Here is a 57,671-nt window from a genome sequence, read left to right on the forward strand (position 1 = left end):
ATACGGTACCACCTGACTCCATTCCGAACTCAGAAGTGAAACGTATTAGCGCCGATGGTAGTGTGGGGTTTCCCCATGTGAGAGTAGGACACTGCCAGGCCCCATTTAAAGAAACCCGCCTAACGGCGGGTTTTTTGCGTTTGGAAGGAACAAAAAATGGGGTCAGAGTACATTAATCCCCAATCTTTCCCCTTTAAAACATCAAAAAGGGGTCAGAGTACATTAATACTTCTAATACTCCTCGAAATCAAAACAGCCCTTGACTCAATGATTGCGGAATGAAAATGTACTCTGACCCCATTTCTTTAAAAGTGATAGGCGTAGGATAGGTTCAGGAAGTCTAATCCGGGGTTGTCATTGTTGAAGCCGCCGTTTGAAAAGTGCATATAGCGCAGTGCGACATGTTGTTTCTTATCGATCTCTACAAACACACCTAATCTGTCTTCGAACTGATAGTTAGATCCAATATCTTTACCAGCGACTTTCTGATTACCTATGTAACTCGCTCCTATCCCCGCTTCTATATATACGGGATATTTGTCATAGAGCGTTGAAACCTGTTTCATAAATACAGGAGTTAATGACGCGCCGTAGCTAGTACTATGTGTATCGTTTTCACCATACTCCCACACTACGGCACTCACTTCCCAGTATAGCTTTAGGTCGCCAAACCAATCAGTAGTAAGCGTTTGTTCAAATGGCCTGTACGCGAAGCGCATACCATCGATATCGTCAAAGCCGTGCATATAATCTACACTCACGGTTTGTTTCGCTTGTACGCTACTTGCGGTGAAAATAATGAAAAAAGAAAATAGAAGTAGTGATGCCTGTTTCATAATTGCTCCTTGATCTGGTAATCAACAAGCAAAATTTTTTCCAATTAAAAATTATCGTAATTTCAAAGAGATAATGAAAACTAAATGCCGAACTATTCCTGCTGAGTAGTGTAATTTACTGACACTGTTGAAGCTTTTACAAAGATGTCCAGCGTGTATCTGCGCTTACATGTTGCTCTTCCATCAGGCGCTCGATCAGTTGCTTTGTATCTTCAATACCATACTTCGCTTTAATTTTATTTATGCTTTCAGATTCTGAAAGTATAAATGTATTGAGCTCGGCAATGATCTCGGGGTGTCTTAAGGTTGATAGCGAAAATGAGACAACGTTGTGTGGCAGGGTTAAATCAGCGGCAAATGGTCCCATTTGCGGAAAGCGACGAGCAACGTTTTTAGCGGCATTATATTCCACATCTAAAGCATCTACTTTATCGCTCTGTAGAAGATTAAGCCCATCAAAAATACTGTTTACGCCTGTTACTTTAACGGTACCGTTCTTAATTTGCTGTTCCCACTTTACAGGGGAAAATCCGTCTGGCGTGGCAAGTTTTGTTATGTGAGTAATTCCTTTACCAAGGTTATCTGTTTTAATCAAAGTCACGGCGAATGTTTCTGCCAGAGGTTCAGAATACACTTTGTTGAGGCTATGGGTTATTTGGTCATACCAACTGGCGTTATCAGGAAAGACAAAGTCTACATTGCCTTTTTTCAATTCTATCTGAAGGCGTTTAACTGGCATGCTCAAGTATACAAAGCGATGTCCGCTTTGCTTTGAGAATGCTTCAAGAATAGCCCAACCCAACCCCTTTTCATGATCCGATGAAAAGTTGTAATACGGATAATATTCAATATTTTGAGCGCCTACGATATAGGTGTCGGCTGAAACAAAAGGACTTGAAAGTGTGCATGTAACTGGCAATACCGCCATTTGCACAAAGCGACGAATACTATTTCCAAACCTCTTCAATTTTCAATCCTTGTTCTATCAAAAGCTTCTGAGACAACTGCTCGAAAGGGGTTATTCCGTATTTTGTTTTTATACTATCAATTAATTCTGGATTTGAGGATATGAACTTATTAAGTTCACTAATAATGTCTTGATGATAAAGCGTAGATAGGGAAAAAGGAATTTCATTATGTGGAAGCGTCAAATCTAAAGTAAATGCATCTTGCTCATATGATAGAGGAGCAGATCGCTGGCTAACGAAATACTCTAAATCTAACCCGTCTACACGTTCTTGGTACAAAAGCGCCAAGCCTTGTTGAATATCCGTAACCCAAGTTATTTGGGTACGTTGGGTGTCTATTCTTTCTTGCCAATTTACCGGTGTGAAGCCTAACGGCATGGCGAGGTTTTTTATCTTTTCGATGCCTTTCCCAGCGTTCTGTCGTTTTACAATTGTCCCCGTTACTGCGCTGGTTAATGGGAGGGAAAAGTACTTGTCATTTGAAGTGGTAATGCTGTTATACCAGCCTCTATTATCAGGGTATACAAAGTCAACATTACCTTTAACTAACTCGAGTTGAAGCCGTCTTATAGGCAAGCTTAAATACACAAACTCGTGTCCCGAAGCTTCAGAAAAAGCTTCTAAAATTGACCAGGCAACCCCTTTATCTGTGGATGATGCAAAATCGTAATGGGGGAAATAAGCTAAGTTTTGTGCGCCAATCACATATTTTTCTGCATAAATATTAAGGCTAAACAAACAGCCAATAAAAAGCCCAATACATCGCATCATTCTACACTCCAAAATGACTACAGCAATTTACAATATACAAATAAATTATCTTTGAAGCATTTCCTTGAGAGGAAGTTTTTTAATACAAAAATAAATCGCGTATCTATACACCATAATTTATCGTTTTGCGGGTGTAAAATACTCAGTGAAAATCTCTTGAACTTAATGACAGCTTTTCGAGCCAAGGCGTACGATCAATAAGCTTACCTGCAATGATATGAATAACTCCTTCTTTGGAGCGTTCGATAATACCATTTACCTGTAGCAGTTTAGCCTTTAAGAATGTTTGTTGCTGAGCACGAGCGGTGGCTTGCCATACCACAACGTTCATATTGCCTATGTCATCTTCCAAAGTCAGAAAGGTAACGCCTGCGGCAGTGCCTGGCGCTTGACGACCTGTTACTGCGCCAAGCACTTTTACAACTGATTTATTTGTCTTGTCTTTAAGCGAATTGGACCAGCTTATGTCTTTAAGCTTATGTTGCTTTTTGAGTAACGAAATAGGGTGGTTATTTACCGATAAGCCGGTTGAGGCATAGTCTTCAAGTAAGTTTTCTGCCTCGGTCGGTGAAGCACCCAGAGGTGTGACGTTTTTATCTGCATAAAAATCGTCAGTATCAAACAGTGGTAAATGCGTTTGGGTATCCATAATTCGCCAACGGGTTTCGTATCGGTTGCCTGAAATAGTGCGAAGGGCATCGGCGCTAGCCAGTGCCTCTACTTCATTACTTTTAAGCGATAGTTGCTGTAATTGTTCAACATCGGTATAGCCCTTATCTGAGCGGTTTTCCACGATAAGTTGAGACGATGCTTCACTTAAGCCTTTAATAAGCTTAAGGCCAAGCTGAATGTATTTTTCTTGGCCTTGTACCACCAAAGAATGCTCAACGTCAGACTGGTTAACACAGGGCGCCTCTACCCGTATGTGATGACGCTTAGCGTCTTGAACTAACTGGGACGGGGAATAAAACCCCATGGGCCAGCTATTTAACAGCGCTACGTAAAACTCAACGGGAAAGTAAAACTTCAACCAGCAAGACACGTAAGCTAATACGGCAAAAGACGCTGAGTGAGATTCAGGAAAGCCGTAACCTGCAAAGCCTTTTATTTGTTCAAATAAGTTGTGGGCGAACGTACTGTCATAGCCTTTGTCCGTCATACCTTTAATAAGCTTGTCTCTGAATTCAAAAATTCTACCGTCTTTTTTCCAGCTCGCCATAGCGCGCCGCAGCTGGTCAGCTTCTCCGCCACTAAAGCCTGCTGCAACCATGGCAAGCTGAATCACTTGTTCTTGAAAGATAGGCACGCCCATGGTGCGAGACAGAACTTTCTCCACATCTTTAGATGGGTAGCTAATGGTTTCGTTGCCGTGTCGACGTATCAGATAAGGGTGGACCATATCACCCTGAATTGGACCTGGCCGTACAATGGCTATTTGTACGACCAAATCGTAATAGCGACGAGGTTTTAGCCTTGGCAGCATAGACATCTGAGCTCGTGATTCTATTTGAAAAACGCCTACCGTATCGGCCCGACAAATCATATCGAAAACCTGTTTGTCATCTCCGAGCTTAGTAATGAACGGAATACTGGTTTCAACAGGGTATTGTTTATTGATAAGCGAGAATGCGCGACGTATAGCGCTCAACATCCCAAGCGCCAGTACATCCACTTTTAAAAGGCCTAAGGTTTCAATGTCGTCCTTATCCCACTGAATAATAGTACGCTCTTCCATCGCGGCGTTCTCAACAGGAACAAGATCGTAGAGCGGCCCTGCGCTAATAACAAAACCGCCTACATGTTGCGACAAATGTCGGGGCGTGCCCAGTAAAGCTTCGGTAAGGGTAATTAACTGCTGCACTCTAGGCTCTTCAGGGTTTAACCCAAGCCCCGCCAGCTGAGATTTCCACGGAATAACGCTGTCTCGGCGATTAATCTGCTTTACCACAAAATCAAGCTGTGATTCGCTAAAGCCCAGCGCCTTGCCCACATCTTTAAAAGCCGACTTAAAGCGATAGCAAATAACCGTAGCCGCGATAGCGGTTCTTTCCCGGCCGTACTTTTGATAAATGTATTGGATGACCTCTTCACGGCGTTGATGCTCAAAATCCACATCAATATCTGGCGGTTCGTTACGCTCTTTGGAAATAAAGCGCTCGAACAGCACACTTATTTGCCTTGGGTCTACTGCGGTTATTTCCAAGCAATAGCACACTACCGAGTTGGCCGCAGAGCCGCGCCCTTGATACAAAATACGTTGTCGCTTGGCAAACTGAACAATGTCGTAAATGGTTAAAAAGAAATACTCATACTCTTGCTCGGCAATAAGCGTAAGTTCTTTTTCTATGGTTTGGCGAATATCAGGGGTTATACCTTCAGGAAAGCGCACTTTTATACCGGCCTCTACACGTTCCCGCAAATACGAAGTGGGCGTATACCCTTCAGGTACAAGCTCCGCAGGATAGTGGTAGCGCAGCTCTTCTAAAGAAAATGTGAAAGCGTGAGCAAGGGCATTGGTATTGGCAATCCATTTCTCAGGGTAAAGCTTCTTAATTTTTTGTACGGTTCGCAGACTACGCTCTGCATTACTCAACGCATCCCGACCTATTTTGTCTACACTGGTATGCACGTTAATAGCATGCAATACATGTTGAAGCGGCAGTCTGTCAGCGTGATGCATGAGTACACCTGTACAGGCAATAACAGGGAAAGAGTAGGCAGACTGCAGATGATTGTAATGCGCAAACCTGTGGTGATCCCTTCCGTCTAATAGGCGCTGAGCGCCAATATAGGCATCAATACTAGGGTGTTTTTGCAGCCATTCAGCCCAATGCTTGTCTTTAGCTTCTTTGCCGCTTGGTAGCCAAATGAATTTGCAATGGCGAATGGTACGCAAGTCCCACTCGGCCAGTTGGTATTCACCTTTATCAGAGCGACGCCTCGCGTTAGTAATAATTCGGCATAGTTCGCTATAGGCCGCTTTGTTCGGGCACAACAGCACAAAAGATAAAGTGTCATCAAATACAAAGTAACTACCCACAATAAGCGTAATCGGTAGGCCCTGATGCTTAATTTCGTCGAAAGCCCGTACCACCCCCGCTACTGAGCATTCATCGGTAATGGCAAGCGCGTCGTAACCAAGGAAAGAAGCCGTGGTAACAAGCTCTGCGGGGGAAGAGGCACCGCAAAGAAAGCTATAATTGCTTTGGCAAAAGAGCTCACTGTATTTCATGATATAGCCTTTACCTTTTTCTTTAACCGCATACCGCTAACAAAAAAGGCCCTGCACCCACCAGCGGCTCTCTTCATCTTTAAACACTAAAAGCCTTACGCATTGCTCAGTTTGGGCGATGAAATAATCACGCTTTGTTGGGCTGTCATGCCACCACTCACTGTGTAATCGCACGGGGCCAAAGCAAATTTGGGTAGCCTGAATAAGCGGTTTAGGTACATCAAAAGTGAAGGTGGGCGTAATGTCACTGCTATAAGCATAATTACGGGTGCAGTTACCGGTGCTCGACTCCGTCACCGTCATATATTCAAACTGATGGCTGTCGGCAGCGCGAGGTTGAAACGTACTGTTATCGCCTAGCTTCGCGTTTAAGCGCCCAATTAATTGCTTTTGTGCAATATCGTTAAATCTGTCGCTAAAAAAGTCGCCATTCTGCGTATCCATTTCTTCAAATTGCTGACAGGTAAGCGCAATGGCTGTAGCTGGCTCAGGCAACACCAGATTCTCAGTTTTAAGACTAAACAAGGGCAGCCAACTTTGTACTGAAGACTGAGGCAGTGCCGAACGTATATTAATATCCATTACAGGTGCTTCTCTGAAATGAATATGTACACTGATGCTGGATGTATATAAGTTTCTTGCCCGTAAATAGTGAGACAAATGCTCAAACTGCTGGCTGACAAAAGGGGTTAGATGCTGCGTGTTTTCAATATCAAAAGGCAATAGGATAAAGTTATCGAAGTGCTCCAAAGGCCTAAATAATGTAACCCGTGGAAAGGTTTCTCCCCTTAACGCAGTAAGATACATAATAGTGTTATTGTCAAAGCGCCGACCCAGTTCTTGTACCGGCATTGCCAACAGCTGTTGTACGCAGGAAACGCCCACCCTTGCCAACGAGTCAATGACTTTAGGTGATAGAGCCGTAATAGAAAGCGGGCACGTACTTAGCGCTTTTTTTATGTCATCGGATGTATGCAAGTAGGTATTAAATTTATGAAGCGCTAATACTTTTGCGGCCTCAATTGTCCATGCGCTAGCAAAATGATAACGAATATCTGCTTCTGCCAGAGCTTGGGTTAAAGTTTTCCACAGTGGCTTATGACCGCCATAGTAATGAGTTAGGTTATCTAGCCTTACTGCCAGACCGCTGAAACTATTTGAGTGAATGTGGTTGTCTAATACGATATCAGAAGCCAGTGGATAAAGCCGATGGGCTAACTGCGTCAGCATATGCTTTTCGGCTTCTTCACTGAAAGGCAGAATATGCACGTAAGGGCATAACGCCGCTGCTTGGGCTAGCCCATGCCCAATTTCAATGCCTTCTTTTTTCGCAATATCATTACACTGCGTAATTTTGTTTGTTTTACTGCAGTACACTGCAACGGGAGTATTCGACGCTAACGCTGAATACTGGTTGTTAGTTTCGTGCTTCGGCAATTGGCTATGTGCACGCTTACTTCTAGCCGCTTTGATATGGCTGTCTAAAGTTAGTTGATAGCAGTAAATATAAGCCCACAGCATCATTAGCTCACAGAGTGTAATGCCTGATCGGAAAGCGTGTTGTGTGCCATGGCCCATTTAATGGCGTGATTGTCGGGGGTCCACCGATGGGAAATAACAATGTTATCTTTGGGCCACCCATGACGCTGCTTGCGTATGTTCACCGCCAAAGCGTGGGGTTTACCCTTTAGCGCGATATCCAACGTAATGGGTAATGCACTGTCGCTTTGATTCGACAGGTTGGCTTGTGAATCACTTAAGCTGGCCTTCGGATAACCTAACTGTGATGCCTGCTGTTGCGGTGGAGTATACAGTAAGCACAGCGCATCATTATGCGTTGCTGCTACCTGTAGGCGTCGTGCTTCTTTTTGATTTACAGCATTACTCCACAGCACTACGCAATGGCAAGCCGTACTTTTTAAACATTGCTCTGCTGCCCACAACGACTCTTGTTCAGAACTTGGTTTTACTACCAGAACTTGTTGCGCTTTAAGCCCCAAGTTTTCTAACCACGGCGACTGTAGTAGCCCGGGAGGGTTAATAAATACCACCAGCTTATGCGTACGGTGTTGGCATATAACCTGTTTAAAGAGTGAAAGTTCACCCATGCCGGTTAACGAAGAGATACGGACAAGACCTGTAGATGTAACGCCACCGTTAAGTGCTTTATCCAGACGCGGAAAACCCAGTGAAAACTTGGTTTCACTTTGTCTCTGATCTCTGGCCCGCCAAATATGCGGGTGGTTATTAAGCACGGATAACGATTTATTCATGGCACTCAAAATAAACTGTATTTTTATACAGTATTATAGTGCAGCAATAACCCTTTTCAAGACAAAAGGTTTTTGACTTGTTGTTTTAAACGCTAACTTACTGATTAGTTTGGAAAGGTAAAAAGATTAAACTTTTAAAAGAGTGGGAACATGGCTAGGGTCGCAGGCCTTACTACATAGCAAAGCAGACGACCCTGCCATACAGTTAGCGCTGTATAAGCGCTAACGAGAGACATAGAGTAAAATGTTACTCTTCAGATGGTTCTTTTTGAGCCTTTGTAGTCGTGCCACTTACTGTTGCTGTAACGGTTTGGCAAAAAGCAATGAAGCCGTCGGCCGTATTTTTTGACCACACCATACGTACGTTGCTAGGGAATGCTTTCACCACCTCACGAATTTCCTCAAGCGTCACTTCTTCATTAAGCAGCACCTTATTCAGTGACTCCTCAAATGACATCCCTTTCTCACAACAGGCCATGACGATAGTCGAAAAGTTGCGCATAAGCGGGTGCAGCGCATTGTATTGAGTTTGGTCGATAAGGCGGCTTTTATAGGCACTTTCAATACGCGCAGTAAGATTTTTCTCTAACGCATCTGTAACAAGAACAAGGTTGCGATAAGCATACGTAACCTTGTTGTTGGTCTGTTTATTCGAGTGACGCAATAGCGCCAGCTCTTTCTGTAAATTCTGCGCTCGCAGCACAAAGTAAATTAAAAACAGGATAAGTAATCCAATAACACCAAATGCAACGATCATGTTTATTGTGCCTTTTGTTCTTCTATAAACGTATTGATGTTTTGCTCCAAGATAAACAGTGGAACTGAGCCGTTTTCTAACACGGCGCGGTGGAATTTACGCACATCAAAACGCTCGCCTAATGCTTTCTCTGCTTTCTTGCGAAGGCCTTTAATTTTGATTTCACCAATCTTGTAAGACAAGGCTTGCGCTGGCCAAGAGATATAGCGGTCTATTTCAGTATTTACGTTGTGTTCTGAAAGCGCGGTGTTTTCCATCATATAATCAACCGCTTGTTGACGGCTCCAGCCCATCGTGTGCATACCGGTATCCACAACCAAGCGACACGCACGCCACATTTCGTAGCTTAAGCGACCGAAGTTGTCGTACGGCGTTTCGTAAATACCTGCTTCAATACCTAAAAACTCAGAGTACAGACCCCAGCCTTCACCAAACGCTGAAATATAGGTGTTACGACGTACCATAGGTAAGTCTTCAAGCTCTGCTGCCAACGATATTTGAAGATGGTGGCCAGGCACTGCTTCGTGCAAGGTCAGTGCAGGCAATGCATACAAAGGGCGCTTATCGAGGGCATACGTGTTTACCCAGTAATATCCTGGCTGATCATCGCGGCTAGGATGAATGTAACGGCCCGTTGTATATTTGGGCGCGATAGCGTCTGGTACAGGCGCTACACCGTAGGGTGTTCTTGGCAGATACTCAAAGAGCGAAGGAAGCTTTGCGTCCATTTTCTTTGCAATGAACGACGCCTCTTTTAGTAAATCTTCAGCGCTGGTGGCATAGAATTGCGGGTCTTCGCGTAAAAACGCAATGAAGTCGTTAATGTCGCCATCAAAGCCAAGCTCATCCACAATTTGCTGCATTTGCGCGCGAATGCGTTTTACTTCAGACAAACCTAAATCATGGATTTCCTGAGGCGTCATATCCGTGGTGGTGTAATGCTTGGCTCTATTGGCGTAATACGCCACGCCATCAGGCCAGTTATTCGCGGCAATATCTTCACGGGCGTTGGGAATGTATTCGTCTACCATGAAATCGTAGAACATTTGATATGCAGGCAATACGCTGCTGTTTATGGCTGCCTTGCCTTGCTCCGTTAGCGCTGATTTTTGCTCGGCAGTAAAGTACTCTGGAAAACGGGTAAATGGAGAATAAAAGCCACTGTCCTCGGCATTTTCAACAATGTATGACGCCACCGAGTTCTCAAACCCTTTCAGCACGACTTTAGGCTGCGTGTAGCCTTCTTTTAGCGCCTGTTTCATATACGCAATTTGTTGGTCAAAATAAGGCTTAAGCGCATTTAGGCGGCTAATGTAGGCCTGATAATCTTCTACGCGCTTAAAGGTGGATAAATTAGGAAGCGAGGCCATTGCACCGTGAAAGCCATATTCTGAATTGATAGGCACTAAATGCGCGCGATACGTATATTCGTCCACATAGTTAGCTAAACGATATTGTTGCATCAGCAAGGCAATATAAGCATCAGTAGAGATGTCTTCTTTTTTATACTGACTTAAGGCCTTTTGAAAAGTACGCCATTGTTCATTTTGTGCTTTCAGGGCTTTGGGAGAGTTGTCTGGTAATACGTGAGCGAGTGAAGTATCGCCTTCGCGAGAAGCTAGAAGCGGGGAAACCGAAAGCTCGTATTGCCAAATGTCATCAAGTAGTTGATACAAGCTTTCATCGTTAAGGTCCTTTGCAGATGAGCTAACGCTGCAAATAAATAATAATGCTGCTAAAACATAGCGATACATAAGGGTCTCCGGCAACCTTCACCGGAATGACCCGGCGGTTACTCTTTCGTTGGTGTATATATTGGACTAGGGAAAGCAGTTACTTTATCAGATTTATTTTCTAATTTAGTAATTTTGGCTGAACCTTTTTTATTTACGGCGTCAATGCGCAAAATGTTGTGCATCGGTACATAAGTTTTTGTTACTTCAGAAAATTCGGTTTTCAACTTTTCATGACTAGGGTCTACAACAACACTTGTGTGAGTATCCCACACAAAGTCACCTATCTCGATAAAGCCAAACAAAGCGCCCTGCATAAGGCTTTTTACGTATAACTCATAGCGCTCACCGTTGCTGATGAACTGAACGCGGTAAAGAATGTCGTCTTTTGACATAGATGCTGCTCTTCACTAAAAAATATAAAAACACCCGGAAGCTGAGCCGGTATGTGGTTAACAATTTTACCTTGCTCATAAAATGCGAGCAACGGTAGGAAACACATGGTAAACGTTAGTAGTTTAATGGTATTCCGCCTATCAACTGCGTTACCATGATGCACACTTAGTTATATGGTGAAATTAGAATGATAAAAAAACTCCTTATAGGTAGTGCAATGACAGCAATGACCTTTGCTGCTACTGCCCATAACCACGCATCGACAGACAATGCTTTTAACCCTGATACACAGCGAATCAAATCGCACCTGTTTTTCCTAGCAGATGATTTGCTTGAAGGTCGTGACACGGGCTCTCGTGGCCATGAAATTGCGGCGCTATATATTGCGACCGAATTTGCTAAATATGGTTTGAAGCCAGCGGGTACAGACGGCTACATGCAAAACGTAGCGTTTCGCAAAGCGAATCTGGTTCAAGAGTCTCCCAAGTTTACTTTCACGCAAAACGGCGAAACCGTCGAGTTTGACTATCCGAAAGAGTATTTAGCTAGCCCAAGTTTGCTTAGCACTGAAGCTAATGTAAAAGGTGAAATGGTCTTTGTGGGCTACGGCATTGTGGCTGATGAGCTATCTCACAACGATTACAAAGACTTAGATGTAAAAGGTAAGGTTGTTGTAGCGCTTGCTGGTAAGCCAAGCGACTTTCCATCAGAAGAGGGCGCTCACTTTGCGTCTGGCTATCAAAAGCAAAAGTATGCGGTAGACAATGGCGCTATTGGCATGATCACTATCACAACGCCTAAAAATGAAAAGGTACGCCCTTATCAAAGCCGTTTGAACTACATCCATACGCCGCGTATGGCATGGTTAGACGACAGTGGTCAGCCTGCAAACAGCTTTTCTCAGCTTAAAGGTGGCGCTTACATGAGTGAAGGCGCTGCGCGTAAGTTATTTGAAGGCGCAGAAAAGAGCCTTGATGACGTTTATGCACAGCTTGAAGCCGACAAAGTACCGCAAGGCTTTGCGTTAAACGGTGTGGTTGATATCAGTAAGACGAGCGTACACGACACCATCACTAGCCCAAATGTTGTGGGTGTACTTGAAGGTTCTGACCCAGAGCTTAAAAACGAGTATGTGGTTTTCTCTGCTCACTCTGACCATATTGGTTTTGCCAAGACCGTAAAGAAAGACAACATTAACAATGGCGCCATGGACAATGCGTCTGGTACGTCAGTGATGTTAGAAACTGCACGCCTGTTTAGCGAAATGGAAGAAAAGCCAAAGCGCTCAATTCTGTTCGTATCGGTAACGGGTGAAGAGAAGGGCCTGCTAGGTGCAGACTATTTTGCTCGTAATCCAACTGTACCGGTTACTTCAATGGTGGCGAACGTAAATCTAGATATGCCAATTTTGACTTACGAGTTTGCAGACGTTATTGCGTTTGGCGCGAACCACAGTGATTTGCAAGAGTCAGTGGAAAAAGCGGCGGCGAATGCCAACATTGAACTAAGCCCTGACCCATGGCCTGAGCAAGCGTTATTCACTCGCTCAGATCACTATGCGTTTGTAAAGCAAGGTGTGCCGTCAGTGTTTATGGTGCCGGGTCTGAAGTCTAAAGATCCTAACGTAGATGGCAGCAAGGTGTTTGGTCAGTTCTTATCTACGCACTACCATAAGCCTAGCGACGACATTAACCAGCCATTCAACTGGAATGCAGCAGAGACTTTCACCAAGGTTAACGCGCAAATTGGTTGGACACTAGCAAACCAAAAGAACAAGCCTAAGTGGAACGACGGCGATTTCTTTGGAAACACGTTTAGCAAGTAAGTCCATATTTATTAAACATTAAAAAGCAGCATTTTTATGCTGCTTTTTTTGTGCCTGTAGCTTACGGACAGTGACTGAAATAATGAATTATGTGCATGTTGGAACGCTGAGGGCTGAGCTCGGCAGCTATTTGATTTCATCACACTTTTCACATTAATTTTGAAAGGTGTCAATGCAATATAGGATGGGAACAAGCAAGAAAAAAGGCGCTTGAAAGCGCCTTAGTCGTAACCCTTAGTCGTAACTTAATTGGGTTCTAAACAAACATTTGCTTGAAAGCAGCCCATTGTTCATTGAACTGCTCAGTTGGCTTACGCGTAAATCCACTACGGATAAAGCCATTAATACGGCCATCGGTGTAGCAAATCATCATGTTGGCGATAATCGCTTCATCTGCAGAAAGGGTTTTACCTTCCCGTAGCTTGCGCTCTCTTAGCACTTGTTTAAGCTGCGTTTCTAAACGCTCGAAAAGCTTTGCTATGCGCGCGCGCAACCGGTCTTGTTCACCCATTAACGCATCACCATTTAATATTCGAGTAATACCCGGGTTCTTCTCAGCAAAGCCCAAAATAAGATGAAGAATAAGCTGACAACGCGTAAGCGAGTCTTTCTCTTCATTCACAATCTTATTGATGCGCGTGAAAAGTGTTTCTTCAATAAACTCGATAAGCCCTTCAAACATTCGCGCTTTACTTGGAAAGTGACGGTAAAGTGCCGCTTCAGACACTCCCACTTTTTCCGCTAATTTAGCAGTAGTGATACGTTGACCTGGGCTGGTTTCTAACATTCCAGCAAGTGCTTGCAGAATTTGAGCTCTGCGATTTGTTTTTTTGACAGCAGGCATACGAAAGTATTTCCTCCGCTACCGAGTTATAGCAACTCGGGCTCCATGTTAAGTTGGCTTACACCAAAGCGTTTATATTTATCGTTTTTATTATCGACACTTAATAAGCATCTGTTAGTTTTTATTGTTTAAAGTGTAGCGCTCTGCAATAAGTGCAAGTAATTGACCCGCTAACTCGCTTTTACTGGTTGCAGGTAATCGTTTATCACCATCTTGCCATATTACGTGCAGTGCATTTTTATCACTGTTAAACCCCAGACCCTCGGCAGTAATATCGTTAGCCGCAATCATGTCTAGCTTCTTTTTGGCTAGCTTCGAGCGCGCATAATCTTCTACATTTTGGCTTTCGGCCGCAAAGCCCACACAAAATGGTCTGTCTTGGCTGGTGGATATGTTCGCTAGAATATCAGGGTTTTTAACAAAAGTAAGTGTTAACTCATCACCGGTTTTCTTAATTTTATTGTCGGCAACGCTCACGGCCTTGTAATCTGCTACAGCAGCCGTACTAATAAATATATCTGTGGAGGCTTTAAGCGTTTGACAAGTATTAAGCATTTCCTCTGCGGTAGTGACATTAATACGGTCACAGCGTTCGGGCGTTTCAAGCGACACAGGACCTGCCACTAAGGTTACATTTGCCCCCGCGAGTGCTGCTGCCTGAGCGATGGCAAACCCCATCTTTCCTGAGCTGTGATTTGAAATATATCGTACAGGGTCCAAAGGCTCTCTGGTTGGTCCCGCTGTTATCGTAATATTCTTTCCCGATAACGCCTTTAGCGACGAAGAAAGGGATAAAGCGTCTCTCTCTGCGTCATTTATTACATTGGCAATATCAACAGGCTCAACCATTCGACCTGAACCCACATCGCCACAGGCTTGTTCACCACTTGCCGGGCCAATAAAGGTTACGCCGTGCTCTTTTAAAATATCGATGTTGCGCTTTGTTGCTACCGCTTTCCACATTTGTTGATTCATGGCAGGAGCAATAAAGAGTTTCGCTGTTGTTGCAAGGTACAGTGTAGTCAGCAAGTCATCTGCCATACCGTGAGCAAGCTTAGCAATGGTGTTTGCGGTTGCGGGTGCAACAAGTAGGATATCAGCCCACTTTGCCAATTCAATATGCCCCATTGCGGCTTCAGCAGCAGGATCAAGCAGCTGGCGATGCACCGAATTTCCTGACACAGCCTGAAGTGATAATGAACTAACGAATTCTGCGGCAGAGTCTGTTAGAACCACACGCACGTTTGCGCCTAACGCAGTAAGCTTGCGCACAAGATCAGGTGCTTTATAAGCGGCAATCCCGCCAGTAACACCTAGCAAAATATTTTTGTTAGCAATAGACATAGAAGAACACAAAATCTCGAAATTAGCGTTAGCCTACCATGGTGACAAAAAATCGGATAGCTGAACGAAAGTAGGTCTTGTTTCAACTGTGGCAGATAAGCAGTGCCTACAGGTGTCAAAAGTCAATGATAAACCCGCCTTTTATACAGTCGTTTCTTTGTCACCATTCATCTATAAACAACCTTTTATAGAATAGTCGGGCTAGATGAATGTCGATAAAAGTATGGCCAAAGAATGAAAGGCCAAGAGAAAAATTATTGCAGCATGGGGCTGAAAGCTTAAGTGATGCTGAACTCATCGCTGTCTTGCTGGGAAAAGGTGTGAAAGGAAAAAGCGCTGTGTCTGTGGCACATGAACTTCTCAACGAGCTAGGCTGCTTACGGGGTGTGGTAACGGCAACGAAAGAACGGTTTGCCAAAATAACGGGAGTTGGACCGTGCAAGTATGCGCAGTTTCAGGCGGGCTTTGAAATATTTAAACGCAATTTGGAAATAAAGCTGAAGCGTCAGGACGTTTTTAATAATGTAGATGATACTAAACGTTATCTACAGGCAAAGCTAAGAGACTGTGAACGTGAGAAGTTCGCGCTTTTAATGCTTGATAGCCAACATCAGCTTATTGCTTTTCGCACTATGTTTAACGGTACGATAAACAGTGCAGCGGTCTATCCAAGAGAATTGATCAAACAAGTAATGATCGATAATGCAGCCGCGATCATTTTGGTTCATAATCATCCTTCAGGCGTTGCTGAGCCTAGTCATGCGGATATAAGATTAACCGCAGAGATCAAAAGCGCAATGGCGTCGATCGATGTGCCAGTTTTAGATCATTTTGTGGTTGGTGATAAAGAAACTGTTTCATTCGCACAGCGAGGCTTGTTAAGATAAGAAATCTAAGTCATTTGTCGATTATAATCTAGTCAAATGGTTGAAAATGATTTAGCATAGGATTTAGTGGGTTATTTTATTAAAGGACTGTTATGAAGAAGTCAATCATTGCATTATTTGCAGCTGCAACTATGGTTGCAGGCGTTAACGCACAAGACGGTGAAGGTGGTAGTGGTACTACTGGCATCGGCGGCGTAAGCGGCGGTATGATCGCGTCTGGTGTTGTTGTTGCGGGTATCGTTGCGGGTGTTGTAAACAACAACTCTGCTGATGCACCAGGAAATGGCGGCACTACTCCAGGTCAACCTACTTGTGAAGGTGACGACCAAATCGTTGATGGTGTGTGCGTAGGTACAACCGAAACTGTTACTGTAACTACCTCTGGTTCTGTAACAAAAACCATCACCGTACCTGTTACATTTACTTACGCACCGACCGTACAGTAAATTTAAGAGTATTCGAAAAAGCCGCTTTTTTTAGCGGCTTTTTTTATTTTTATAGCAAAGTTCATTTGTTTTTAGTTTTTGTCGGCGCATTTTAATGAAACTACACACTTTATTTGCCCTTTCGGGTGTTGTTTGCCTTTTTCTTTCCGGATGTTCCACCACGTCACTAGCGTATTACAACACGCTGAAGCTCGCGCTAAAAGATAGAACAGTTAGTTATACCGTTGAAGAGATTGCTGCTAGTAAAGCTGATCTTATGCAAATTAAAGCGGGCGGAAGAGATGCAGCCTCGCTTGCCCTTGCGTATATCGATGGTGAAAAGTACCGGTGGGTATCTGGTGATAAAGTCATCTTCACCATGCACCATGGCATTATCGTTAAAACTGAAGGTTTGGATCACGACCTATACTACACGGGAAATCTTCAGCACAACCCGCTTGCCACCAACAATGTTCTGCCATTCAATTGGAAACGCAAAGTTGATATTGCTTCCATAGGTTACGGTGTGCCGGTTGACTCATCTTGGCGAATAGAAGGGGAAGAAACTCGCGAATATTTAGGTTTTTCTGTTCCGGTAATTAAGGTTATCGAAACCGTAGAATTTTCTGAATACACGCCATTTATCGACGTAGGGTTGTCGTGGGAAAACACGTATTTCTTGCACAAATACTCGAAGGAACTTCTGGCCTCAAAGCAGCAGTTCAGCCCTGAAGGAGACGTTTACGATATGGTTTATTTAAGCCGAGTAGTACGTGAGATGAAGACACAAGGAGCAACGCAATAATGAAGTATATCTATACGCTTTTTATTGCCCTAGGCCTTACTGCAGCTACCAAGTTATATGCAAATGATAACCTTGTTAGTGTCATGATAAACAAGCAAACCTATCAGTTCGACAGGCCGATACGACTATCAAGCGTACTGTCCATTGTTGCTGATAATGGTGATTGGTACTGGCCTTCAGCTTCAGCCTTTGATTTAGCTAATCCTAAAGCTGAAGAAGAGAAAGAGATAGCGCTATCTCAAATTAGCGGACTGCTCAATCAATTTGATGCCGATTCTGAAACACATAAAGCCCTTCAAAATCTCTATGATCAAGTAAGCTCATGGACGGTGTCTACACGCATAGACATGCCAATTTCCTACAATCGAGCAAGGTTGTTTTTTGAAGACAACCCTATGTTTCAGCCAGGTAAATACTGGATTCGACTAAATGGAAGACCTGACGTTGTGCATTTCTCTGGCGCTGTTGTAAAGCCTGGTGCGTACAAGCATCAAAGCGATACGTCGGTTTATACGGCTGTTCACACGGTGAAAAAAGCGGTTGATGCCGACAGAAGTCATGTCTACGTAATTGATCCAATGGGAAATATTGAAGAAAAGGGTATTGCTTATTGGAATTTAGATTTTGGGCAGCTTATGCCGGGCAGCCAAGTCTATGTTCCTATCTCATCAGAACTCTTTAGCAATAAACTTAAGCAATTAAATGAGCGCGTAGCCGCTTTAGCAGTACATAGGGTTTTACCTCAATGAGTGCGCCACTACTTTCTAAGAAAAAAACACTCGCGCTTGTAATTGGCAGCGCGCTTTCTTCTACCGCTTTTGCTGATACTCAAGTTCGCGTTACTCCTTCGCAGATGGTGCAGGGCGGAAATGGTCTTATTCAAACACCAACGGCTCGTATGCGAGACGAAGGTGGAATGGCCATTAACTATACCGACAACGGCGAATATCGCTTCTGGTCAGTTAACATTCAGCTTTATGATTGGATGGAAGCAACTGCCCGGTATACTGACGTGCGCACAAGACTTTACAGTCAAGTTGAATCATTCAGTGGTGATCAAACGCTGAAAGATAAAGGCTTAGACGTTAAATTCAGGTTGTGGAAAGAAAGCTACTATCTGCCAGATATCAGTGTCGGCTTCAGAGACTTTGGTGGAACAGGCTTTTTTGAAAGTGAATACGTCAACGCCAGTAAGTCTATCGGTCCATTCGACTTTCACCTTGGCTTAGGCTGGGGATATCTTGGTACAGCCGATGACATCAGCAACCCGTTTTGCGAGCTTAAAGACAGCTTCTGTGAACGCCCAGGGGGCTTCTCTGGCCGCGGTGGTAAGGTAGACTACGACCAGTTTTTTAAAGGAACAACCGCATTTTTCGGTGGTGTGGAATACCAAACACCATGGGAGCCGCTAACGCTAAAGCTTGAGTTCGAAGGGAATGACTATTCTCGTGACAGAGCTGGACAGCTAGAGCAAGATTCTCGCTGGAATGTTGGTGCAGTGTATCGTTATAAAGACTTCGATTTCACGTTGAACTATCAACGAAGTAATACTGTTGGCTTCGGCGTTACGTATCGCTTTAATATGAATACGGCTTCGCAAATAAAGTTCGATGAACCACCTAAGAACCTGATGGGTAGAAAGGTGCCACAAGACGTGAAAGATGTTGATAAATCCCGTCTTTACAATGACCTTTACCGGTCGGGGGGCTTTGTACTGTCTGATGCTGAAATTAAAGAAGACAGCGCTACGTTTTACGGTACACAGGTTGCCTATCGTGACCAGGATGAAGCCATTGAGCGAATTGGTCGCGTGGCGGCCTCAGAGCTTCCAGATTCCGTAAAAACCTATCATGTAGTAGACAATCGCGCAGGTCTTCCTTTAGTAGACACGCAGGTGGATGCCGAGGCCTTTATTGCTGCAGCGCGTTACGAATCTGTTGACGCAGATATCACTGAAACCTACGTCAGAACATCACCCTCAAAAGAAGTGCTCGACGCCTATGATCCTGCCAATACATCTGGCTTCTACTACAGCGCAGATTTCTTCTTTACCCAATCATTCGGTAACCCAGAAGATTTCTATCTGTATCAAACCGGATTATTGCTAAACGGCGGTTATGCTTTTAACGAAAACTTTGCAATCATGAGCAGTGCCAGGGTTACGCTTCTAGATAACTTCGACAAGTTTAACTACTTGGTAGATAACGAAGAAGTGTCGCTACCTCGCGTGCGTACTCGAGTTCGTGAATATGTGTCAGCAAACGATGTATGGCTAGATACAACATTCTTACATTACAAAGACACCATTGCAGAAGACCTCTATGCTCAAGCGTACGCGGGTTATCTAGAAACCATGTTTGCTGGTGTAGGCGGTGAAATACTGTATCGTCCCGTTGATAGTAATCTAGCTTACGGACTTGATATCGCTTACGTAAAACAGCGCGATCCTTACAGTCAAACAGGTTTGGAAGACTACACTGCGGTCACTGGACACGCTAGTGTCTATTGGCAGCCAGAATTCTTAGACGACACGCAAATTACCGTAAGTGCTGGGCAATTCTTAGCCAAAGATAAAGGCGTGAATATCGATTATGCGAAGCGTTTCGATAGCGGTATCATTGTTGGTGCATATGCGGCATTCACTGATGTATCGTCAGAAGAATACGGCGAGGGAAGCTTCACCAAAGGCTTCTACATTTCCATACCTACAGATCTGTTCTTGTTAGAACCTACCAAAGGTCGCGGATTATTCCCATGGGTGCCGATTTCTCGTGATGGCGGTCAAATGCTGCGTCGACCCACTCGTTTGATTGACATGACTGAAATAAGGTCACCATTTTTTGATTAAATAGAAATACGCCGCGTTCGCGTGGCGTTTATTCTCGTGCGGATATCTTAGATGCTGCAATGCGAATATAAAATTAAAGCGTAGATTGCGTATTTATTCATAGCCTAACCGCTTAGGGAAAAGTACAATACGGGCCGTGAAAAATGAGAGCTGGTAGTTTTTCGAGCAAAAAAAAGCCAAAAAGTAACCTTTTTGTACTTTCTTATTGAAATGATCCTGCCTTTGCTGTATAAAATGCGCCCTCTAATTTATAGTAATACGTCATTTGACCCAACCACTGTTTGAGCGCTTGGGATTAACTGACGCGACAGTTATCGTTGTTCTGGAGACAAATACAATGTCAAGAGTATGCCAAGTAACAGGTAAGCGTCCAACGGTTGGTAATAACCGTTCACACGCAAGAAATGCGACTCGTCGTCGCTTTTTGCCAAACCTTCAAACACACCGTTTTTGGGTTGAGAGCGAAAACCGTTTTGTAAAACTACGTTTGTCTGCAAAAGGCATGCGTATCATCGACAAGAAAGGTATTGATTCAGTACTAACTGACATCCGTACCCGTGGTGAGAAAATCTAAGGAAGCCGACAATGCGTGATAAAATTAAACTAGTTTCTTCAGCAGGTACAGGTTTCTTCTACACTACTGATAAAAACAAGCGTAACATGCCTGGCAAAATGGAGATCAAAAAGTATGATCCCGTTGTGCGTAAGCACGTTATGTTCAAAGAGGCCAAAATCAAGTAATTAGCTTGCTTTTGTCTCCACGAAAACCCAGCCCTTGCTGGGTTTTTTGCTTTTTGAAGAAGATATTTCTACTTCATCACGTCACGATCCCACCGGATCCCATATTCGACTGTCCACGATCCCTTGAGTTTGTCTTGCGATCACTGCTTTCTCCCACTTACTTTTTTCCAGCAGGTCCTAGGTTTTCTTTGAATTGAATTAGCTTATATATTGGCTAGGTATTACTATATTCCTAATTTCAGGACTCATATTTAACGGAAAGTCAGGTGGCTAGAATTTCTCAGCGAGCAATGAATAACGTGGTCATTATTGCCATGCTTATCATGATTGCATTGTTCAACTTAGACAGTCTTGTACCTACGAAGGACGTTGTTCAATCTCGCAGCCTGCTACCTGAAGACGCTTATGTGTTAAAAATAGAGCACGATGGTCATAGCTTAGAGCGAGTTGGGCAGCAGTGGCGCCAGTCAGGTCAAAATACAGTCCTCGCCATCAAGCCGGATGTTCAGTTTTCCCATTGGCAACGGGCAAGGCTTGAGCCGGCCACTGACGTACCCGAAGCGATTACCAACGTACAGCCTTACATCGTCGTAGTATGGCTCGCAGGCAATAATAACGGCAATGTTTACGCCATCTATCCGAATACATCACCTGTTGTGATCAAATTTGAAAATAATTGGTACACATTAACCAACACCGAACTTGATAATCTTTTACCTTGGATACTGTAAATGCCTGAACTACCAGAAGTTGAAGTAAGCCGTTTGGGCGTTTCTCCACATCTTATTGGCAATACCATTACGCAGGTGGTGGTGCGTGAGCGAAGAATGCGCTGGCCCATTCCACAAGAGGTAGCGAACGTTGAAGGTCAGAGCGTTATTGCTGTAAAACGCCGCGCTAAATATCTACTTATTGAAACAGCCAAAGGCACGTTAATTTTACATTTAGGTATGTCGGGTAAATTACGCGTTATCGATGCATCGACACCAATTATTAAGCATGACCACGTAGACATTGTTTTAAACACCGGTAAGTGCTTACGTTTTAACGACCCAAGGCGCTTTGGTGCAGTGTTATTTCAGGCTCCTGATATGCAAATAGCCATGCTTGATAACTTGGGCCCAGAGCCGCTTACAGACGACTTTGACGATAAGCGCTTATTTAAACTATCGCGCAATCGAAAAGGCCCCGTTAAAAACTTCATTATGGATAACGCCATTGTGGTAGGTGTAGGAAACATCTACGCGAACGAAGCACTGTTTTTAGCTGGTATAGACCCGCGAAGAGCCGCAGGCAACATCAGCGCTGCTCGCTATCAGTCGTTAACTGCAACCATTAAGCAAGTATTGGCCAAAGCCATTGAACAAGGCGGCACTACATTAAAAGACTTTGCGCAAACCGACGGTAAGCCTGGGTATTTTGCACAGCACTTGAATGTGTATGGGAGAAAAGGCGAGCCTTGTGAAGTGTGTGGAAAAGCCATCGAAAGTAAGGTTATTGGGCAGCGAAATACCTTTTTCTGTACTCACTGCCAACGCTAATACACTTACTATTGGTGCTTAATCTTTCTTACTCAGCCTGTCTTTTAAAGCTTTCTCAACAACTGGGTGGCAAAAGCCACTCACTGCACCGCGGTGAAGAGCGACTTCTTTTACTAGGGTGGACGAGATAAATGAATTCTCCTCTGCAGGAGTAAGAAAGACACTTTCTAGTTTGGGATTTAAACGGCGATTCATATTTGCGAGTTGAAACTCGTATTCGAAATCAGAAACTGCGCGTAAACCACGAATGAGAATTGTGGCATTTTGTTCGTCAGCAAAATCAGCCAATAAACCAGTAAACCCCACTACCTCGACATTTGGTAAGTCAGCAGTGACTTTTTTTATCATTTCTACGCGCTCTTCTAACGTAAACAGTGGCTTTTTACTTGGGTTAGAAGCAATCGCTACAATCACATGAGAAAATAACTGAGATGCGCGTTCAATAAGGTCGGCATGACCGTTAGTGATCGGGTCGAAAGTACCAGGGTAAAGTGCTCTAGTGTGCATAAAGTCGAATCTTTTCGTTGTAGAGGGTTTATGTGTTCAACGTGGCTAATGTAACACATTATTAGCGTATACCAATCCGCTTACCACATGTGCTTTTATTACTTCACTGCCTCGCGGTAACCATTCATACACGCTGACCAGTCGCTCTCTTGCCAGTGAAAGACAGGGTTCTTCGCTTTCTCTTTATGTAAAGAACGCAGCAGACGGTCTAAATTACCTTGTTTCCAGCTGTTACCTTGACGCTGCTCGCAGCGATCGAAATCAATAAGCCATATTTGCTTGTCGCTATCAATCATGATGTTTCGAACGTTGGCATCATGATGGTACACCTGACAATTGTGCATAGCTGCCAGCGCTCGGCCAACCTCATACCACTCATCTTTATCCAGTGGTTTATCGCACAGTGCGTGGTGTAAATCTTTGCTATTTGGAATACTTAAAGTAATTAAATCGCCGCGGTAAATCAGGCCTCGGCGGTGTACACGCGCCGCAACAGGAACAGGCACAAGAAGACCTTGTGCTCGCATATATTCGAGCAGCCTGAACTCTTCAAACGGGCGAGAACGCTCAACACCAATAAACAGATATTGGTCGCTCAGTACTTTGCCCACCAAGCCACCACGTTTGAAATGGCGTAAAACCCAGCGCTGACCCTCATGCTCAATGAAAATGGTTGTACCACGTCCCTTGGCTTGACCTGTTATTTTGTCTTGAAGCTGCCAAAAGTCGGGGGTAAACATCTCCGCGTTGGGATGACTGACTAAAGTGTCGTCGAAAATAAAGTGGTGCCCAGCACCTATGTCTCGTCGTATTGTCGCCATGTCGCCCACAACTTATGGTAAATTCTTTATTCTAATGATTTATTTTGGTTTTTCAGCAACGACCGCGTTTCAGAGGTAAAAAAGTCTGTTTACGCGCTCATAGTTTTTACGTACTAAGATTATTTGTTGAAATAATGAATCTAATTCAACGTCTTAAGTATAAAAACCTAAGTCGTTATGCTCATACGCGAGTATCGTTGACCATATTCATCATTTTAGAATGAGCATGTTAAATTGCGGCGGCCCGGAGAGTTCTATCTGAAAAATAAGCATTTATTTGGCGCGAATAGGTAATACTCGAGCAAATAGGCTTCACCTAGCGCATGCCAAAAGATACGAACAATAGGAAAAAATACTGTTGATAGACCAGGGCACCATCACAAGCTAATTGTCGCTTAATTTACTTAATTGTAAGGTAAAACTATCAACTATTATCTACACTTAGCGTTGCGAAGTGTTCCTTTGAAATAACAGGGAGTCGTTACTGAATGAAAAAGCCCGCTTTGCGATGGCTATCCACTGTTCTTGCTTATACTCAATTTAGACTGGTGCTATTACTGAATATTGCACTGTTTTCAGGCGTGCCTGCGGCACACGCAGCAGAACTAAACGTCATGGTTAATGAGAGTGTCATGGTTTCAGAGCTAAACCGCTCTGAGCTTCGTCAGATATTTACCGGCCATCGTCAATATTGGAGCGATGGTACCAAAATCACGGTATTTGTATTGCAGGATAACGATGAGCTCCACAAGCAGTTTTGTCGTGAAGTACTTCAGATGTTCCCTTATCAATTATCTCGCTTATGGGATCAAATCACCTATTCTGGGCAGGGCGTTACACCCGTTAGGGTCACGTCTTACCAAGCGTTGATAGAGGCGTTAGAAAGTACCACAGGCGCTATCGGCTATGTTGAACATACCGAAATTGTGAAATTAAGACGCGTAGAGGTAGGAACAGAATGAATAAATACATCGCTCTCGCGTTTGGCATGATAAGCATGCCTGTCCTTGCTTCACAGGGAGATTTTTCGTGGCACGGTTATGTCTCTCAAGGTGTAACTCAGTCACATGGAAGTAACTTTATAACTGACGATAACGCAATAACAGGTGAGCTCACCGAAGTTGGGCTAAATGGTTACTATCGAATAGCGGAAAATATCTCTGTTGCAGGGCAAATTAATTATTTAGACGGCGGGAATCGTTTTGAGCAGGGCGCTCGTTTAGATTATTTGTTTATTGACTGGAAATTGCCTGACTTGCCCGGTAAATGGCAAGGACAAGTCCACATTGGTCGCTTCAAAAACCGCCACTGGCTGTATTCAGTGACCAGAGATGTGCCACAAACACGTTACACGTCTGTTCTTCCCCAGTCTGTGTACTTTGACGGGTTTCGCGACGTTGCTTTGGGAAGCAACGGTATCCAAACCAGTTTCTCACACTATGGTGCTCAGAATATCTGGGAATTAAACTGGAGTTACGGTCGCTCTAATATTAACGACTCCCAGAGAGATTTTTTACTCGGCGACGAAGCAAAAGGCGACATCAAGCAAGACTTTGTTCATCAAGCCAGCGTGTTCTGGCAACCGGCTACCATGACATGGAAACTAGGTGCCAGCTGGTTGAGTTCTGATTTCAGCTACACACCTTCTCAGAATGACAACCGTATTGCAGGTAATGCAGACATAGAGCGTATTATGTTGTCTGCGCAATACTTTGCAGAAAACTGGGAAGTGTCGGCTGAGCTAATTCGAGAAGTCCAGGATAGCAAAGGGCTATTCTTCCCTGGTTTTGCTTTTAAACGCACAGGCGAAGGCGGTTTTGTTCAGTTTAGGTATTTGTTTAATAACAATGTAAGTGGTCTTATTGGCTACGACACATACATCAACGACAGGTCAGATCGAGACGGAAAGCAGTTAGAGGCTATGACAGGCGGCGTGATCCCCGCCTACTTTGGCTACCAAGATACATATACCCTAGGCTTGCGTTGGGACATTGCACCGAAGTGGCGACTTCAAGGTGAGTATCATTGGGTTGAAGGTGCGACAAGGGTAGTGAGCTTATTGAACTTAGATGTGGCGTCTCATGCCGATAAGCATTGGGAAATGTGGTCAGTGCAATTGATGTATTGGTTTTAAGGGCATTAGATGAAGGTTCAGGTATCTTTCACCACTAAAACCATCACAATTTTGTTGGCTATGGTATTAACTGTGGCTGTAGTTATATCAACGGTTCTTATTCAGGAGTCTGACGCTCGAATCCTGCTCCAGCAGCGGGAAAACCAAGTCAGTAATCAACGACGGGTTCAGCTTTTTGAAGACATTCTGCACGGCAGAATGATCACGCTTATTGATATCATCAGCCATAAGAGTGGAGGCAACGCAGATAGCCTTGAATCGCTACAACAAACGCTTAGCGGTCTTAGTGAATACCTGACCCTTAACTTTCAAGTTGAATCGCTGTATTTGTTTGACGCACACGGCGTTGTTGGCAACCCGCTACAGCCAGTAAATAAAACCATTGAAAAGCTAGTGAATACCACTCGGGCGTCGTTTGAAAGCCGCTCACTATTGTCCTGTGACTCGGTATGCACGCACTACATTTCAATTCCAATTATGGCAAACGGTGAAACCTTGCCTGTCATCGTTGTGTCCACGTCGATGAGAGAACTGCTATACCTGTTTAGTCGCGCTACCGATGTGCACAAAGTTGCTGTCGTCCAGCACAAAGAAACCTCATCTGAGTTGTCAGAATTAAGGGTGGCAAGCCAAGTGTCTGCGGCTAATCGACAGTACTTTCAATCTCTATTTGATGCGTTACCCGATAATTGGCGAATTGACGATTTAGTTATTAGAGGCATGAACGTTGCGCTGGAAAATCAGCAGTTGCTGGTTAGTTTATTGCCTTTTAATCACGCATCAGGTGATCATCCTTACTTGCTTATTGTGCAAGACGTGTCGGCCATGGTGCGTCAAAACGAACAATACCAGTACATCGTTATTTCTAGCGCTGTTGCGCTATTTTTTATCTTCTCTTCGCTGCTTTACCTTTTCCTAAATCAATACAGAATACGCTTGTTAGATGTAAGCGAACGTTTGCCTATGCTGGCCGAACACAAGTTTAGCGAGTTTTACACCATTGCAGCTAAACGAAGGAAGTCGCCTATTTTCAAATTCACAGATGAATTGGACGTAGTTGAAGACGCGGCAAATAATCTGGCGCGCCAGCTAGAAAGCTTTGACGGACAAATGGCTATTAACACAGCGAAGCTTGAAAAAATGGCGATGTTCGATGTGTTAACCGGACTTCCCAACCGTAATATGCTGACGTTTCAAATAGAAAAGCAGCTAGCTGGTTCAATTCGCGACGATAGGTTAGTGGCACTGATGTTCATGGACCTTGATGACTTTAAAAAGGTTAACGACAGTCACGGTCATGACGTCGGCGATAAACTCTTAAAAGCTGCTGCTATGCGTATTTCTAAGCCGATTAGAGAGTCGGATATTGCATCTCGATTTGGCGGTGATGAGTTTGTTATTTTACTTTCAAATATCGAAAGCAAAAAGCACGTAGATACGGTAGCCAAAAAGCTGATAGAAGAGTTTAAAGAGCCAATCATTGTAGATGGCGTAACCTTTTACGTTTCTATCAGTATCGGTATTGCTATTACCAACCATTCTCGCGCCACGCCAGTAGAACTGCTGCGTCATGCTGATATTGCGATGTACGAAGCCAAAGCCAAAAAAGGGGCGGAGTATCGCGTGTATGACGCCACCATGAACCTTAAAGTAATGCAGAAGGTTGAGCTGGAGTCAGAGGCGCGTGAAGCCCTTAGAGACGACCAGTTTAGCTTAGCGCTTCAGCCCCAGATTGAGATGCACACGGGAAGGCTGGTGGGCTTTGAAGCGCTATTGCGTTGGCATCACCCTAAAAAGGGCAATATTTCCCCGGCAGATTTCATACCGCTTCTTGAAAACACGTCATTCATGCTTGAGCTTGATTACTGGGTAATTACGCGCTCAACATATCTAATCAGAGAGCTTAAAAATAGCGGCTACCCCGACGTGAAGATGGCGATTAATTTGTCATCGGGTCAGTTCTTAGACCCGAGTTTGCCTGAGTTCTTGCAGCAGCAAATTATCAAAAATGACATCGCGCCCGACCAAGTTTGCTTAGAGTTAACCGAAACGGTATTGGTATCAGATATCAAGCGTGCAACCACCATCATGCAAAATATTCGCGACATGGGGTGCATGCTGGCTATCGACGATTTCGGCACGGGCTATTCGTCGTTGAGCTATCTAAAATCCTTACCCGCTGACTACATCAAAATTGACCGTTCGTTTGTTGCCAACATAGCCAGCAGTGCAGATGATAGAAATATCGTGCACTCTACGATTTCTATGGTGCGCAACATGGGAATGCAGGTGGTGGCAGAAGGTATCGAAACCAGCGAACAGTACGAACTGTTGTGTCACTTCGACTGCAACCTAGGTCAAGGTTATCTTATCAGCAGGCCTATTCCCGAAGTCGATATATGGGACGTATTGAGCGATAAAGTGGAATTTGGCTTTTGGAAAGACTCCGTCTGATACTCCATTAGTATTTTGACAGGAGCAGGCTACCTTTAATCTAGTGTGCTGAATAATTTACAAACTTAGTCGACAAACCCATTAAATACAGCGCAAGGGTGTGTACCCTTTAGCGCGCTTTCATTAAACTAGCGGTTTTTATATATCTACACTCGGAGAATGGCATGTCTGCGGCATTTATTTCTCATTTGCAATCGCAAATTGAAGCCACGAAAGAAGATGGTTTGTACAAAAAAGAGCGTGTTATTACGTCGCAACAACAAGCGGATATCGGTGTTGCTAACGGCGAGCACGTAATTAACTTTTGTGCCAACAACTACCTTGGTCTTGCAAACAATGAAAGCTTGATTGAAGCAGCAAAGAAAGGCCTGGATAGCCATGGTTTTGGTGTAGCATCTGTACGATTCATTTGCGGTACACAAGACATTCATAAGCAACTGGAAGCCTCTATCAGCGACTTCCTCGGTACAGAAGACACCATCTTGTACCCATCGTGCTTCGACGCGAATGGCGGTTTATTTGAAACGCTATTAGGCCCTGAAGATGCCATTATTTCTGATGCGTTAAACCACGCCAGTATCATTGACGGTGTGCGCCTGTGTAAAGCAAAGCGTTATCGCTACGCCAATAACGATATGGCAGCATTAGAAGAGCAGTTGAAGCAAGCTGATGCCGATGGCGCACGTTTCAAAATCATTGCCACCGACGGTGTGTTTTCAATGGACGGCGTGATTGCCGACTTAGCTTCTATTTGCGACCTGGCCGACAAGTATGACGCCATGGTAATGGTAGACGATTGTCACGCAACGGGCTTCCTTGGCGAAAACGGTAAAGGCAGCCATGAATATTGTGGAGTTATGGGTCGTGTAGACATCATCACCGGTACTCTAGGTAAAGCACTAGGCGGCGCGTCTGGCGGTTACACCTCGGGTAAAAAAGAAGTCGTAGAGTGGTTGCGTCAACGCTCGCGTCCTTATCTTTTCTCAAACTCGGTTGCGCCACCTATCGTTTCAGCATCGCTTAAAGTGTTTGAAATGATGAAAGAAGGCGACGAGCTTCGCGCTAATCTATGGCGCAACGCCAATCACTTCCGTACGCGTATGGAAGAGGCGGGCTTCACATTAGCTGGTAAAGATCACGCTATTATTCCTGTTATGCTAGGCGATGCCCGTTTAGCTAGCGAAATGGCAGATAAGATGCTTGAGAAAGGCATCTATGTTATCGGTTTCTCTTACCCTGTTGTGCCGAAAGGTCAGGCCCGTATTCGTACGCAAATGTCAGCAGGTCATAGCCTTGAACATGTTGATAAAGCGGTAGATGCATTTATTGAAGTTGGCCGTGAATTGGGAGTAATTTCATGAAGTCGCTAGTTAAAGCGAAAGCAGAAAAAGGCATTTGGCTACAAGACACGCCAGAGCCTGAAGTAGGACACAATGACCTACTGATTAAAATTCGCAAAACCGCTATTTGCGGCACCGACATGCACATTTACAACTGGGACGAATGGTCACAGAAAACCATTCCGGTACCTATGGTTGTAGGCCACGAGTATGTGGGTGAAGTCGTTGGTATGGGTCAAGAAGTGAAAGGGTTTAAGGTTGGCGACCGTGTTTCGGGCGAAGGCCATATTACCTGTGGCCATTGCCGTAACTGTCGTGCAGGTCGCGTACATTTGTGTCGCAACACTGAAGGCGTAGGCGTAAACCGCCCGGGCGCTTTTGCTGAATACTTGGTAATTCCTGCATTTAACGCGTTTAAAATTCCAGACAACATTAGTGACGACCTTGCGTCTATCTTTGACCCGTTTGGCAACGCTGTTCACACTGCACTAAGTTTCGACTTGGTGGGTGAAGACGTACTGATAACAGGTGCCGGCCCAATAGGTATTATGGCTGCTGCAGTTGCAAAGCATGTAGGTGCTCGTCATGTCGTGGTTACCGACATTAATCCTTACCGTCTTGAGCTTGCTAAAAAAATGGGTGCAACCCGCGCCGTTGACGTAAGCAAGGAAGACTTGAAAGACGTAATGAACGAACTTGGTATGACAGAAGGCTTCGATGTGGGTCTGGAAATGTCTGGTGTGCCGGTGGCTTTCAGAGACATGCTGAACAAAATGAACCATGGCGGCAAAATTGCCATGCTGGGAATACCTCCACAAGATGTTGCCATCGATTGGAACCAGGTTATTTTCAAAGGCTTGGTGATAAAAGGTATCTACGGCCGTGAAATGTTCGAAACATGGTACAAAATGGCGAGCTTGCTGCAGAGCGGCTTAGATCTATCGCCTATCATCACACACACCTTTTCTATTGATGACTTTCAGAAAGGGTTTGATACCATGGGGTCTGGACACTCAGGTAAAGTTATTCTGGACTGGCAATAATGACAACATTCTCACACATTAGCGTAAACGACGTTGCAAACTTTCAAGGTGACGTAACCATTGTGGATATTCGCGATCCTCAATCGTTTGCTAATGGACACATGCCTAACGCAGCGCAGCTGAACAACGACAACTTTGCAGCGTTTATCGACCAAACGCCCAAAGATATCCCAGTGGTTGTAGTGTGCTACCACGGCGTAAGCAGCCAGCAGGCGGCCCAAGTCATTGCACAGCAAGGCTTTGAAACCGTTTATAGTATGGACGGTGGCTTCGAAGCATGGCGGCTGGCAAATCCGGTAGTCACGGCATAGCGATTTGATAAAGGTGCACAATGTGCGCCTTTATTTTTTGCAGCTACTGAAGTATTTCAGTATAAAGAGGTTATATACCGCGCCCTTGGTATATGTCATATCGCATTCATATTCTTCTGCTTCGGGGTAACAACTAGCTTATGGCTCATCCTTTAATTGCGTTCAATCAGCAAAGTCCTGCACATCTTCTCGCCAATTATTTAACCAGTCAGCACATTCAGGCCGCTGTAATACAGCACGATAAAGAGTTCGTGGTGGTATTAGATAATCACGACCATCTCGACCGTGCAAAAATTATTGCGGATGGCTTTTTGGCAAACCCTACCGATCCGAAGTACCAGCAAGCCGCATGGGATAATGGCAAGAACGTACGGCTGGCGCCTTCGGGGAGTGGCTTTTCCGTGGGTAATATCATTGCCGATGCCGTGAAAGCGCCTTTTACCTCGGTGGTATTTATTCTGTGTGTTGCGGTTTATTTACTGTCATTGTTTGGACTGTTTGCCCCTATCGCACAGCATTTATTGATGCAGCCATTTTCCATTTTGTCGCAAAATCACGAATGGTGGCGATTACTAGGCCCTGCGTTCATTCATTTTTCGGCGCTGCACATTATATTTAACCTACTGTGGTGGGGCATGTTGGGAGCTAAAATTGAACGCACCCTTGGCATGAGCATGCTGCTTATTGTGTTCTTAATGTCGGCCACTATTTCGAACGCCGCACAAGCGCTGTTTAGTGACCCTGTGCAAGGCAACCTGTTCTTGTTTGGCGGCTTGTCTGGTGTGGTGTATGCCGTAATGGGCTTTGTGTGGTGGCTAGGCTGGTTGCGACCAAGTTGGGGCTTGTCGCTGCCAAATTCAATTGTAGGCTTTATGTTGGTGTGGTTGGTACTAGGTTATGCCGATATTTTGTGGGTAAACATGGCGAATGCTGCACATACAGCCGGGCTTATTTCTGGATGTTTGCTCGCCGGGGCCTTAAGTCTTGGGTCGGGTAAACGCTAGTGGCGTTTTATGTAGCTAAAAGGCGTACGTTAGCCTTTTAGCCCGTTATCTACTTTTAACCGCCTTGGTATAAGTATTTGGTGAAGATAACGTTCTTCACCACTTCGCCGCCCGTCTCTTGCTTCATGTGCTCTTGCAACGCTTTAAGAATAGCGCGGCGAATATCTTCACGACCAGTTAGTGATTTAACTTTCTCTGCCGGTTGCTGGCCGAATATTTCAATGGCAGTAGAGCGCAGTAACGGCATGTGGTGTTCAGCAATTTCAAGCTGGTTAACATCGTGGATCATCAATTCAACCGACACGCGTACATAGCCTAGCTTTTGTGCGCTATCGCTAATGTAGTTGGTAACAATCTCTGGCTCTAAGCCCAAATAAGCATAGTTGGCCTTGTCTTGCGCCACTGCTGCGTTACAACCAAGAACGAAAAAACTAACCGCAAATACGCGTAAAACTAAAGACTTAAGCATAGTGAAGTCCGAAACACCAAAGTAATAAATTCACTTGGTAGTGTAGCAAAACTCTGATTAAACACACTACTGCAAAAGTTTAACCGAGTGAAAATAATTGAACATGACGTGTTATCATACTAACAGATTCATTATTCGGGCTTTTCGTGTGAGTTTTAATGCCACTTTTCCAGTGGGTTTGGCGGTTGACTGGCAAACACCTTCTGGCATCACAATTCCTAATGCACAGCTTAAAAACTGGCTGTTAGACACTGGGTCGTTAACCGAGCGAGTACAGTCTTTAAGCAACCACTTTTCTCTAGAGCTTATTGGCCAGCACGAGCAGATTCCTCACGACAATGAACTGTCGTTGTTACTCGACAACGGTGAAACCCATTATCAAGCGCGAGAAATTCTCTTATGCGGCGATCATAAGCCATGGGTGTTTGCACGTTCTATCATCCCTCAAGCCTTTGTTGACAGCGAGCTTTCAGACCTTGGTCGAGAGCCTTTAGGAAAACGTTTGTTTAACGATAAGCGCTTTACACGCTCAGCGTTTCAAGTGTGTACAGTGCCAGCTTCGCAGTTTGGTATTAACAGTAATCAAACCTTGTGGGGCAGGCGCTCGTTGTTTACGTTAGGCAACTACAGCATGATAGTAGCAGAGGTATTTCTTCCTTCCTCACCGGCGTATAGCCGCTCTGCTAAAAACGAAAAAGAAAGCGAAAAACAATTATGAAGCACAATTGGAACGCCTATGCGCGACTTATGCGCCTTGATAAACCAGTCGGTATTTACTTGCTGCTGTGGCCTACGCTGTGGGCGCTTCTTATGGCTGCACAAGGTTTACCGCCTTTAGGCATTACGCTCATTTTTGTGGCTGGCGTAGTTGTCATGCGTTCAGCCGGGTGTGTGATTAACGATTATGCAGACAGAAAAGTAGACGGTAGCGTAAAGCGCACTGCCCAGCGTCCGCTTGCAACCGGAGAAGTGTCGGCTAAACAAGCACTACAACTTTTTGGTGCGCTTATCGCTTTAGCATTTGTCTTAGTGTTATTTCTCAACTGGCAAACCATTGCGTTGTCGGTGGTAGCGTTACTCCTAGCAGCAAGCTACCCCTTCATGAAGCGTTACACCAATTTACCGCAGGTGGTATTGGGTGCCGCGTTCGGTTGGACCATTCCTATGGCATTTATGGCTGTGATAGAAACAGTACCAGCGTACGGCTGGTGGTTGTTTATTGCTAACTTACTATGGACGGTAGCTTACGACACCATGTACGCCATGGTAGACCGCGATGACGACTTACAAATAGGCATCAAGTCTACGGCTATATTGTTCGGCAAAAACGACGTACTCATAGTCATGCTGCTACAGGCCGCAGCCCTTGCCATTCTGTGGTGTATAGGCTGTGCTATTAACGCAACCTGGCCTTACTACTTAGCCGTGCTGTTTTCGGCTCTGCTATGCGTGCGCCAGTATCAGCTTATTAAACGCCGCCAGCGTGAAGGCTGCTTCACCGCGTTTATTGAAAATCACTATATTGGTTTAGCCATCACGCTAGGAACGGCACTACATTTTTATTTGGTGTAACAGTAAAAGTAACTAGCCTAATACAAACCATTGTTTATGGTATTCAGCCACAAAAAAAGCGCCATAAAGGCGCTTTTTGAGTTTCTGTAAGCTTTGAACGCCTACTTTTCCGCTAACTTCGCTTCAAGTTCAGCAATGCGGCTTTCCATAGCGTCTAGCTTTTCACGAGTGCGAATAAGCACTTGGCTTTGAATATCGAACTCTTCGCGAGTCACTAAATCAAGCTTAGACAGCTGCGACTGCAATACCGCCTTTACTCGACCTTCGGCTTCTTCAGCCATGTTTTTAACGCCAGGTGGAACGGCATCAGCAATTTGTTTCGCTAAATCTTCGAGTTTCTTCGGATCCAACATGGAATTCCCTTATAATGCGCAGCTCAAATTATGAAAGCTATTCTATCGGTATCGACACGACATGCAATGAAAACTGTGTCGCGCCGAAAATGTACGTTGTTCTAGGTATTAAATGAAACTAAATGAAGCTCAAGAGTCTGCCGTAACCTTTGTGTCTGGCCCATGTTTGGTGCTGGCGGGGGCGGGTAGTGGTAAAACGCGCGTAATTACCAATAAGATTGCTCATTTAGTTAGAAACTGCGATATGCCAGCTCGCTACATTGCAGCGGTAACCTTTACCAACAAAGCAGCACGTGAAATGAAAGAACGTGTAGCGCAGACCTTGGGCAAGCCGGAGGCGCGCGGGCTAAAAGTATCGACCTTCCACACCATGGGCTTAACCATTATTAAAGCGCATGTGAAAGATCTTGGCTTAAAGCCAGGTTTCTCGTTATTCGACGATAAAGACTCGTTCGCGTTGCTTAACGACCTAACGTCCGACACTCTCGATGGCGATAAAGATCAGCTTCAGCTTTTACAAAGCTGCATATCGAATTGGAAAAACGACCTTATCTTGCCTGATGCTTTATTAAAATCAGCAACCAGCACGGGCGAGCGAGAGTTTGCAGAAGCCTACAAGCGCTACCAAGACAACCTTAAGGCATATAACGCGCTAGACTTCGATGACTTAATTTTATTACCTACATTACTTTTAAAAAGTAGCGAAGCAATAAGAGCCAAATGGCAGAGTAAAACTCGCTACTTGCTGGTGGATGAGTACCAAGATACCAATACCAGTCAGTACGAGTTGGTAAAGCTATTAGTAGGTGAGCGTGCGCGCTTTACCGTGGTGGGCGACGATGATCAGTCTATCTATTCATGGCGTGGCGCTAAGCCACAGAATTTGCACCTGTTACAGCAAGATTTTCCGCGCTTAAACGTCATTAAGCTACAGCAAAATTACCGCTCGTCAGGCCGTATTCTGCATTGCGCGAATATTCTTATTCAGAACAATCCGCATTTGTTCGATAAAACCCTGTTCTCAGAACTGCAGTACGGCGAGCCGCTAAAAGTGATAGAGGCGAAGAACGAAGAGCATGAAGGTGAGCGCGTGGTGGCAGAACTGCTGGCGCATAAGTTCATGAACCGCACCCAGTTTAAAGATTACGCCATTTTGTATCGTGGGAATCACCAAAGCCGTATTTTTGAAAAGCTGTTAATGAGTAACCGCATTCCGTACAAAATAAGCGGTGGTATGTCGTTCTTTGGCCGTGCCGAAGTGAAAGACATCATGGCGTATTTACGGTTGTTAGTGAACCAAGACGACGATAACGCTTTGCTTCGCATTATTAACACGCCAGGGCGCGGTATAGGCCGCGCTACGCTAGAAAAGCTAGGTAACTTTGCAAATAGCTTGGACGTGTCTATGTTCGAAGCGGCGACGCACCCTAACTTAAATAGCGTGCTGCCCGACAAAGCCTTTCATTCGGTTTCTACCTTTTCCCGCTGGATAGTAGAGCTATCGGACAATGCGGAACGGGGCAACACCGCTGACGCGGTTCGCACCATGATCCGCACTATGGGCTACGAAGAATGGCTATATGAAACCAGCGCCAGCCCCAAAGCCGCCGAAATGGCCATGGCCAACGTAAGTACCTTATTCGGTTGGGTTAACGATATGCTGGAAGGCAATGACCTAGACCAACCCATGACCTTAACCGAAGTGGTGAACCGTCTGATATTGCGCGACATGATGGAGCGCGGCGAAGACGACGGGGAAGGGGATCAAGTTCAGTTAATGACGCTGCACGCCTCAAAAGGTTTGGAATTCCCCATTGTATTTTTAGTGGGCATGGAAGAAGGCTTATTGCCGCACCAAAGCAGCATTGATGAAGACAACGTGGAAGAAGAGCGCCGACTTGCTTACGTGGGAATTACTCGCGCCCAGCGCGAGCTTATATTCAGCCTTGCTAAAGAGCGTCGACAGTTTGGTGAAGTGATCAACCCAGAGCCAAGTCGATTTCTATTCGAACTGCCGCCTGACGATGTACAGTGGGAAAATCAGAAACCGAAGGCGACAAAAGAAGAGCGCCAGCAAAAGGCACAGGTGGGAATTGCTAATCTACGAGATATTCTAGGGAAAAAGTAGCCTGCTAATTGAGGTGAGGTTACGCTAGCAAGTAAGCACTAACTATCAGCTTGCTAGCGACGTCATATCCAGCACTTTGGCGTGCTTCAATACTTTGCCTTGGCCATAAATGCATTCAATTTCGTTAAGGGCATCTAGCTGTGCCTGTGAGTCTACGCCTTCAGCAATAACCTGAAACCTCAAATGCTCTGAAATAAGCATGACAGACTGAATAAGTTTTAAGTTTCGTTGAGAGCGAGGCAGTGACTTAACAAAGCGATGATCAATTTTGATGAAGTCGAAGGGGTAGGCAAACAAATAACTCAATGAAGCCAATCCGCTACCAAAGTTATCCAGCACCAAAGTTACGCCCGCACGTTTTAACTTCTTAATAGCTGGAAGAATGAACTGAGAGCGGCGATTTAAGTCGTTTTCATCAAACTCAAATACAAGCTGGCTAGGCGTAATACCTGATGTTTCAATCACATTAATCATCTGGTTTATCATAGAAGCCTGTAGCAGATGATTAATTGAAACGTTAACTGCTATTTTATTTATCGGGTCGTCGGTGTTTTTATAATGGTTTAACAGCTCGCAGGCTTTGGTCAGCTGGAACAAGTCTAAATCTAGCGTGAGGCCACTATGTTCAGCCACTTGTCTAAACTGCTCTCTTGCAATCTTGCCGTAGGCAGGGTGCGACCAGCGAATATACATCTCTTTATACAGCGTGCTGTCGTCATTAAGCTTTATAACGGGCTGTAGGAAATAATCGAATTCTTCTTCACGCAGCGCACGTCTGAATTCATTTTCAAGCTCAAGCTCTTCAATAAGCCTGTTGCGCATGCTCTTGTCAAACATAACAAAGCGTCCGCGGCCTAGCGTTTTCGCTTGATACATGGCGGCATCGGCATCACGAAGCACTTCATCAGCGGCGCGATAGTAGGTTTCTAAGTGCGCAATACCAATACTTGCACCTGAATACATCTCTCGACCATCAAGCAAGAACGGCTCGGAAATAGATGAAATTATACGGCTAGCCACTTCTTTTACGTCTGCTTCATCTTCAAAGTTATCAAGCAATACAACAAACTCATCACCGCCTAAGCGCGCTAGCAGGTCGTGACCACGAATACATAGCGCAATACGTCTGGCTACTTCAATTAAGAACTCATCGCCGGCGTGATGACCTAGGGTATCGTTAATAACTTTAAAGCGGTCTAGGTCGATAAACAGCACCGCAAACATGTTTTCGCTGTAACGCTGCTTACTGGCAATAGCCAGCTCTAAGCGGCTAGTGAACATGGCACGGTTAGGCAAATCTGTCAAAGAGTCGTGATGCGCGTCGTGAATAAGCTTAAGCTCAATCTCTTTACGCTCTTCAATCTGTTGCTTTAAGAATTTATTAGCGCGGTTTAGTTCAGCTGTGCGTTCTTTAACGCGCTCCTCAAGCTCAACGTTATAGCGCTGCATCGACTCGGTATTGCGCTTACGCTCAATGGCTACCGCAATATGGTGCGATACAAAGCGCAAAAGCTCTTGGTCGCGAGAATTGTATTTAGCGTGCATACCGTAGGTTTGTACAGCAATAACACCCGCTATCTCGCCATCTACAACAAGCGGCGAACCTAACCACGAGTTCGCACTGTTTAGCATGGTTTGCGCAACCGACACATCCAAATCGCCAGACTCTGCAAGCTCCAATACTCTGGGTGGGTTAACCAGCTCAGCTTGCCCCGTTCGCAATACGAATTCAGTTAGACCAAGCCCCAAAGGCCTTGAACTTATATTCTTTTCTTGTGCGTCACTAAAATACGGGAATGCGAGTAGCTCGTTTTCCTTATCAAGAATGGCAATGTAGCAGTTAGGTGCGCTAATTAGCCTGGCTAAAATTTCGTGCAGACTGGAGTAAAACACATCCATATCACCTTCAAGATTAGCGGCCAGCTCAGATATCTCGAATAAAGCCTGCTGTAGCGACTCTACTTTTTGGCGCTCTAATATTTCTTCTTGAAGGTCGTCGTTAATTTTTCGCAGTTGACGGGTGCGTTCGCGGATGGTGCGTTCAGTGAGCTCACGGTTTTTTACTCTATCAACCGTGGTAACAATGTGTTGAGAAACGAATAGCAGTACTTCTAAATCTTCTTGCGTATAGTGCACACCTTCATCATAAGTTTGCACTACCATGGCACCTATGACTTGGCTTCCTCGTTTAAGGGGCACGCCCAGCAGCTCAAACGGCTGCGAGCCAACTAGCTTTATATCATGCTGAGAGGCAAAGTTTTCTTCGTCGTCACGTTTGTAAAATAGATGATTGCCGGTTTTGAGAATGTAACCGGTCATGCCGTCCATTAACGATTCAGCGGGGAACTGGCGAACAGTTTGTTCGTCGAATTCGTCAATGAAGTAAGCGAAATCGACAACGTTACTGTCGGGTTCGTAAAAGGCGACAAAGAAGTTATCGGCATTCATAAAATCGGCAATGATTTCATGAATAGCGGAGTAAAGACGGTTAAGGTGACTTACAGAACTGGCAAGTTCAGAAATGTCGAAAAGCGCCTTCTGAACACGTTCAGCGCGCTTGTACTTGTCAGTGAGTTGCTGAAGCTGCGGTATAAGTTCGCGCAGTTCTTCTTCCGTCAACTCATGTTGCGTCGAATCTTGTGACATTCCGCTCGCCAGTAAAAAAGTAACGTTTCCCCAAAGAGTTAAATTACCCGATCAGAGGGTAAAACGCTACTTTTTCCATCAAGTTGTTACGATTTAGCGGGTATTAGATACCTTCAATCATGTACTCGATTGCAGCTTTAATTTCGTCATCAGAACAGTTACCGCATGTACCACGAGGAGGCATAGCATTAATACCGTTCAATGCGTTTTGCCATACGCCATCAAGACCGCGCTCATCTAGACGTGGTTGCCAGTCTGCTGCAACGTGAACTTTAGGAGCTCCTAAAACGCCTGCTGAGTGACATGCAACACATGCAGAGTTGTAAACGTCTTCACCAGACTTTGCACCGCCAGCTGCGCCAGCACTTCCTTCAGCCGCTGCGCCTGCAACGTGTACCTGACCTACCGGCTTAATGCGATCGGCAATTTCATCGTTACTCATTTCTTGTGCTTGTGCTGCAAAAACAGTTAGCGCAGTAGCAGCAACAGTTAACCAAGTCTTTAATTTCACATCTGTCTCCAGGCAATGATGAATTTGTTTAAAATATAACTGGCCAGATTATAACGGTTAATTGGGGTTGAACAACTATTTGAAGCCAATTACCCATAAAAAGTAAGGATTTTTAACACTTGTTCCAAGCCACCTAAAGAGATTTTAATAAATGAGTTGAAGCCAACCCACCGCGTAAGTATTATTACGCCCCGTTTGCAGCATACATTTAACTGCGTATTTTTCCTTTGCGAACGTACACGGTTATTACAACCGTAGCACGATCCGCCCTTAGCTCAGCTGGATAGAGCGCGGCCCTCCGGAGGCCGAGGTCAGAGGTTCGAATCCTCTAGGGCGGGCCAATACCCTTTCTGATTACCTATGAAGGAATAATCCCCTTAAGCGTTTCTATATCGGTATCGGGTACACCAGCCTTGGTAAAATAAGATATCCATTCATTAGTTAACGCTTGCACACTAGAAATGATTGTTTTGGCTTTCGCTTGAGAAAGTCCAAACCTTTTAGATTGAGACAGCGCATTTTCGAGCGTTCCTTCTCTGCCGTGAACCCCTATTCCAATTCCATGTTGGCGGGAGTTGTTTATCGGCAATACGTCGTAGGCTGGAGATAAGCGCCATTTTTTATCTGAGAAGGAATACAAGAAAGCGTGATTTCTGGAATGGTCATCAGTGTTACCCATTAAGATATTAAAAACCATGCGTGTGTACAGTTCATGTGCATCTCTCGGCTCTGCTCCATGCTTCATTATAAACTCTGCCAAAGCACCATAACTATAATTCTCAGTTAGTGCCTGCTTCGTCAACTTTTCTTGGCTAATTAGGGAATTAGCACTCAAGAAATGGTGTGTTGGTCTATCAGCGTTACAGTCGAATCGCTCTACTAATAATATTTCTTCTTGTTGGTTGTTCACTATAGATGTGGCTGCAACTCTAACATCCAGTTCTTCTAGCATTGTCATTGTTGCATGTTCTACTAAACATACGTTGTATAAATCATCTGGACGGTTGAATTTCGCTAAGTAATTTATACCACTGTCTTCAATCAGTGTTTTAGGTCGGGCGCCACCCATACTGGACCCGTATTCAAATGCTTTTTTGACTTCCTTAGGAATGTCTTCATTTTTAAGAATTGCCCTTTTTCCCTGCAATAAAATGGGGATATCGCCAAGCGTATTCTTATTCTTCTTTGGCTTACTTGCACTTCTAGATAAGCTAAAAGTAAGTGCGCCAACACCCATCCCAGAACCCGCCAGAACGAGTTCTAGGTCATTGTTAGGCTTGGTTGAGTGCAGTGACAAAATAAGCTTTTTACCCCAGCTATCTGCTCCAGCATCTAAGATAGCGCCAAACATCCCTTTATTGACTCTGGTAATAAACTGATCGCTAAGTAGGGGGAGGTGAACTGGATCTAGTGGGAATGCATCATCCCTTTGTAGGTAGCTTTGTCCATATCGAAACTTCCCGATATTGGTCTTTGGGTCTAACTCAACAACGCCGCATATCACCGGGCTATTTTCGAGTCCGTCAACAAAAACATAAGCTCTAGAAGTCATTAGGTAACTCCTTTTCTATGAGTGAGCTTTTTCTCAAAGGGTTATTGCTTACTAATTCGTACTCCTTTTCGATGGTTTCAATAAGTGGGTCAAGCACTTCGAGTTGATTCAATATTGTAAGCAATGTATCCGAATTTATGCCTTTTCCTCGCTCTAACCTGCTAACAGTATTTTTGCTAGTACCGGTTCTAAGCGCTAACTCGTCTTGATCCATAGAAGCAGTTCTCGCTTGCTTTACGAGGTTACCAAGTAGTTTTTTCGTATATTCAACCTTGTCCATAAAACACCAAAAATAGCCATTAGTAACGTAATTATTTAGTATGGCTACTTAATAAGGTGTGTCAATTAAATAGTCATAAATGACTAAAAGAGGTTTAATTTACCATTTATGGTGTTTTATAGGCAAAGCAAACCTTCATTTTGCTCTTTTAGGCAGCACTTATTGGCTGAAAGAGGCATTGATTTCAAAGGCACTGTGCGCATCCTAAGCCTATGCTGCTTCAAGGTCATTCCAACGCATAGCAAAGTCGTTATACTGTTTTTCACTACTTTCATTTTTCAAGCGGTTCAACAGGTCTTTCATGTCGCCTAAGTCTTTACGTAACCCTAGTTTTCCTCAGTCACTACTTTGTTTTGGTGTTATTGTCGCACTGACAGCAGGCGGATTATTTGGCCTTGGCATTAGCCTGCATGCATTACTATTTCTGTGTTTGCTATGGGCTGGTATCAATGCCTTTAGCTTGGGGTACAAGTATCTGCAAATCCGCGAATTAATGACCAGCGCATTAACCCGGGCCATGCCAGCAATCTATATTTTTATCCTCATTGGTATGGTTATCGCCAGCTTTATGCAAAGTGGCACTATCTCAACGCTAATTTATTACGGTTTAAGTTGGCTAAACCCCAGTATCTTCCTGGCGGTGGGATTAATTTTGTGTGCGGTAATGTCGGTAGCTACAGGCACATCGTGGGGTACGGTGGGCACTATGGGTGTAGTGCTGATGGGTATTGGCGCTGCCATGAACATACCACTCCCCTTTGTGGCAGGCATGGTGGTATGTGGCGCGACGTTTGGCGATAAAATGTCGCCGGTGTCTGATACCACCAACCTCGCATCCATGAGCGCGGGTACCAATCTGTATCGGCATATGTACGCCATGCTGCTAACTACACTACCTAGCTTTCTTCTCACCTTTGTAATTTTCTTGGTAATTGGCTTTAGCTACGCAAACCAAAACTTAAATGTTAACGAAATAATTGAAATAAAAGCAGCACTCGCCAGTCACTATAACCTTGCACCCTATATAACACTGTTACCGCTGGTGTTGCTTACGGTAATGAGCATCAAGAAAGTGCCGGCTGAAGTAACCATGTCGTGCAGTATTCTGCTTGCCGGTATCATCGCTATTTTCTATCAAGACACCAACACCATTAGTGTGCTCAACGCGTTGTGGGAAAACACCCCTCAAAATACGGGTATCGCAAATTTAGATACCTTACTAGGACGAGGCGGCATTAGTAGTATGAGCTGGACGTTGCTCCTCGCCTTAATGGCAATCGCATTGGGCGGCATACTGCATGGTGCAGGCTTTCTAGCTGCGTTACTGAAAGGCATTATTGAACGGGTAAAACGCACGGCAACCCTAATAGCCGTGACCATTGCGTCTGGTTTTCTAGGCAATGTGGCCATGGGCGAGGCCTATATCTCTATCATTTTGAATTGCCAGTTGTTTAAACCGAAATATGAACAGCAGAACCTTGACCCCGCTGTGCTATCTCGGTCGGTAGAAGAAGGTGCCACTATGACCACAGGCCTTATTCCGTGGACAACGGCTGGTGCGTTTTACTCTGCCACCCTGGGCGTTAACGTGCTCGATTACGTGCCCTATGCGTTCTTCCAACTATCTAAACGGCGTTATTGCGGTATCTATGGCCGCATTGGGCATGGGCATGCTAACAACCAAAGCACGAATGAATAAACGCACATCGAATTGAAGCAACCCATTAGCTAACACAATTCTGATAAACTGTTTTTTAAGATCGCCCGTTTAAAGCCAAACGTATAAGGCATCTATAAAAACAAAACAAAGGATCGTGTATGAGTAGTAATACCCGAGATGCGGCCTCCTCCAAGGCCATTATTAAACAGGAAGGCGCGTTTAGCGTAATCGACAAGCCCACTTTTTTTGGCTCTCTAATTCTTCTTCTCTCTGTCACCATTCCTCTAATTATTTGGCCGGACCAAGGCGCACAGTGGGTGGCAGCTGCAAAAGACTTCGTAACCAGTAAACTTGGTGTTTTATATCTCTTGCTTGGTGTTGGCGCTGGTGGGTTCATGATTTACATCATGTTCAGCGACATCGGGCAAATAAAACTAGGCGACCCGGAAGAGAAACCCGAGTTCTCGCCAGTATCATGGGCTGCCATGCTGTTTTGTGCAGGCATTGGCGCGTCTATTTTGTATTGGTCCATGATTGAATGGGTGTACTACTACCAAGCGCCACCGTTTCACATAGAAGGTGAAACCCCCGAAGCCGCGAAATGGGCTGCAGCCTACGGTATTTTCCACTGGGGCCCGCTTGCCTGGGCAATTTACCTCATTCCCGCCGTACCTATTGCGTACTTCTACTATGTGCGCAATCACAGCGTACTTAAAATATCTGAAGCACTCATGCCGGTTATTGGCGAGAAAATGGCTCACGGCTGGCTGGGTAAAATTATCGACATCAGCTTTATCTTCGGAATGTTAGGCGGCGGGGCGACCACGTTAGGTTTGGCAGCGCCCATGATAAATGAAGGGGTGCACGAACTATTCGGCGTACCTAAATCGCTTACCACCCAAGTTCTGGTGCTAGTAACCTGTACAGCTATCTTTGGTTACAGCGCGTATGTAGGTTTAAAGAAGGGGATTAAGCTGCTGTCAGACATTAACTTTTGGCTGGCCATAGGATTGCTATTATTTATATTTGTTGTGGGGCCTACGTTGTTTATGGCCAATACCGGCCTAGATGCTTTGGGCCGCGTACTTAGCAACATTATTAAAATGGCTACCTGGCTAGAGCCTTTTGCTGAATTTAATGGCTTTCAAAACACGCATTTCCCTCAAGACTGGACCATATTCTACTGGGCATGGTGGCTGGTGTTTGCACCAAGCGTAGGGCTTTTTATTGCCCGCATTTCAAGGGGGCGAACCATTCGCACTATGGTGGCGGGCTCCATGTTCTTCGGCACCATGGGCTGCTTTTTATTCTTCATGGTAATGGGAAATTATGGCTTGTATTTGCAGCTTTCGGGTGAGCTAGACGTGGTGAGTATTCTTAACCAAGAAAGCCCTACGGCCGCGATTTTCGCCATGTTACACACGCTGCCATTGGACTACATAGTCATTTTTGTATTCACCTTGTTAGCGCTAATCTTTACCGCAACTACCTTCGACTCCATTTCTTACATTCTGGCAGCTGTAGTGCAAAAAGAAGTAGACGAAGAGCCATTGCGCTGGAATCGTTTGTTCTGGGCATTCGCGCTATCGTTTATGCCTATAGTGCTTATGTTTGTTGGTGGGTTAGAAACGCTTCAAACAGCGTCGATAATAGGGGGCGTTCCGTTATTAGCTGTGGCCTTAATGTTATGTATTGCCATAGTACGGGCGGCCAACTACGACATGCGTTACCAGCCCGATTACTCGGTAAAAGAAATCAATATAGGGGAATTCCCCGACGACGACCCGTGGAGCGAAGAAGGCACATGGGATATTGATGAAGAAGGCGAGGAGAGTGATGGCGAAACGCCTATTGCCGCAAAGCCTAAACAAAGACCGCCAAAAGGCCACGTAGAGGGCGACCCGCACAGTAGACCGTCGCGGTTGTAGTCTTTTATCGTATCTGAATGAAACAAACGCCGCACAAGGGCGGCGTTTGTAGGCGTTTGTATTAGCTGAGCACAATTAGCGTACCCTAAAAAAGCGACTGTGGTACTGTAATCACCGTTCGCACCCTTTCAACTTTACGTATGTAGCAGAATGTCAGTTAAGAATTATCAGAAATTCTATCAGCCACTAAACGCGGTACATTCGGCTGATTTTAATCGCTGCATTTACTGCGGCTGCGAAGCTGCACGGCAAGACTTTATTCCACCCATAAAATTCATTCACGACTGGCAAGACGGACATCTACAGGCCGACTTTATTTCCGTGCCTTCATGCAACGAATGCACTGAACTTTTAAAAAATGAAAACAACGCCACGCTAGAACCCAGAATAACCGTGTTAAAAAAGCGGTTGGCGGAAAAGTACAAAAAGGCCATTCGAGTGTTTAACCACTGGAGCATGGAGGAAATTGAAGAAATGGACGCGGCATTTCAAATAAGCCTAAAAGGCGGCATGCGATTAGGCAAAGAAACCCTTTCCCGTCTTCAATTTGCAGGGTTCGATTATGAAGTGAATGGGAGTATTACGCGGGTGGCAAAACCTCAGCGCGAGGTGTTTAGAGTGTTCGACGAAGAGTTTAGCAGCTTTAGAGAAGCACTAGCCTTTGCCAGCGCTACCTACAAAATCAAGAAAAGCCGACTAAGTCAGCTTTATTTCGATAATGATGAAAGCTTTGATAGGGCGATTGAGGCTTTTCATGAGTTGGTTGAGGGTAACCCATAAAGCGCTGATTGGTGGCTTTGCACTCCAGGGGCAGAGGTTCGAACACTATCGAGCCCTCCATTTTTAAGACTTGGCTGTTAATCCCCAATAGCAAAGTAGTTCAAAGGTCTAGTATGTGTTGAAAGGGCGCAACCATCATTCTTGCCCGTTTTTTAAAAAATACAATTCAGAAAACCCCATTTTTACAAATTCGGTATCTCTGAAGTTTCTTACGGTCTTTTTGTCTTTACTGATAGCGGCAAGTTGCTGTTCAGTTTGCAGGAACTGGGAAAGGTCTATTTCCTCAGCTTCGGCCACGGCTTCATGCATATTTTGATGGCGGCTGTAAGAAAAATTTATCTCTTTTGCCACACCTTTAAACTTATAACGTACTTTATGGGCCATGTTCTACTCAAGTTGGTCGATGTAATTCAAAAACTGTTTAACCGGTATTATAAACTCAATTAGCGCCAATAATTAGTGTGTTAAAAAAAAGCGGGTGGCAAAACCAAAGCGTGAGGTGTTTGATGAAGAATTTAGTGGCTTTAAAGAAACGCTAGCCTTTGCCAGTGCGACATACCAAATAAAGAAAAGCCGGCTAAGCCAGCTTTATTTCGATAATAACGAAAGCCTTGATAGAGCGATTGAGGGTTTTCATAGGTTGGTTGAGGGTAACCCATAAAGCGCTGATTGGTGGCTTTGCACTCCGGAGGCAAAGGTCAGAGGTTCGAATCCTCTCGGGTGCGCCAATATTGGCGCTTCATTAAATGTATAGTGTCCACTAACTTGAGCTGGTGTTGTGACCAGATTGTGACCAAGTCCCATTTTATTACATCAACTTCAGTAGACTGTTTCTTATTGCGTCGACCGGTAGATCTTTTATCATATGTGACCAAGAAATTCGTAATGATCCAGCTACAGCATCATCTGAGAGGCCCATTGCTGTCAGCACGTGAGACGGTTTGTAGCTAGATGATGTGCATGCGGAGCCATTTGAAATGGCTATAGACTCTTTCATTAAAACCATTGCAGCCTCTGAATTTACTCCCGGTATGTAGAAGTTAATGACAAATGGTGAGGTATCGGAGCCAATTATGTTTCCGTTTAAATCGCTCACCAAGCTTATCATTTGCTTTTTTATTTTTGAGCAGTGTTGAATCCATTCGGTCGCATGCTTTTCGGCTAACTGACAAGCTAAGCCGAAGCCGGCAATTAATTGAACTGGCAAGGTACCAGGCCTAAGGCCTTTTTCCTGACCACCTCCATAAAGCAAAGGTTTCAGAGGGGCCTTCATAAATCCTCGTTTACGCATTATTAGAGCGCCAATTCCTTTTGGAGCATAAAGCTTGTGACCACTTGCACTAATAAAATCAATCCGTTTATTACAAAGAGCTTCGCTTATTTTGCCAAAACTTTGAGCAGCATCTACATGAAAATAAGCAGGATGATCTTTAAGCAATTCGCATATCTCACTAATTGATTGAATGCATCCTGTTTCATTATTTACGTGCATTACTGATACGAGAATCGTGTCATCGCGAAGCGCACTATAAATATCTTGTGCACTTATAAGCCCCGAGGGACCTGGACTCACATAAGTAACTTCAAAACCATCTTCTGCTAGGTGTTCAATAGGTTCTAATACAGCTTTATGTTCTATAGCGGTCGTAACAATATGCTTTTTGTTATTTTTGAGCGCATATTCTTTAAGACCCAAGATTGCAATATTGTTACTCTCTGTGGCCCCACTAGTGAATATAACTTCAGATTTATCCGCATCAACAATCTGTGCAACTTGCCCTCTTGCCGCTTCTACATATGCCTTTGCTTTGGCCCCAAATACATGAGTACGACTGCCTGCATTGCCATACTCTTCAGTCATTAATTGGTAAACAAAGTCCGCCACCTCAGGCAGAACCGGGGAAGTAGCATTGTAATCTAAATAAGTCGTCATAATTCTTATGTGATACGTTTGAACGGCTAAAGACATTTGATGATTTGCAATGTATCATAATGCGATTATGTTCGTAAGAACATTACTCGAATAGCACGAACAACGATTAGTTTGATAGTTAAATTATGTCCCAAATAGCTTCAGGAATGTCCTTCCCTGCAATCAAAGGCCAACAAGCCAACGATGAATACTACATCGTAATGTGCCCATTAAAGAGATTGAAGCGAATATTTAGCTTTGATGAAGGCCAACTTCCAGTTGATAAAAGAGCGCAGAGAATAATAAATGAAGAACGCATTCCTGACATTGCCAATTATATTTTGGACAACAGGGATAACTATGTATTTTCGGCGCTGACAGCGTGTATCGATGGCTTATCAGAGTTTGTTGCTATTGGCGATTCTAAACATGAACAAAAAATCGGCACTCTCATTATTGATGAAGATGCTGAACTTTACATCACTGACGGTCAACACAGAAACGCAGCGATCCAAGAAGCCTTAAAGCAAGATCCGACATTAGGTAACGAAACGATTTCTATCGTTTTCTTTGCGAGCAAATCTTTAGAAGAAAGACAGAAAATATTCAAAGATTTAAACCTTTATCCAGTCTCCTCCCAAATTCGGCATCCAAGTGCCATGATTGAATTTGAACTTACAATCAAACGGGAGAAGACCAAGATGAAGATTACAACAATCGGGTTAGATATCGCAAAAAGAGTCTTTCATGTGGTGTGCTGCAACAAGGAAGGTAGGCTGCTGAAAAAGAAAATGTTAAAGCGAGCAGAGGTGCTAGCTTTCTTTCATTCTCATCCTCAATGTCTTGTTGCTATAGAGTCTTGTGCAACTTCTTCTTATTGGGCGAGGGAAATTCAAGGATGTGGCCATGAAGTAAAACTGGTTCCGCCACAGCATGTTAAAGCGTTTTTAGTCGGTAATAAAAACGATTATAACGATGCCTTAGCTATAGCCATTGCCGCCCGTCAGCCCCATATCAGATCTGCTGGTATAAAGTCAGTAGAACAACAAGATAATCAAGCTCAGCATAAGGCCAGAGCATTAGCTGTTGGGCAGCGCACAGCATTGTGCAACCAAATAAGAGGACTGGTGGCGGAGTATGGGATATGCATACCTCAAGGCGTCCATACACTACGCAAGCATATCTCAATATGGCTGCAGGATGGCAACCAGCAATTATCAATACAGTTTAAGGCACTCCTGTTACAGCTTAATGAACAACTCCATACGCTAGATAGCAGTATCGATGTATATGACAAGGCAATAATGCAATATGCAAAAAACAATGCAATTTGTCAGCGTTTGCTATCTGTTCCCGGTATTGGCCCGATGATATCAAGTGCCTACTTTAATGAAGTTGGTAATGGCAGAGCTTATCGCAAGGGACGTGATGTATCAGCGTCATTAGGTTTGGTCCCCAAGCAACATAGTAGTGGCGGAAAAGATGTATTATTGGGTATCAGTAAAAAAGGTAATCGTTACTTACGATGTCTACTCGTCCAAGGCGCCAAAGCCGTCGTTTCTAGAGCTAAATCCAAAGATGACAAACTCAGCCTATGGATAAACCATCTGGTTTGTACAAGAGGGCATAATCGGGCATGTGTAGCGTATGCCAATAAGATGGCCAGAATGGCATGGGCAATCACGGTATCAGGTGAGGAATATTCACCAGTATAATAAGAACAAACACTTCAACGAATTGCGAAGGCATAACAGATAGATGACATAACAGGTCAAACCGGCATATTTAAAACCTGTCGAATTCAGGGGTAATAAAATACCGATAATCTGATAAGGACGATATGCGCGAAATACATCAAGGTCATAGCTTTTACAGCTAATTAAAGACCGAATATATGACAGCAATCCTGTCCCTGTTATCTAGATGATAAACCTTGCAATACGGGAGGAGACCATATATGAATTCGGGTTAAACTACCGATTAACATTATGGAAATGAAGGATGATACGATCGCACATGTAGCAATAATTAAATTCTTAAACATGGAGTTGCCTGTTTTTCTCCGGTGAGACCCGTCAAAGTTGGAAATCTTATGTGTCTCTCGCCAAGCTGCAAGTGCCAGCCTAGCTAGGCTTTATTCTACTCTTACTTAACTTGTAAAAGGCTCCAACGTTAAGTGAGGTACATTTCATTTTTTATTATCTCTGCTCTTTGAGAAACGGTGTATAGATCGTATATACAGTAACCTTTATATACAAGTAAATATTCTACCGCTGACCGTAGGTTAGAATTATATTGTTCATTTACTCTCTAATAAGGGATCGGCTAACTTCACTTCGTCACGTGCGATCGCAAAAATTCATTTTTTTCTAAACCATTTCAGGGGCGAGTGCTGTAACTAGTATTATGAAATAAATGTAAGGTTGCTCATGCTCTGGCTTTTAGGTCTTCACATCTTCGGTCTTCTGATCTGGTTGGCAACCGTGTTGTATTTGCCAATCTTAATTGCTACTGAGTCGAAAATGCGCGAAGACTTTATCGATATTCCATTTGGAATGGGGTCGGTAGCGCGGCTGATATTCGCGTATGTGGCTTCGCCCGCGGCTATCATTTCTATTATTGCGGGAACATTGGTCTTTGTAATAAACGACACCCTTACTTTCTGGCTGATGGTGAAACTAACCATTGTGACGATACTGGTGATATTGCACGCGAGCCTTGGGCTACTGATAACGCGCCTTGAACGCCAGGAAATGCGTTATCTGGCAGGCTTTAGCTGGTGCTTTCTGATAGCGATATTTTGCGGCGTCGGAAGCATACTGTTTGTGGTCCTGGCAAAACCTGCTGCACCTGGTTTTGTGCCATGGCCAATCTAGGGCTCAACTTAGCGTTCATTATTTTGAGGCTCGTTAACACCTACGCCGTAAGCAAAAACCAGTTGAGCGCCCAAAAAACCAGTAATACCGATAAGGATGCCAGCTAGAACGCTGACATAGATTCCCCAGGGATTAATAAGTTCGCCGGGGTTATCGCCTAGGCGTAAGGTAAGGTTAAATGTGGTCAGCGATAGCGTCATTACTGCTAGAACGGCGTGAGCCCAGGCTGCGACAATATGGCGAACAATACGTACAGTAAAAACATCAATGGCACCGGCAAGGCTGGCCAAAACACCAAATGCCAGTCCAGCAGCAGTAAGCCAAAAACTGGCTTCAGCCCAGAAAGGATCGCTGGTAAGGATAAATACAATATCTGTGACAATGAGTATGAGCAAAAACGCGATGGGAAAATGGATCAGGGCTGGATGTAGCGCATGCCCCCTAAGTGAAGCGCGGCTGCTGATTATTGAATTCGACATAGAAGCGTCAGATCCTAAATACCGTTTAAGGAGTGAGTTTGGTAAATAGAGTAACAGAATATCTTTTCACTGCCAGTGCCTTATTGTTGGCAGGTTGCAGTGAGCCGTATTCCATTCTCGCCCCGGCAGGTCCGTCAGCCAAGGCGGTTACCACAATCTGGTGGGGCATGCTCACGGTTGGAGTCGTGGTATTACTGGGGATTTGCTCACTCTGGTGGTATGCCAGCTTCCGACGCAATCGTAAATATAGCGATGCAGATGTAAAACGCGTTCTTACTCGTATGGTTTTGTGGGGCGGTATTGTGTTACCCACGGTGGGCATAACCGTATTGCTCATTTTTGGTATTCCAGCCGGGAATATTATGCTGCCTTTGGTAGATGAGCGCGCTGTGCGAATTGATGTGCATGCCAGACAATGGGCGTGGGATGTAACCTATCCGCAACATGATATTGAACTAACAGATGAAATTCATATTCCTGTCGATACGCCAATTGATATTCATGTGACTAGTGCGGACGTGATTCATGGCTTCTGGGTGCCACGGCTAGGAGGAAAGATTGATGCGATCCCGGGGCACACGAACATCGTGCGTTTGCAAGCCGATGAAGTAGGTGAGTTCGGTGGCCAATGCGCCGAATATTGCGGCCTTTCTCACGCTAAAATGCATTTTAAAGTCATTGCTCATTCTGCTGAGAAGTTTGATGCATGGCTCGTCCAACAAGGTAAAACACAATGAATGGCAAATCAGAACTACACAAAAATTTTGCCAAGGTGTGGGATAACCTACCTGGGTGGGGCAATCTTGCAGCGGTAAACCATACTTCTATCAGTCAGCGATTCATGCTAACCGGGGTGATCTTTTTTCTCGTAGGCATTTTGCTGGCAATGCTGATCCGCTCGCAATTGGCGTTGCCAGGTCAGACACTCATTACTGCCGACCTGTATTCACAGGTTTTTACTATGCACGGCACTATTATGATGTTCTTGTTTGCCATTCCGGTTCTGGAAGGCGCGGCGATGTATCTTATTCCAAAGATGATCGGCACGCGCGATCTAGTCTTTCCCCGTTTGAGCGCCTTAGGCTATTACTGTTACCTCTTTGGAGGGTTGATTTTGCTGTCAAGTCTGGTGCTAGGCATCGCGCCTAATTCGGGCTGGTTTATGTACACACCCTTATCCAGCGACGACTATTCCGCTGGCGCGGGCTCAGACTTCTGGCTACTCGGAGTGACTTTTGTAGAAATATCTGCAGTATCAGCAGGTATTGAGCTTACCGTCTCGATTTTGCGTACAAGAGCGCCGGGCATGAGTTTGAGCAAAATGCCTATTTTCTGCTGGTATATTCTCGCGATGGCGTTAATGATCGTGTTCGGTTTTCCTCCGCTGATTCTGGCTAGCATTCTGTTAGAGCTTGAGCGGGCAGCGCAAATGCCTTTTTTTGATCCTAACGCTGGTGGTGACCCTATTTTATGGCAGCATTTGTTCTGGTTATTCGGCCATCCTGAAGTTTACATTATTTTTCTGCCGGCAGCGGGTATGGTCTCCACTATATTGCCAGTGTTCGCGGGTCGACCGCTGGTGGGATATCGTTGGGTTGTATTATCAGTAATCATCACTGGGTTTATCAGCTTTGGCTTATGGGTACACCACATGTTTACCGTCGGGATCCCTCATTTGGCCCAGGCATTTTTTTCCATTGCCAGCATGCTGGTGGCGATTCCCACAGGCATTCAGATTTTCGTTTGGTTAACGACATTGTGGGTAGGCCGTGTTCGGTTTGAACTGCCGATGCTATGGATTTTTGGCTTTTTGTTTATCTTCGTTTGCGGTGGGTTGACTGGTGTGATGCTAGCACTGGTGCCCTTTGACTGGCAGGTGCACGATACGCACTTTGTAGTGGCGCATTTTCATTATGTGCTTATTGGCGGAATGTTCTTTCCGCTGATCGCCGCCCTATATTACTGGTTGCCCCATTTTTCCGGACGAATGCCGTCTATGAGAATGGGACGCTGGGCGTTTGGCTTGGTGTTTGTCGGATTTAATTCAACGTTTCTGATCATGCACCTAACTGGTCTGTTGGGCATGCCACGCCGAGTGTTTACTTACGAAAGTGGCCTGGGCTGGGATTGGTTAAATCTGAGTTCTTCCATTGGTGGCTTCGTGCTCGCGATTGGTATTCTAATGCTCGTCTTAGATGTGACGCTACATTTTCGATATGGTCGAAAGGCTTCATCTAATCCTTGGCAAGCTGATACATTGGAATGGGCCACGGGCATGCCGCCGGTGTCTTACAATTTTGCCAGTATCCCTGAGGTAAAATCACGTCATCCACTATGGGACGACCCGTCGTTGATTAATAGCATTCCAGCTGGCGAACATGGCTTAAAAAGTATTAAGCACGGGCGACGGGAACTGTATGGAACAGATGCGATTAGTGGCAAGCTAAAAGAAGTTATTCATATTCCCAGCCATTCGTGGTGGCCTCTAATTTGTGCGGCTACCCTGGCGGGGTTGTGCATCAGCCTGGTGTCTAAAGCGTATATGGTCGGCATCTTTTTCGCCATATTGGGTCTAGGCTTCTTTTTACGCTGGAGTTGGGAGAACGGCACGCACAAGACGATGGCACCACTGACGGATGAAGAAGCGAGCCGGGGAGAGCCGCCTCTGCACTCGCGTACCTTTGACGGCCCAGGGTTATGGGGTATGTGTGTGACTCTGTTAGCTGACGGCACCTTATATTTGTCGCTGCTTTTCGGTTGGTTATATTTGTGGACAGTTTCACCAAATAAAACCTTACCTGACGTGTCGGCAATTTCGCCGGTTTTAATGGGGCTAAGTGGTGCGTTACTGACCATTGCAGTGACTTTGTATCGCCGTCTGAATCGCTATTTGCGCCGTGAGCAAGAGAAGTCGCTCGCTAAGTGGCTTTGGCTCGTTTCAGCCTGTGGAATGGGTCATGTTGGACTATTGGCTTTCATCACTGTTTCGAGTGACCTGCAATTTACGACTAATGCGTATGATGCCGTATTGTTGGTGATGCTGGCCTTTTTGCTTTTCCACAGTATCATCAGCGTGATCACCACTACGCTCCAGGCACTGCGGGTTAGTTATGATTACATCAGTACAAAGCTGTCCTATGAAATTGTCGTAATGAGCCCCATGTGGTTGTTTACACTTGTTATTTTTTGGCTAAGCTTCGCAAGCTTTTTGATCTTACCAACAATATGGGAGGCTAAATGAAAGTTTCCCGCGCGCACCCTTGGCATCTTGTGGCCGGGTTTGTGATTTGGGCGCTCTGGTTTGTATTTACTTATGGCGGAGTCGCGGTGGCTTGTCAGCTGGCTAAACCTGCGGCCGAGGCGGGCCCATTTAATTGGATAAACCTTAGTTTTTTAATTCCTACGTTTCTTATTGTTATCTATTTGGGAATTTGCGCCTTTAAGTCGTGGCACGTAGCGGCAAATGCAGAAAATGAGTCGCGCTTTTTACTGCGTGTAGCGGCGACAAGTTATCTTGCTTCGGCCATTTCGACGCTGGCTGTTGGCATTCCTCTTTTGGCGATGGCACCATGTATTTAATTATTCTCGTAGCAACGTTATTGTTTTGGTCAACCGGTGCATGGGCGCACAACCCCTTTACCAGTGGTGGCCAGGACGCGTTTTCCGCTAGCCTTACGGCGGTGATAGTACTGATATTCTGGATAATCTATGTATGGGGCTGCCGCTACGCTACCGCAGTTGTATGGCGGAGATGGCTATTTCATATCACCATTTTGATCACCTTTTTTACCATTTTGGGTCCGTTGGACGAATGGGCTGAACATAGCTCTGCTGCGCATATGACCCAGCATATGTTTATGATGGTAATAATAGCGCCAGCTTTCGCTTTGGCTCGGCCATTGCCACAGTTCTACAGGGCTTGTGGAGCATATGGGGAAAGATTATGGAAATATGCATTTAAAATCACTCAATATCCGATGGTATGCACCTACTTTCACGGTATGATGATCTGGTTCTGGCACATCCCGAAATTTTATATGTTGGCGTTGGAGAATCCCTGGATTCACGTATTCGAACACGCCTGCTTTCTGATATCGGCGGTATGGTTTTGGTGGGCCTGCTTACATGCCTTTACCCGTAAAGTTCCCTATGCGTTGCTGGCACTGTTGGTGACGCTAATGCACACGGGCTTTTTAGGTGCGTTTCTTACCTTTGGCAGCACTCCTTTTTACGGTGAATCCCGCAACCTTGCCGATCAGCAATTAGCGGGACTTATCATGTGGGTAGTAGGTGGAGTGCCCTACATCACCGCAGCATTTTGGGTGGGGCATCGCTGGTATAGACAGCTACAACGAAAATCGCTGACTGTTTAATTAGAAGGATTTGTACGTGAGGACTACCGGCCTCGGAGGATAGTTAGCAATCTTGTCATAGAAAGCGCGCCATTACGCGCTTTCTCGTCACCAAATCAAAGCTTGTTAATTAGGCAGCTTCAAGTTCAGCTTTAACCGATGACAGCGCAACATGGTCGTCCATCTCAATAATCATTTTTGCCATGAGCTGCGGATAACCTTTAGCCAGAGCAGCAATTTCCTTACCATCTTTGCGAAAAACTGCGAGGTATTGTTCGTCTTCCGGTGTGCCCACCGCTTCGATTTCGTCCCACTCTTTTGCGTGGCCTACGTATTCAAACTTTACATCAAATTGCTGTGTCCAGAAATAAGGTGTGCGATCAAATGCTTTACGTTCGGCAGGGTAGGCTAGGCTCGCGAGTATATTTTCTGCTGCGCAACGACCATGCTGCTGGGCTAGTCGCCAGTGCTCAATGTGCATTTCTTCGCCATTATACGGATAACTGGTAATATCACCCACCGCATAGACATCTTCAGCAGCTTCAAGGAATTCGTTCACTTTCACCAATCCCTGATGCGTTAATGTAAAGCTATTGAGTAAATCTTTATCAGTCGTTATGCCGGTAGCTAGCAGCACCAGATTGGTTTCCAACGTTTCGCCACTTTCCAGCTTCACTGCGGTTACTTTTTCAGTACCATGAAATCCACTTACTGTGCCCTCGACAAACTCGACGTCATGCTTCTCGTGTAAATCACGGAAATACTGCCCGATTTGGGTTCCAAATTGTTTTTCAAACGGCACCGCATCAGGTGCGATAACCTTTACCCGTATATTGTCGCTACGCTGCTTTAATGAAGCGGCCACTTCCAGACTAATAAAACTGTTGCCAACAATGGTAATATTGTTCGTGTTTTCAACGTCAGCTAATAGACGTTCCACATGCTCAATATTTCGAAGCGTATGGATCCCCAACAAATTAACGCCGGGTAAATCCGGCCGTATGGGGATCCCGCCTGTGGCAATAAGTAATCGATCGTATGTCAACGATTGACCATCATATAGCTCAATTTGATGGGCGGCAGTATCAATTCCGGATACTTTAGCCACTAGGCGTGTAACTTCTGTGATATCCATGTCGTCTTGATTAACAAGGGGGTCTACCTCATCAGGTTCCATGTCGCCCGCTGTCACAGCTTTGGTAAGCAGTGTTCGGTCATAAGGTGCATCTGCTTCTGGATCAACAACAGTGATCCGACCGTGGTAACGATTGTTCACCAGACTTTGCAGAGCGGCAGCGCCTGCTGCGCCAGCGCCGACAATCACAATATGAGAATGTGCGTTAACTGCAGTTAATCGGTTTTGTCGTTTATCGGTGCTGTCGGTGGCCTGTTCGGGATCCACAAGTACCTCGCCGTCACGTATTTCAACCGCATACCGAGATAATCCTGTTAGTGCAGGTGGTTCGCATACATCAGCAGAGGCGATATCAAAAGTGCCTTTATGCCATGGGCAAACCAACTTGCCTCGACATACTGCACCATCTTCAAGAGGCGCACCTTTATGAGGGCAATCGGCGCTGCTGGCATAAACGTTTTCACCGTCACGAATGAGAAGAATTTCTGTATCGTTAAGGGTAACGCGTTTAGGTTTGAGGTTTTCAAGGCGGTCTGCAGGACCGGCTGAGATAAATGACATGAGAGGCTCCTTATCCAAATGGGCGCCGACACCGTGTGCCAGCAAGGAAGTATTGCGAGACTCTAGACCATCAAGTTTTATTCCTATTTGCGCATTGAAAACATTAAATTTCATTTTACGGTCGTGCAATCTTACTTATTCAATTAAAATCATTAGCCTATGGCATTTATTAACCAACGCGGTGTGGCAGCAAAGGCTCCTTGCATGATGGCTCCCCAAACCAATCGTGTTTTTACTACAAAGTATATTCCTGTCGTTCGCAAGTTTTACACTGTCCCGCCGCATTATCGATTATCAAGCAGACGCGGCGCGTTTCCCTAAATTGCCGAAGTTGATTAGATTTTGTCTATTTTCATCGTTTTCTCTCTGTCAATGACCCGAAACGCGGGTTGATTCGTTACTCAATAGTAACCCTCTTAATTTTAGGTTTCTGGCAAGGACTTATTGATGGCACAACAAGCAGCAGAAAAGCGGATTGTTCTGATAACTGGTGCATCTGGCGGCGTAGGCAGTGCACTTTGTGAGGTGCTGAAAAAAGATTATCACCTTATTGGGTTGGATTTGACACCTTGCGAAAGTGCCCATGAAAGTTACGAGTGCGATTTTACCTCCAAAGACTCCATTTCCCTTGCGTTGT

The 57,671-nt window shown here is 44.8% G+C and carries 52 protein-coding genes, 1 tRNA gene, 1 rRNA gene and 3 pseudogenes (1 of these 57 running past the window's edge); 34 read left to right on the plus strand and 23 right to left on the minus strand.

Features of this window, described 5'->3' with window-relative positions:
* Positions 1–100 (plus strand): 5S ribosomal RNA (rrf, locus tag MHM99_RS12835); the annotation flags it as partial.
* 205 nt (positions 101–305) lie between these two features.
* On the opposite strand, the gene MHM99_RS12840 is transcribed toward rrf, so the two are convergent.
* The 9 genes from MHM99_RS12840 to MHM99_RS12880 form a co-directional block, all read right to left on the minus strand.
* The gene (locus MHM99_RS12840) at positions 306–836 is read right to left on the minus strand and encodes an acyloxyacyl hydrolase (RefSeq protein WP_049587508.1); all 531 of its coding nucleotides are present in this window, start codon (positions 834–836) and stop codon (positions 306–308) included.
* 136 nt (positions 837–972) lie between these two features.
* Positions 973–1,803, minus strand: coding sequence for a hypothetical protein (locus MHM99_RS12845; protein ID WP_049587509.1), 831 nt, complete (start codon positions 1,801–1,803; stop codon positions 973–975).
* Entirely contained in the window at positions 1,784–2,509 is a 726-nt protein-coding gene (locus MHM99_RS12850; protein WP_230962185.1) for a hypothetical protein, read from the minus strand. The genes MHM99_RS12845 and MHM99_RS12850 overlap by 20 nt, the downstream gene beginning before the upstream one ends.
* A gap of 208 nt (positions 2,510–2,717) precedes the next feature.
* Entirely contained in the window at positions 2,718–5,807 is a 3,090-nt protein-coding gene (locus tag MHM99_RS12855) for an error-prone DNA polymerase (protein ID WP_239219628.1), read from the minus strand.
* Between the two features lie 36 nt (positions 5,808–5,843).
* The gene (locus MHM99_RS12860) at positions 5,844–7,331 is read right to left on the minus strand and encodes a DNA polymerase Y family protein (protein WP_239219629.1); all 1,488 of its coding nucleotides are present in this window, start codon (positions 7,329–7,331) and stop codon (positions 5,844–5,846) included.
* Positions 7,331–8,080, minus strand: coding sequence for a recombinase RecA (locus MHM99_RS12865; RefSeq protein ID WP_049587517.1), 750 nt, complete (start codon positions 8,078–8,080; stop codon positions 7,331–7,333). Before MHM99_RS12865 ends, MHM99_RS12860 begins: the two co-directional genes overlap by 1 nt.
* Positions 8,081–8,327: 247 nt before the next feature.
* A complete protein-coding gene (locus tag MHM99_RS12870; RefSeq protein ID WP_049587518.1) occupies positions 8,328–8,837 on the minus strand; it encodes a hypothetical protein in 510 nt (169 codons plus the stop codon).
* A 2-nt stretch (positions 8,838–8,839) separates the two neighbouring features.
* Positions 8,840–10,591 (minus strand): DUF885 domain-containing protein, encoded by a 1,752-nt coding sequence (locus MHM99_RS12875; RefSeq protein WP_049587520.1) that lies wholly within the window; start codon positions 10,589–10,591, stop codon positions 8,840–8,842.
* 38 nt (positions 10,592–10,629) lie between these two features.
* Positions 10,630–10,965 carry a DUF1820 family protein gene (locus tag MHM99_RS12880; protein ID WP_049587521.1) on the minus strand — a complete coding sequence of 112 codons (336 nt, stop codon included), beginning with the start codon at positions 10,963–10,965 and terminating at the stop codon, positions 10,630–10,632.
* A gap of 188 nt (positions 10,966–11,153) precedes the next feature.
* Between MHM99_RS12880 and MHM99_RS12885 the strand changes: the two genes are divergently transcribed.
* The gene (locus MHM99_RS12885; RefSeq protein ID WP_049587523.1) at positions 11,154–12,791 is read left to right on the plus strand and encodes a M28 family metallopeptidase; all 1,638 of its coding nucleotides are present in this window, start codon (positions 11,154–11,156) and stop codon (positions 12,789–12,791) included.
* 256 nt (positions 12,792–13,047) lie between these two features.
* Here MHM99_RS12885 and slmA read toward each other — a convergent pair whose 3' ends face one another.
* Both slmA and coaBC read right to left on the minus strand, forming a co-directional pair.
* Entirely contained in the window at positions 13,048–13,635 is a 588-nt protein-coding gene (gene slmA / locus MHM99_RS12890; protein WP_012516568.1) for a nucleoid occlusion factor SlmA, read from the minus strand.
* 114 nt (positions 13,636–13,749) lie between these two features.
* Positions 13,750–14,979, minus strand: a complete 1,230-nt coding sequence (gene coaBC, locus MHM99_RS12895) for a bifunctional phosphopantothenoylcysteine decarboxylase/phosphopantothenate--cysteine ligase CoaBC (protein WP_187446343.1) — start codon at positions 14,977–14,979, stop codon at positions 13,750–13,752.
* A gap of 209 nt (positions 14,980–15,188) precedes the next feature.
* Here coaBC and radC point away from each other — a divergent pair, with 209 nt between their 5' ends.
* The 9 genes from radC (at position 15,189) to mutM (ending at position 22,226) form a co-directional block, all read left to right on the plus strand.
* Positions 15,189–15,866 carry a DNA repair protein RadC gene (gene radC, locus MHM99_RS12900; RefSeq protein ID WP_014947752.1) on the plus strand — a complete coding sequence of 226 codons (678 nt, stop codon included), beginning with the start codon at positions 15,189–15,191 and terminating at the stop codon, positions 15,864–15,866.
* A 92-nt stretch (positions 15,867–15,958) separates the two neighbouring features.
* Positions 15,959–16,312: a hypothetical protein gene (locus tag MHM99_RS12905; protein WP_014947753.1), complete on the plus strand. Its 354-nt coding sequence runs from the start codon at positions 15,959–15,961 to the stop codon at positions 16,310–16,312.
* Positions 16,313–16,406: 94 nt separating this feature from the next.
* On the plus strand, positions 16,407–17,096 hold the full coding sequence (locus MHM99_RS12910) for a YjbF family lipoprotein (protein WP_014947754.1): 690 nt from the start codon (positions 16,407–16,409) through the stop codon (positions 17,094–17,096).
* Positions 17,096–17,845 (plus strand): capsule biosynthesis GfcC family protein, encoded by a 750-nt coding sequence (locus tag MHM99_RS12915; protein ID WP_039236677.1) that lies wholly within the window; start codon positions 17,096–17,098, stop codon positions 17,843–17,845. The genes MHM99_RS12910 and MHM99_RS12915 overlap by 1 nt, the downstream gene beginning before the upstream one ends.
* Positions 17,842–19,944 carry a YjbH domain-containing protein gene (locus tag MHM99_RS12920; protein WP_239219631.1) on the plus strand — a complete coding sequence of 701 codons (2,103 nt, stop codon included), beginning with the start codon at positions 17,842–17,844 and terminating at the stop codon, positions 19,942–19,944. Before MHM99_RS12915 ends, MHM99_RS12920 begins: the two co-directional genes overlap by 4 nt.
* A gap of 337 nt (positions 19,945–20,281) precedes the next feature.
* Complete coding sequence (rpmB, locus tag MHM99_RS12925; RefSeq protein WP_014947757.1) at positions 20,282–20,518, plus strand: 50S ribosomal protein L28; 237 nt, start codon at positions 20,282–20,284, stop codon at positions 20,516–20,518.
* A gap of 11 nt (positions 20,519–20,529) precedes the next feature.
* Positions 20,530–20,685 carry a 50S ribosomal protein L33 gene (rpmG, locus tag MHM99_RS12930; RefSeq protein ID WP_012516577.1) on the plus strand — a complete coding sequence of 52 codons (156 nt, stop codon included), beginning with the start codon at positions 20,530–20,532 and terminating at the stop codon, positions 20,683–20,685.
* 266 nt (positions 20,686–20,951) lie between these two features.
* Positions 20,952–21,416, plus strand: a complete 465-nt coding sequence (locus MHM99_RS12935; protein ID WP_187446341.1) for a hypothetical protein — start codon at positions 20,952–20,954, stop codon at positions 21,414–21,416.
* Positions 21,417–22,226, plus strand: coding sequence for a bifunctional DNA-formamidopyrimidine glycosylase/DNA-(apurinic or apyrimidinic site) lyase (mutM, locus tag MHM99_RS12940; protein WP_014947759.1), 810 nt, complete (start codon positions 21,417–21,419; stop codon positions 22,224–22,226).
* An 18-nt stretch (positions 22,227–22,244) separates the two neighbouring features.
* On the opposite strand, the gene coaD is transcribed toward mutM, so the two are convergent.
* Together coaD and MHM99_RS12950 are read right to left on the minus strand one after the other, a co-directional pair.
* Positions 22,245–22,733: a pantetheine-phosphate adenylyltransferase gene (gene coaD, locus MHM99_RS12945; protein WP_014947760.1), complete on the minus strand. Its 489-nt coding sequence runs from the start codon at positions 22,731–22,733 to the stop codon at positions 22,245–22,247.
* A 98-nt stretch (positions 22,734–22,831) separates the two neighbouring features.
* Complete coding sequence (locus MHM99_RS12950; RefSeq protein ID WP_342341383.1) at positions 22,832–23,563, minus strand: 3-deoxy-D-manno-octulosonic acid kinase; 732 nt, start codon at positions 23,561–23,563, stop codon at positions 22,832–22,834.
* A 479-nt stretch (positions 23,564–24,042) separates the two neighbouring features.
* Here MHM99_RS12950 and MHM99_RS12955 point away from each other — a divergent pair, with 479 nt between their 5' ends.
* The 7 genes from MHM99_RS12955 (at position 24,043) to glpG (ending at position 31,840) form a co-directional block, all read left to right on the plus strand.
* Positions 24,043–24,516, plus strand: a complete 474-nt coding sequence (locus tag MHM99_RS12955) for a hypothetical protein (RefSeq protein WP_039226966.1) — start codon at positions 24,043–24,045, stop codon at positions 24,514–24,516.
* Positions 24,513–25,688, plus strand: coding sequence for a hypothetical protein (locus MHM99_RS12960; protein WP_239219635.1), 1,176 nt, complete (start codon positions 24,513–24,515; stop codon positions 25,686–25,688). The genes MHM99_RS12955 and MHM99_RS12960 overlap by 4 nt, the downstream gene beginning before the upstream one ends.
* A 9-nt stretch (positions 25,689–25,697) precedes the next feature.
* Complete coding sequence (locus MHM99_RS12965) at positions 25,698–28,142, plus strand: EAL domain-containing protein (protein WP_239219637.1); 2,445 nt, start codon at positions 25,698–25,700, stop codon at positions 28,140–28,142.
* Positions 28,143–28,306: 164 nt separating this feature from the next.
* Complete coding sequence (locus tag MHM99_RS12970; RefSeq protein ID WP_014977894.1) at positions 28,307–29,503, plus strand: glycine C-acetyltransferase; 1,197 nt, start codon at positions 28,307–28,309, stop codon at positions 29,501–29,503.
* Complete coding sequence (gene tdh, locus MHM99_RS12975) at positions 29,500–30,525, plus strand: L-threonine 3-dehydrogenase (RefSeq protein ID WP_014947766.1); 1,026 nt, start codon at positions 29,500–29,502, stop codon at positions 30,523–30,525. The genes MHM99_RS12970 and tdh overlap by 4 nt, the downstream gene beginning before the upstream one ends.
* A complete protein-coding gene (gene glpE, locus MHM99_RS12980; RefSeq protein WP_014947767.1) occupies positions 30,525–30,836 on the plus strand; it encodes a thiosulfate sulfurtransferase GlpE in 312 nt (103 codons plus the stop codon). Before tdh ends, glpE begins: the two co-directional genes overlap by 1 nt.
* Before the next feature lie 140 nt (positions 30,837–30,976).
* Complete coding sequence (gene glpG, locus MHM99_RS12985) at positions 30,977–31,840, plus strand: rhomboid family intramembrane serine protease GlpG (protein ID WP_239219638.1); 864 nt, start codon at positions 30,977–30,979, stop codon at positions 31,838–31,840.
* A gap of 55 nt (positions 31,841–31,895) precedes the next feature.
* Here the strand turns inward: glpG and MHM99_RS12990 are convergent, their stop codons facing one another.
* On the minus strand, positions 31,896–32,309 hold the full coding sequence (locus MHM99_RS12990; RefSeq protein ID WP_014977897.1) for a flagellar basal body-associated protein FliL: 414 nt from the start codon (positions 32,307–32,309) through the stop codon (positions 31,896–31,898).
* 148 nt (positions 32,310–32,457) lie between these two features.
* Here MHM99_RS12990 and MHM99_RS12995 point away from each other — a divergent pair, with 148 nt between their 5' ends.
* Together MHM99_RS12995 and ubiA are read left to right on the plus strand one after the other, a co-directional pair.
* Complete coding sequence (locus MHM99_RS12995; protein WP_239219639.1) at positions 32,458–33,027, plus strand: chorismate lyase; 570 nt, start codon at positions 32,458–32,460, stop codon at positions 33,025–33,027.
* On the plus strand, positions 33,024–33,881 hold the full coding sequence (gene ubiA / locus MHM99_RS13000) for a 4-hydroxybenzoate octaprenyltransferase (protein ID WP_061093886.1): 858 nt from the start codon (positions 33,024–33,026) through the stop codon (positions 33,879–33,881). The genes MHM99_RS12995 and ubiA overlap by 4 nt, the downstream gene beginning before the upstream one ends.
* Before the next feature lie 101 nt (positions 33,882–33,982).
* Here the strand turns inward: ubiA and MHM99_RS13005 are convergent, their stop codons facing one another.
* On the minus strand, positions 33,983–34,234 hold the full coding sequence (locus MHM99_RS13005; RefSeq protein WP_014975278.1) for an accessory factor UbiK family protein: 252 nt from the start codon (positions 34,232–34,234) through the stop codon (positions 33,983–33,985).
* A gap of 112 nt (positions 34,235–34,346) precedes the next feature.
* On the opposite strand from MHM99_RS13005, the gene rep reads away from it, so the two are divergent.
* Positions 34,347–36,362: a DNA helicase Rep gene (gene rep / locus MHM99_RS13010; protein WP_239219640.1), complete on the plus strand. Its 2,016-nt coding sequence runs from the start codon at positions 34,347–34,349 to the stop codon at positions 36,360–36,362.
* Positions 36,363–36,407: 45 nt separating this feature from the next.
* On the opposite strand, the gene MHM99_RS13015 is transcribed toward rep, so the two are convergent.
* Positions 36,408–39,008 carry an EAL domain-containing protein gene (locus tag MHM99_RS13015; protein WP_239219641.1) on the minus strand — a complete coding sequence of 867 codons (2,601 nt, stop codon included), beginning with the start codon at positions 39,006–39,008 and terminating at the stop codon, positions 36,408–36,410.
* 103 nt (positions 39,009–39,111) lie between these two features.
* The gene (locus MHM99_RS13020; RefSeq protein ID WP_014947775.1) at positions 39,112–39,519 is read right to left on the minus strand and encodes a c-type cytochrome; all 408 of its coding nucleotides are present in this window, start codon (positions 39,517–39,519) and stop codon (positions 39,112–39,114) included.
* Positions 39,520–39,783: 264 nt separating this feature from the next.
* Between MHM99_RS13020 and MHM99_RS13025 the strand changes: the two genes are divergently transcribed.
* Positions 39,784–39,860 (plus strand) — tRNA-Arg (locus MHM99_RS13025).
* A 17-nt stretch (positions 39,861–39,877) separates the two neighbouring features.
* Here the strand turns inward: MHM99_RS13025 and MHM99_RS13030 are convergent.
* Positions 39,878–41,071: a type II toxin-antitoxin system HipA family toxin gene (locus MHM99_RS13030; protein WP_239219642.1), complete on the minus strand. Its 1,194-nt coding sequence runs from the start codon at positions 41,069–41,071 to the stop codon at positions 39,878–39,880.
* Positions 41,061–41,351: a helix-turn-helix transcriptional regulator gene (locus tag MHM99_RS13035; protein WP_239219643.1), complete on the minus strand. Its 291-nt coding sequence runs from the start codon at positions 41,349–41,351 to the stop codon at positions 41,061–41,063. The genes MHM99_RS13030 and MHM99_RS13035 overlap by 11 nt, the downstream gene beginning before the upstream one ends.
* A gap of 301 nt (positions 41,352–41,652) precedes the next feature.
* Here MHM99_RS13035 and nhaC point away from each other — a divergent pair.
* The 3 genes and pseudogenes from nhaC to MHM99_RS13050 all read left to right on the plus strand — a co-directional run bounded on the left by nhaC (position 41,653) and on the right by MHM99_RS13050 (position 45,719).
* A pseudogene (gene nhaC / locus MHM99_RS13040) lies at positions 41,653–43,066 on the plus strand (Na+/H+ antiporter NhaC).
* 103 nt (positions 43,067–43,169) lie between these two features.
* Positions 43,170–44,939 carry a BCCT family transporter gene (locus tag MHM99_RS13045; RefSeq protein ID WP_239219644.1) on the plus strand — a complete coding sequence of 590 codons (1,770 nt, stop codon included), beginning with the start codon at positions 43,170–43,172 and terminating at the stop codon, positions 44,937–44,939.
* Positions 44,940–45,089: 150 nt separating this feature from the next.
* Positions 45,090–45,719, plus strand: a complete 630-nt coding sequence (locus tag MHM99_RS13050) for a hypothetical protein (protein WP_239219645.1) — start codon at positions 45,090–45,092, stop codon at positions 45,717–45,719.
* Between the two features lie 135 nt (positions 45,720–45,854).
* Here the strand turns inward: MHM99_RS13050 and MHM99_RS13055 are convergent, their stop codons facing one another.
* Entirely contained in the window at positions 45,855–46,103 is a 249-nt protein-coding gene (locus MHM99_RS13055; protein WP_239219646.1) for a DUF2960 family protein, read from the minus strand.
* Positions 46,104–46,194: 91 nt separating this feature from the next.
* Here MHM99_RS13055 and MHM99_RS13060 point away from each other — a divergent pair.
* Positions 46,195–46,380: pseudogene (locus MHM99_RS13060) on the plus strand (hypothetical protein); the annotation flags it as partial.
* Between the two features lie 147 nt (positions 46,381–46,527).
* Here the strand turns inward: MHM99_RS13060 and dndA are convergent.
* Positions 46,528–47,688, minus strand: coding sequence for a cysteine desulfurase DndA (gene dndA / locus MHM99_RS13065; protein ID WP_239219647.1), 1,161 nt, complete (start codon positions 47,686–47,688; stop codon positions 46,528–46,530).
* Positions 47,689–47,798: 110 nt separating this feature from the next.
* Here dndA and MHM99_RS13070 point away from each other — a divergent pair.
* From MHM99_RS13070 to MHM99_RS13080, 3 genes and pseudogenes are all read left to right on the plus strand, one after another.
* Positions 47,799–48,254 (plus strand): annotated as a pseudogene (locus MHM99_RS13070) (DNA sulfur modification protein DndB); the annotation flags it as partial.
* 78 nt (positions 48,255–48,332) lie between these two features.
* Positions 48,333–49,346 (plus strand): IS110 family transposase, encoded by a 1,014-nt coding sequence (locus tag MHM99_RS13075; RefSeq protein WP_239219671.1) that lies wholly within the window; start codon positions 48,333–48,335, stop codon positions 49,344–49,346.
* Between the two features lie 714 nt (positions 49,347–50,060).
* The gene (locus tag MHM99_RS13080) at positions 50,061–50,507 is read left to right on the plus strand and encodes a CopD family protein (protein WP_239219648.1); all 447 of its coding nucleotides are present in this window, start codon (positions 50,061–50,063) and stop codon (positions 50,505–50,507) included.
* An 8-nt stretch (positions 50,508–50,515) separates the two neighbouring features.
* On the opposite strand, the gene MHM99_RS13085 is transcribed toward MHM99_RS13080, so the two are convergent.
* Positions 50,516–50,986 carry a DUF2231 domain-containing protein gene (locus MHM99_RS13085; RefSeq protein WP_239219650.1) on the minus strand — a complete coding sequence of 157 codons (471 nt, stop codon included), beginning with the start codon at positions 50,984–50,986 and terminating at the stop codon, positions 50,516–50,518.
* Between the two features lie 32 nt (positions 50,987–51,018).
* On the opposite strand from MHM99_RS13085, the gene coxB reads away from it, so the two are divergent.
* From coxB to MHM99_RS13105, 4 genes are read left to right on the plus strand one after another with little or no spacing between them, the layout of a single operon-like run.
* Positions 51,019–51,723, plus strand: a complete 705-nt coding sequence (gene coxB / locus MHM99_RS13090; protein WP_342339636.1) for a cytochrome c oxidase subunit II — start codon at positions 51,019–51,021, stop codon at positions 51,721–51,723.
* Entirely contained in the window at positions 51,720–54,227 is a 2,508-nt protein-coding gene (gene ctaD / locus MHM99_RS13095; protein ID WP_239219654.1) for a cytochrome c oxidase subunit I, read from the plus strand. Before coxB ends, ctaD begins: the two co-directional genes overlap by 4 nt.
* The gene (locus tag MHM99_RS13100; RefSeq protein ID WP_012519723.1) at positions 54,224–54,565 is read left to right on the plus strand and encodes a hypothetical protein; all 342 of its coding nucleotides are present in this window, start codon (positions 54,224–54,226) and stop codon (positions 54,563–54,565) included. The genes ctaD and MHM99_RS13100 overlap by 4 nt, the downstream gene beginning before the upstream one ends.
* Positions 54,556–55,359, plus strand: coding sequence for a cytochrome c oxidase assembly protein (locus tag MHM99_RS13105; RefSeq protein WP_049587401.1), 804 nt, complete (start codon positions 54,556–54,558; stop codon positions 55,357–55,359). Before MHM99_RS13100 ends, MHM99_RS13105 begins: the two co-directional genes overlap by 10 nt.
* 109 nt (positions 55,360–55,468) lie before the next feature.
* Here MHM99_RS13105 and MHM99_RS13110 read toward each other — a convergent pair whose 3' ends face one another.
* On the minus strand, positions 55,469–57,034 hold the full coding sequence (locus MHM99_RS13110) for an FAD-dependent oxidoreductase (protein ID WP_239219656.1): 1,566 nt from the start codon (positions 57,032–57,034) through the stop codon (positions 55,469–55,471).
* 447 nt (positions 57,035–57,481) lie between these two features.
* On the opposite strand from MHM99_RS13110, the gene MHM99_RS13115 reads away from it, so the two are divergent.
* A protein-coding gene (locus tag MHM99_RS13115) for a vitamin K epoxide reductase family protein (protein ID WP_049587399.1) crosses the window boundary here: on the plus strand, positions 57,482–57,671 show its 5' end (the start). 2,285 nt of this gene lie beyond the right edge of the window; 190 of the gene's 2,475 nt are visible here — the first part of the coding sequence; the start codon lies at positions 57,482–57,484; the stop codon falls past the right edge of the window.

It is taken from the genome of Alteromonas sp. MmMcT2-2 (assembly GCF_022348305.1).
Classification (GTDB): domain Bacteria; phylum Pseudomonadota; class Gammaproteobacteria; order Enterobacterales; family Alteromonadaceae; genus Alteromonas; species Alteromonas macleodii.

Coding starts and splice junctions, on each gene's coding strand:
- MHM99_RS12840 (WP_049587508.1), bottom strand. CDS start 836: ATGAAACAGGCATCACTACTTCTATTTTCTTTTTTCATTATTTTCACC.
- MHM99_RS12855 (WP_239219628.1), bottom strand. CDS start 5,807: ATGAAATACAGTGAGCTCTTTTGCCAAAGCAATTATAGCTTTCTTTGC.
- MHM99_RS12860 (WP_239219629.1), bottom strand. CDS start 7,331: ATGATGCTGTGGGCTTATATTTACTGCTATCAACTAACTTTAGACAGC.
- MHM99_RS12865 (WP_049587517.1), bottom strand. CDS start 8,080: ATGAATAAATCGTTATCCGTGCTTAATAACCACCCGCATATTTGGCGG.
- MHM99_RS12870 (WP_049587518.1), bottom strand. CDS start 8,837: ATGATCGTTGCATTTGGTGTTATTGGATTACTTATCCTGTTTTTAATT.
- MHM99_RS12875 (WP_049587520.1), bottom strand. CDS start 10,591: ATGTATCGCTATGTTTTAGCAGCATTATTATTTATTTGCAGCGTTAGC.
- MHM99_RS12880 (WP_049587521.1), bottom strand. CDS start 10,965: ATGTCAAAAGACGACATTCTTTACCGCGTTCAGTTCATCAGCAACGGT.
- MHM99_RS12885 (WP_049587523.1), top strand. CDS start 11,154: ATGATAAAAAAACTCCTTATAGGTAGTGCAATGACAGCAATGACCTTT.
- slmA (WP_012516568.1), bottom strand. CDS start 13,635: ATGCCTGCTGTCAAAAAAACAAATCGCAGAGCTCAAATTCTGCAAGCA.
- coaBC (WP_187446343.1), bottom strand. CDS start 14,979: ATGTCTATTGCTAACAAAAATATTTTGCTAGGTGTTACTGGCGGGATT.
- radC (WP_014947752.1), top strand. CDS start 15,189: ATGTCGATAAAAGTATGGCCAAAGAATGAAAGGCCAAGAGAAAAATTA.
- MHM99_RS12905 (WP_014947753.1), top strand. CDS start 15,959: ATGAAGAAGTCAATCATTGCATTATTTGCAGCTGCAACTATGGTTGCA.
- MHM99_RS12910 (WP_014947754.1), top strand. CDS start 16,407: ATGAAACTACACACTTTATTTGCCCTTTCGGGTGTTGTTTGCCTTTTT.
- MHM99_RS12915 (WP_039236677.1), top strand. CDS start 17,096: ATGAAGTATATCTATACGCTTTTTATTGCCCTAGGCCTTACTGCAGCT.
- MHM99_RS12920 (WP_239219631.1), top strand. CDS start 17,842: ATGAGTGCGCCACTACTTTCTAAGAAAAAAACACTCGCGCTTGTAATT.
- rpmB (WP_014947757.1), top strand. CDS start 20,282: ATGTCAAGAGTATGCCAAGTAACAGGTAAGCGTCCAACGGTTGGTAAT.
- rpmG (WP_012516577.1), top strand. CDS start 20,530: ATGCGTGATAAAATTAAACTAGTTTCTTCAGCAGGTACAGGTTTCTTC.
- mutM (WP_014947759.1), top strand. CDS start 21,417: ATGCCTGAACTACCAGAAGTTGAAGTAAGCCGTTTGGGCGTTTCTCCA.
- coaD (WP_014947760.1), bottom strand. CDS start 22,733: ATGCACACTAGAGCACTTTACCCTGGTACTTTCGACCCGATCACTAAC.
- MHM99_RS12955 (WP_039226966.1), top strand. CDS start 24,043: ATGAAAAAGCCCGCTTTGCGATGGCTATCCACTGTTCTTGCTTATACT.
- MHM99_RS12960 (WP_239219635.1), top strand. CDS start 24,513: ATGAATAAATACATCGCTCTCGCGTTTGGCATGATAAGCATGCCTGTC.
- MHM99_RS12965 (WP_239219637.1), top strand. CDS start 25,698: ATGAAGGTTCAGGTATCTTTCACCACTAAAACCATCACAATTTTGTTG.
- MHM99_RS12970 (WP_014977894.1), top strand. CDS start 28,307: ATGTCTGCGGCATTTATTTCTCATTTGCAATCGCAAATTGAAGCCACG.
- tdh (WP_014947766.1), top strand. CDS start 29,500: ATGAAGTCGCTAGTTAAAGCGAAAGCAGAAAAAGGCATTTGGCTACAA.
- glpE (WP_014947767.1), top strand. CDS start 30,525: ATGACAACATTCTCACACATTAGCGTAAACGACGTTGCAAACTTTCAA.
- glpG (WP_239219638.1), top strand. CDS start 30,977: ATGGCTCATCCTTTAATTGCGTTCAATCAGCAAAGTCCTGCACATCTT.
- MHM99_RS12990 (WP_014977897.1), bottom strand. CDS start 32,309: ATGCTTAAGTCTTTAGTTTTACGCGTATTTGCGGTTAGTTTTTTCGTT.
- ubiA (WP_061093886.1), top strand. CDS start 33,024: ATGAAGCACAATTGGAACGCCTATGCGCGACTTATGCGCCTTGATAAA.
- MHM99_RS13005 (WP_014975278.1), bottom strand. CDS start 34,234: ATGTTGGATCCGAAGAAACTCGAAGATTTAGCGAAACAAATTGCTGAT.
- rep (WP_239219640.1), top strand. CDS start 34,347: ATGAAACTAAATGAAGCTCAAGAGTCTGCCGTAACCTTTGTGTCTGGC.
- MHM99_RS13015 (WP_239219641.1), bottom strand. CDS start 39,008: ATGTCACAAGATTCGACGCAACATGAGTTGACGGAAGAAGAACTGCGC.
- MHM99_RS13030 (WP_239219642.1), bottom strand. CDS start 41,071: ATGACTTCTAGAGCTTATGTTTTTGTTGACGGACTCGAAAATAGCCCG.
- MHM99_RS13035 (WP_239219643.1), bottom strand. CDS start 41,351: ATGGACAAGGTTGAATATACGAAAAAACTACTTGGTAACCTCGTAAAG.
- MHM99_RS13045 (WP_239219644.1), top strand. CDS start 43,170: ATGAGTAGTAATACCCGAGATGCGGCCTCCTCCAAGGCCATTATTAAA.
- MHM99_RS13050 (WP_239219645.1), top strand. CDS start 45,090: ATGTCAGTTAAGAATTATCAGAAATTCTATCAGCCACTAAACGCGGTA.
- MHM99_RS13055 (WP_239219646.1), bottom strand. CDS start 46,103: ATGGCCCATAAAGTACGTTATAAGTTTAAAGGTGTGGCAAAAGAGATA.
- dndA (WP_239219647.1), bottom strand. CDS start 47,688: ATGTCTTTAGCCGTTCAAACGTATCACATAAGAATTATGACGACTTAT.
- MHM99_RS13075 (WP_239219671.1), top strand. CDS start 48,333: ATGAAGATTACAACAATCGGGTTAGATATCGCAAAAAGAGTCTTTCAT.
- MHM99_RS13080 (WP_239219648.1), top strand. CDS start 50,061: ATGCTCTGGCTTTTAGGTCTTCACATCTTCGGTCTTCTGATCTGGTTG.
- MHM99_RS13085 (WP_239219650.1), bottom strand. CDS start 50,986: ATGTCGAATTCAATAATCAGCAGCCGCGCTTCACTTAGGGGGCATGCG.
- ctaD (WP_239219654.1), top strand. CDS start 51,720: ATGAATGGCAAATCAGAACTACACAAAAATTTTGCCAAGGTGTGGGAT.
- MHM99_RS13100 (WP_012519723.1), top strand. CDS start 54,224: ATGAAAGTTTCCCGCGCGCACCCTTGGCATCTTGTGGCCGGGTTTGTG.
- MHM99_RS13105 (WP_049587401.1), top strand. CDS start 54,556: ATGTATTTAATTATTCTCGTAGCAACGTTATTGTTTTGGTCAACCGGT.
- MHM99_RS13110 (WP_239219656.1), bottom strand. CDS start 57,034: ATGTCATTTATCTCAGCCGGTCCTGCAGACCGCCTTGAAAACCTCAAA.